Genomic DNA, 54,862 nt, shown 5'->3' with positions numbered 1-54,862 from the left:
AGAGCCTCATTAAAGAGGCTCTTTTTGTATTTTAAGCGAAATCTTCGACAAGCCCCTACTCTTACGAGTAGTTCAAAATGAGCAATCCAAACAGCTGTACGGGAAGGTGTGTCACATGTTTGGAAGGAGACCGCCCGAACAAAGTGAGGAAAAAGGCGACTGGAAAACATGTGGCACGCATTCCTCCCGACCACTACAGCAAGTCGACCAAGCTCTTTCGAGCTTTACTCCTTGTGCAAAAGCTTGCCGATCTTGAGCGCCAGCTGGATTTGAAGCAGCTCCTCCGAGTTTTTCAAATCCATGTTCAAAATCTCTTTGATCTTCTCGATCCGGTAAATAAACGTATTGCGGTGAATGAACATCGCTTTCGCTGCTTCACTGACGTTTTGATTGTACAGAAAGTAATTGTCCAAGGTCACCATGAGGCTTGTGCCGAACTCTTGATCATGCTCGTACAACTTCCCCAGACGCTTCAAAAAGAAGTCTTCCAGTTCAATGTCCTTAATGTTGGAATCCAGGAAATGATAGACGGAGTAATCATCGAAATGAGAGACGTCGCCCTTGCTGTTGAACTTCTGCATCAGGCGGATCGCTTCATGGGCTTCGGAAAAGCTTTTATGAAGCGAAGCGATGTTTTTATACTGACGTCCTACCCCAATAAAGAACAAGGTTTTCTTGATTTTATCCACGAGAGCGCTGTACAGCTCATTGGCGAATTGCTTCGCTTCACTTGCAGACACCACAGGGCGATGTTCATTTTGTCCGATGAGAATGATGATCCGATTGTTCCGATAAAAGCAGGTGATTTCTCCAGGAGCTTTGCTCGAATGGTCATAGACGAGATCGACGCATTTTTTTGCGATCCGATCCAGCTCGTATTTGCGATCGACTATATCCTCCAAATTTTCCAGCTCAACCGGCTCGATATTAATAACCATACAAAAATACATGTAGCTTGATTGTAGTCCGTGCAGATCACATAAGGTTTGCAGCGAGTCAGCCGAAGTGATTTTACCTGTGAGTAAGTCATCGAAAAAGTCTTGTCTGATCTTCAGCTTCACTTCCTCGATTTCCCTCGCCTTGATCCGCTCCAGCGCCACGATGGTGGACGCCTGTTCCAGCACAATGTAGTCAAATTCAGTAAGCTCCCAAATGGTTTGCCAGACGACGATGTATCCGTAAATGTGATTGGCCACAGCAACGGGGAGAATCCTGCATTTAACCTCATAATCTTTCGCATGGTAGATACGCTTGATCGATTTTTTGATCTGGCTAATATTTTTCGGGACGGACTCGGTGAAGTCCCGGGTAAAAACAGGTCTGTTTTTGCTTAAAGTCAGGCAGGAGTCAAGCGGAATCGGATTGTGCCAGATTTCCGTGTAATGAAGCAGATGCCAGTCCTGATCCAGAATAAGGATCGGATTGTTGATCGTCTCAGACAGCTCGGAAGCGATACGATCCAGTCCGCCACCTTCCAGCGCAATGCGAAACAGTGCGTTATGCATGTCCAATGTTTTGCGGTTCAACAAATCGTAGCGCCCGGAGGCTTTCTCGTTAATAATGGCAATCACTTTAGACAGCGTGTATTCAAACGGCAGGGCCAAAAGCGGGAGTCCATACTTGTTGGCATGATCAATCATGTTTTGCGGGATTTGATCAAAATAGCGGTGCATCTTGATGCAGAGCCCGGAGCAGTTGATCTCCGCCAATTCCTTGATGATTGTATTTTGCAGCTCGGGATTGTCCTTGAAAATATATCCGGTGGAGAGTAGTAATTCATTGGAAGACAGCCAGTCAAAAGCATCCGGGTTCTCCATGATATTGACGATGGAGATGACGTTATTGATGCCTTGCTCTCCAGCGATGATTTTGATGCCGTCTATGGATTGAATGGTAAGCAAATCTTTGATGGTCAGCACCTTGTTCACTCCTTTGCCACAAAGGGATTCCTCTAATTGTGCAATATGCACAAGTGAACCTCAATTTTTTTAGTTTCTATACACAATGACGATTCCATTCACCCTGTCTAAAATAATGATGTAAGTACGGGGTGCTTGTCTAATTGTTTTTTAAAAGAGCAAGCGCTCAGCCAATCTTGGCGGGTTGTTCAATCACGAGATCATGGAGGGCTTACTATGACAGACAAAAGCGTAGTACAAGCATTTCTCGAGGCAGCGGCTGAGGGGAATATCGAAGCACTGAAAAAGCATCTGGAGCAGGGCGTAGATATTAACGCAAGAAACAGACAAAAGCGTACAGCGATTCTGACTGCTGCGATGAACGACAAATTGGAAGCGGTATCGTTTTTGGTAGAAGCGGGTGCAGATGTAGATTTGCAGGATGAGACATGTTTCAATCCGTTCTTGTTCGGTTGCATCAACGGCAAGCTGGAGCTTGTCAAAATGATGATCAAGGCAGGAACAAACCTGGAGTTGTTGACTCGTTTTGGTGGCGTAGGGATTACACCAGCTTGCGAAAAAGGTCATGTGGACATCGTACGTGAGCTCGTAACGACGACTGACATCAACGTAAACCATACCAACTTTGTGGGTTGGACACCACTCATCGAAGCGATCATCTTAGGTGATGGCGGCGAGAAGCAACAAACGATCATCAAACTGTTGATTGAGCATGGCTGCAATGTGCAGATGGTAGATAAATACGGCGTAACACCGCTTGAGCTTGCGAGAAGAAAAGGCTACACCGAGATCGAAAAAATCTTGCTGGAAGCAGGAGCAAAGTAAAGCGTCCCATGTACATCCAGGCGTTGTCTGGCGATGCTGGTTTCCTTGAGCGTTTGGCAAGAGCAAACTTTAGCGGGACCGTACACAGTATTTTTGAACGAACGATCAATCTGACATGCAGCGAAAACGGGGAATTGTACACCATTGGCAACCATCAACTAGATAATGCACCGAACACGCTCATCATTGATGTGAAAGGCTTTTCAGAGCTGGGGCTGTCCGTTAACGCTCCGGTCATTACGGAAGATAGCACGCTCGTTATTGGAGCGGATTTGCGAATATGGACTCAGCAAGCAACAAAGTGGGAAGGTGAGCTTCCTTCCTATCCTTGTGACATAGAAGGCGTAGATGTATTGCGCAGAAATGTGGCGTTCACGAAAAACTACGTGGACGTATACGGCAAGATGGGGGGCATGAAAATGTCCTCCCAACCTGCCAGTCCGTTTGAGAAAGAGATGTCCCGTATGCTGATCCAGCGTGCAGGCATGCTTTCCGACGATCTGGCGAACAACCGCATAGAGTCAGCTACTCAGCATGCGATAAGTCTTATCGGACTGGGGCCGGGGTTAACACCCTCAGGGGACGATTTTTTAGTGGGATTGTGCAGTGTATACAAAATGCAAAACATTTCCTCTTGTTTGTCATGCCCATTTTTCGATGAAATCGTCCGTTCGTCCCAAGCATTAACGAACGAAATCAGTGCGATCACGCTGAAAAAAGCAGCCCATGGACAAGTAAGAGAGTCGCTAAATGACTTACTTTTATGCATGGTGTCCGGCTCCATGGCAGAGCTTGTCCCTGCTTTAGATAAAATCATCGGGATCGGCTCGTCGTCGGGTACGGATATCCTGCTTGGCATCCTATGCGGTTTGGAACGAAATCTAGAAGCTGGAGGTAATGTATGTCTACCAAAGTCGTAATCAAGCAAAGCACGTATTTTGACTCGGTATCCCTGATGTCTCTATCTACAAAAGCGAATCAAATTGAAGGTGTCGAACAAGCGGTTATTGCGATGGGCACCGACATGAATAAAGAAGTATTGAAAAACGTAGGTTTGCTCACACCTGAGTTGGAAGCGGCGAAAACGAGTGATTTGATGATCGTGGTGAAGGCGGCGACAGACGAGCTGTGCGAGAGCGCTCTCATTGCCATCGAAGATCTGTTCAAGAAAAAAGGCGGTAGCAAATCTGCAACAGAGATCAAATACTCCACGATTGATTCAGCGGCAGCCAGCATTCCAGAGGCAAACCTCGCTGTCATCTCGGTAAACGGTGCATTCGCAGCGAGAGAAGCGAGAAAAGCATTGGAAAACGATCTGCATGTCATGCTGTTCAGCGATAACGTGAGCATCGAGGAAGAAATCGCCCTCAAGCAATTCGCGCATGAAAAAGGCCTGTTGATGATGGGACCTGACTGCGGTACAGCGATTATCGGCAATGTGGCACTATGCTTCGGAAACGCCGTGAGAAAAGGCAACATCGGGATCGTAGGAGCATCTGGTACAGGCAGCCAAGAGGTGAGCGTGCGTATCCACGACTTCGGCGGCGGTATTACGCAGCTGATCGGTACTGGCGGTCGCGACCTCTCCGAGCAAGTCGGCGGCATCATGATGCTCGACGGAATCAAAGCACTGGAAGAGGATGAGGCGACAAAGGTCATCGTGCTCATTTCCAAGCCACCAGCGCCAAGTGTACAGGAAAAAGTGTTGGCGCAAGTGAAGAGCTGCAAAAAACCTGTGGTTGTGTACTTCATTGGTGGAGAAGAAACGCCGGTTCTGGAAGCAGGCGGACATTTTGCCAAGACGAGCAAGGAAGCAGCCATAAAAGCAGTTGTGCTGGCTGGTGCCAACGAAGACGAGCTTAACAAGCGCGCACTCAACTGGCCGCTGATTGAAGAAGTACGGGCAAAGCTGACATCAGAACAAAAGTACGTTCGCGGGCTATTCTGCGGCGGTACGCTGTGCGACGAAGCCATGTACCTCGCGATGGACAAGTATGAAGAAGTTTACAGCAACATTCAAAAGAAACCAGACTACAAGCTGAAAAACATCCATGAGAGCAAGGCTCACACTTTCCTCGACATGGGCGATGACGACTTTACAAATGGCAAGCCGCACCCGATGATCGATCCTTCCACGCGCATCGCGAGATTTTTGGAAGAAGCAAAAGATCCTTCTGTCGGTGTCATTCTCATGGACTTCATCCTGGGCTTTGGTTCCCACGAAGATCCAGTAGGCGTGATGCTGCCAGCAATCATCGAAGCAAAAGCGCGGGCTGCCAAAGAAGGCAGACATTTGGAAATCCTGGGTTACGTGCTGGGTACCGACCTCGATACACCGAACTTCGATGAGCAAGTGAAGAAGCTGATGGATGCAGGCGTAACGATTGCGAGCAGCAGCACGAACGCAGGTCTACTGGCTAGAGAATTTGTCGCGAAAGGGGAATAATCATGAGCAAAATCAACGAGCTGTTTAACGGAAAAATTCATGCGATCAACGTAGGGATCGAGTTTTTCAAAGACGATATCATCAAGCAAAATGCCAATGCATCTCATTTGGATTGGAAGCCTCCAGGCGGTGGCAAGCCTGAGCTGATCAACGCTCTCGACAGACTGGAAAACGCTGCTGTCGCTGAGAAAATCGCTGCGGCAAACAAGCTGGCGGTAGAGCGCATCATTAACTCCCAGCCGATGCTCGTCGGCTTCGACCAAGCGATCAATGTGGTACCAGGCATGACGAAAACGACGATTCTGCACGCTGGTCCGCCGATCACTTGGGACAAAATGTGCGGCTCAATGAAAGGTGCTGTAACTGGAGCAATCGTATTCGAGGGCTTGGCAAAAGACATCGAGGAAGCTGAACAGGTAGCTGCTTCCGGCGCAATCACGTTCTCTCCATGCCACGAACACAACTGCGTAGGCTCCATGGCAGGTGTGACATCCGCTTCGATGTTCATGCATGTGGTGAAAAACAAGACGTACGGAAACGTCGCTTACACCAACCTCAGTGAGCAAATGGCTAAAATTTTGCGCATGGGTGCCAACGATGAAAGTGTCATCGCCCGTCTGAACTGGATGCGCGATGTATTGGGACCAATGTTGCGTGATGCGATGAAAATTGCTGGCGAAATCGATCTTCGTCTCATGCTGGCGCAAGCGCTGCACATGGGTGATGAATGCCACAACCGCAACAACGCAGGAACGAGCCTGTTGATTCAAGCGCTGACTCCGTACATTTTGGAGACAGATTTCACAAAAGAACAGAAGCGCGAAGTATTCGACTTCGTCGCAAGCAGCGATTACTTCTCTGGCCCGACATGGATGGCTCTGTGCAAATGCGCACTTGACGCAGCACATGGAATCGAGAATAGCACGATTGTCACTACAATGGCACGTAATGGCGTTGAGTTCGGTATCCGTGTAAGCGGTATGGCTGGCAACACCTGGTTCACAGGACCTGCGCAAAAGGTAATCGGTCCGATGTTTGCAGGCTACAAGCCAGAGGATTCCGGTTTGGATATCGGAGACAGTGCGATCACCGAAACATATGGGATCGGTGGCTTCGCGATGGCGGCAGCTCCAGCGATTGTTGCACTCGTAGGTGGAACGGTTGAAGAAGCAATCGGATTCTCCACCACGATGAAGGAAATTACGACAGCAGAAAATCCAAACGTCACGATTCCACTCCTGGACTTCCAAGGTGTCGCAACAGGAATCGATATTCGTCAGGTGATCCAAACTGGCATTCTGCCGATTATTAACACAGCCATTGCGCATAAAGACGCAGGTATCGGCATGATCGGTGCGGGTATTACGTATCCGCCGATGGAAGCTTTTGAGAAGGCATTGCTCGCAGTAACGGAAACGATTAGCTAATAGCTTTTCATCCTAGGTGACTCAGCTTTCGCAGCAAATGAAGGTTGCGAAAGCTGGGTTGAATGAGGAAGGTGAATGAACATGGGGCAGGCAAACGTAAAGGAATCATATGAAGAATTCAAGTCCTATGGATACGCGGACGATATTTTGCCAAAGACTTCCGAAAATCGAGATTGGGGCACCTTTAACTACGTGACTGTGTGGATGGGCGCTGTGCATAATCTCATGTCATACATGACGGTAGCCGGATTCTTTGTCCTCGGATTATCCGTTCCGCAAGTCTTGTGGGCAGTCATGATTGCTGCCTTGATTGTCTCGGCGGGCTATGTGTTGAATGGCTATGCGGGACAGAAGTACGGGATTGGCTATTCGATGCTGTTGCGCAGCTCCTTTGGTGTGAAAGGCTCGATCATTCCTGCTATATGTCGTGGGCTTATCGCTGGGGTTGTGTTTTTTGGGACAAAAACAATTATTGGCGCACAATCCTTTAATGTCATTTTTGAGAAAATATTCCCTGGCTATATGAATATGGTTCCAGGCTTTGATTTTCTCGGATTAGATTTCCCGACGATGATTTCTTATGTGATCTTATGGGTGATTACAGTTGGATTGTTTTTAGGTGGAATGAAAATTCTCAGTCTGTTTAGTAAATGGTCTTCACCGATCATCTATATTTTCATCGTGGGTGCAGCGATTTGGGCGATCAGCGTTGCTGGCGGATTTGGTCCGATTTTTGCCTATACTCCTGCAAAACCGATGGAGAGTTGGCTTGTATTTATCGCGTGTGTAAGTGCCTTGGTATCGAACTGGGGTGGCCCTATTGTAAATATTGCAGACCTTACGCAACGGGCAAAACACCCGAAAGCTCCGATGATTGGTCTGCCGCTTGGAATGATTGCATCCTACATCCTATTTGGAATTACGTGTGTAGGACTGTTGGTTGGAACGCAAATCGCGTTTGGCATCACAGACTTTAATGTAGTCGTTGCCATTAATCAAATTGGGAATCCTGTTGCCGTCATTATCTTGTTGCTGGCACTGAATATAGGTTCGACGAGCTATGTTGTGTTTGGAAATTTGCTTCCATCTGGACTGCAAATGACAGCGCTTCTTCCGAAAATGTTTACGGTAAAATCAGCGGCGATCTGGACAGCCGTTTTGGGCACCCTCATTTTACCTTGGAAGCTGGTAAACGGCACAGCAGCACTGTATATGTTCTATAGCTTTATCGGCTCCATGTACGGTCCTATCACAGGGATCATGCTGGTTAGCTTCTTCATTGAAAGAAAAAGAAAGCTGGATTTAGCTGGCATCTACGTAAAACCAGGTGAAAACGGAGAATACAAAAGCGGCTTTAATATGGTGGCATGCGGCGTATTGATCGTCAGCTTCTTGATTACGCTATCCGGCTCATTCTTGCCAAATGTGCCACTATTGGCAAACATCAGCAAGTCAGCATTCCTTAGCGGGTTGATCATATCCGGCGTTTTATATGCGCTGTGCTATAAATGGAACAAACCAAGCACGATCACGCAGAGTGAAACAGCTGCAAAAGTATCTTAACAAAGGGAGAAGTGCCCAGTGGAAAAACTCGTTATTGTTGCTATCGGCGGCAACTCATTAGTGAAGGATAATGGTCGCAACACGATTCAAGACCAGTATGAAGCCGTATGTGAAACCGCGACAAATATAGCAGATATGGTGCAAGAAGGTTACAACGTTGTCGTTACTCATGGCAATGGACCGCAGGTTGGATTTGCTTTGCAAAGATGTGAAATCGCCAACGAAGTGTCCGGGATGCCTACGATCCCGCTGGTCAATTGCGTGGCGGATACGCAGGGCGGAATCGGCTATCAAATCCAGCAGGCACTCACCAACGAATTTGCCAAAAGAGGAATCAACAAAAAAGTGGCGAGCGTCATCACACAGGTAGAAGTCAGCAAGGATGATCCGAATTTCGAAAATCCAACGAAGCCAGTCGGCTCCTTCTTCACGCTGGTGCAGGCGGAAGAGATGCGCAAAGAGCATCCGGACTGGGTATTTATCGAGGATTCCGGTCGCGGCTACAGAAGAGTGGTTCCTTCCCCTAAGCCAATCGACATCGTGGAAAAAGACGCAATCAAATCGTTGATCGAAGCGGGATATGTGGTAGTCGCTGTTGGCGGCGGTGGTATTCCGGTTGTGAAAACGGGCGAAAATACGTACGATGGGATTGATGCTGTCATCGACAAAGATTTTGCCACCAGCTTGCTGGCAGAGCAAATCGATGCACAGACACTGATCATTACGACAGGTGTTCCGCAGGTATGCATTAACTTCGGCAAGCCGAATCAAAAGGCGCTGGAGCGCATCACGGTAGAGGAAACGAAGCAATACGTTCGTGAAGAGCACTTCGCAAAAGGCAGCATGCTGCCAAAAATTGAGGCCAGCCTGAGCTTTTTGGAGAAAAATGGGTCAAGCGTGATCATTACGAACCCGGAGAGCTTAAAGGATGCGATTACGAACAAAGCAGGGACACACATCGTAAAATAAAGGCCTCTTGAGGGAGGATGCAAGGCAATGGATTACATGAAGCTGGCAGTGGAGAAAACGATGGAAGGCATGAACAACAAGCTCGGCGGACCTTTTGGAGCAACTGTCGTGAAAGGGGACGAAATCATCGCCGTATGCAGCAATCGCATGATGGCAGATATGGACCCGTCCCAGCACGCAGAGATGGTAGCCATTCGCGAAGCGTGCAAGACGCTGGGCACGATGGACCTGACAGGCTGCGAAATTTACGCGACTTGCGAGCCTTGCCCGATGTGCGTGGGCGCTATCATTTGGTCCGGCATCAAGGTCGTTCATTACTGCTCGACTGCGGATGACGCGCATGAGAACGGTTTTTCAGATAAGCATCTTCGCGACTATTTTTCCGGTAAGGATCAGAGTGTTTTGAACATGATCAAGGTCGAGAAGCGTGAGGACTGCGATCGGTTGTTTACGCACTTTCATCGGCTGAACAAAGACTAAATAGCAGACAAGAAATACGGATGTTCGGAGCATGAAAAAAGGGCCTTATAAGGGCCCTTTTTCAGCAGATAGGAATTTATAAGTTTGGTGTATGCGAAAGCCCGTATCCTTTCGATAGGCGGTTATTCGTTCTGAGATAACTGTTGTGACATCTTGAAAGAACAATCACAATGATCATTCTACGTTTTAAAAGGTACCGATGAACCAACAAAGCTGGTGAGAAGAAAAAGCACAGAGCTCGTAGACCTTGACAACACCTACCCTTTTGGAAGTGGAGACGAACAGTGAATCACCCTTGCTGGCGTGTCAGAGTCGAAGAGAACTGTGCTTTTTCTTTTCCTCCGCTATGTTGACTCAAACCAAAAGAACCTTCATAGATTTTTCTTAAGTATCGAAGCATATCATATGTGCCCTGGCGATGTTCTCGATAGTTGAACAAGGCTACCCCGAATCATTTATCTCACAAATGTAATAAAGTCAACATTAACTGGTTCAATACCAACTGCTCGAAGTCGTGAGTTAATCTGTCCTCGGTGATACTGACCATGCAATGCTACATGAGTTAAAATATCCCGTACAGAATAGGAAAACTCTCTTCCGTTACTATTCGTGTAGGATATTATTTTATCTAGGTCAGTATTTGCCAAATTCGTAAAAAAAGCTGTGAAGCTCTCTTCATTTTGTTTAATAAGTTCTGCACAGATTTCTAAATCAGCCTCCGACCATATGGGAAGTTGTGAACTATCCATTCCACGTAATCTAGTTATCCATATTTTTTCAGCATGAAGGATATGGGAAAATAAACGCCATATCTCCTGATTTTCATCTTCAATACTTTGCAGTGTTTTAAAAATACGTTGGTTAGCCCAATCTAAATGCTCATACATCTTTTGGATCGTTTTCAATGTGAATCACCCCTCCCAGTTCTTCTGCCCGTTAGTTGAGCAATGCCGTCAGTCTACCTCTTTATTATTTCAGTCAACAACATTATTATCTAGTCTAAAGTTTTTATATTTTCGGACAAATGAAGCCGTTTTTCTTGTGAGATATGTTTTCTTATCGCGTGACAATCATTTCCAAATATCGTCTTATTATGTGAGCTTCAACGTCAAGAAAAGATGGAGGATACACATATGACCTCGACCTCTCAAAGGCGTTATCCTGTATTGGCAAGTAGTGCACTCCTAACAGCCACACTGCTCCTGTCACCAGCCACGGGCACAGTCATGGCAAATCAGGCTGGCAACCAACAAGCTGCAGCTCAGCTACAGGAAAATCAGTTAAGCGAAAAGGCAAAACGAACGGAGCAAAAGCTGCAAATGCTCGTCCCAGCGCTAGATGACACATCAAGATATATTACCTTGGAAACGAAAGACCAGCCTGTGTACGAGATCCGTTATGAAAAGAATAATGAATTCTTTGCCAGAGCCTATATCCATGCAGAAACCGGGAAACTGCTCACGTATTTATTGGATGACAAGGATCTTGAAAATCCTGATGACAAGCTGGCCTATAAGAGCGCCGATTCCTTCATGGAGGGGAGGATCGGTGAAATGGGCAGCCTGTACAAGGTAACGAGGGCTCCTGTAGGCGATGTCATCTATAGCCGCTATGTAAATGGCATCGAGGTAGTAGGCGATGAGTTTCGGTTATCAGTAAACAGTGCGGGACAGGTAACAGGCGTTTCGGAAGGAGAAAACACGCTGACAAACATCGCTTCAGAAGACTTCCTTCCCCCAGCCCAAGCGATGAAGAAAGATCAGCTCAGTCGCTTTATCCCACCTCAACTGCAACTCATGTACATCCTTGGTGAAAATAAAACTGATCTCGTCTACAACACTGTAGGCTCCCATTATTTGGACGCAGTAACAGGAGCTGAGTTGATCCCTGTTCGGCAATACATAACCTGGAGGTGGAACCCAATCTCCCTCACACCTGGTGGAAAGGTAGTAAAGGTGAAGAGTGAGCAGGAGGCAACTCGGATTTATGAAAGCGAGTTTGGTATCAACTTGAAGGGGAGTACCTTCAACGGCGTCAGAGACGAGAAGGAGAGAGTCTATGTTTCCCCTGATGAAAATGAGGTTTTGTTTACGAAGGATGGCGTTGTGATCGGTTTTATAAGCTATTCGAACGCCGAAACCCAAAAAGGGAAGCCAACATTGTCGGAAAAGCAGGCGCTTGAGAAAGCTGTTCAGTTCCTGCAACCATATCTCAAACAAGAAGAAAAGGAGTTCTACTACATGGTGAATCCTGATACGCAGAATCCACACGAGTATATAGTAGAGTTTGTGCCATCTGTTGAGGGACTTCCGCTGGAATACGGACGAAGCATTGGTATTGGTGTGAATGGAGTCACGGGGAAAATCACCGAGTACAATCAAAACTTCGACCAAAAGCCTGCCAAGCTCCCGGATAAGAGGAAGGCTGTCTCCATAGATGCAGCAGCCAAAGCCTTGCTGGCGAAACCCACTGAACTGTTATACATCTACCCATTTATTAATGGAGAGAGGTTGGCCAAACCGGTTCTTGCCTATTCAATTGATGGTAACGATATCAATGCCCTGACAGGTAAGGTCAACGAGTAGGTAGAATGAAATTGAGTAGGCAATCAGGGAGCGGATGTTTACTATGAACAGGTGCTTTGTTTGCAATTATAATGAACTTTTGGAGCCCCCATACAATGGAAGGGGAATACCTTCAGACGAAATATGCCCGTGTTGTGGAATTCACTATGGTTATGATGACGATGATGTACCTGATAAAGAGGTGATTTACAAAAAATGGAGAGATAGTTGGATTAGGAATGGATGCCTCTGGTTTTCAAAAGGGCGACTCCCACCTGTAGGCTGGAACTCAATCGAGCAATTAAACAGAAGTAAATAAATTGATACCTAGGGCTGCCCCGTTTGTAGAATTAATCTACTTGCAGGCAGCTTTCTTGATAGGCCAAAATAACAGAAAGAAAAACTTATTAAAAGTGCGGCTCTTCAGGGCTGTACTTGTACCACATTCCACACCAAGTATGCAGATAATATGACTAAACGGGTCCCTTCTTTACTTCAACAGTGCCTATCTATTCCGAAAAGGAAAGTTTTTCACCATAGTTATTATGAGCTATAAATACCTGCAAAAACGCCTGGTAACACGGGCGTTTTTTGTTTGTGCGAGGGGGAAGTGTTGTGTGATAACATGGAAAATATTGCTGAGTCATTCTGTAGAGATAAAATTACATTGGCGTATTTGGGAAGGGGAGAAGGAAATGTCTACGATCGAACAGATTACCGAGCATATCTTGATTATGCATGCAAGTCATGACACGGATCGCCCCATCCTAGCAGCCATTACGGGGGCAAGAAAAACCCTCTTGATTGATGCTGGAAATTCACCAGCGCATGCCGCGTTGTTTCGTCAGGAGTTGCAAAGGCTAGGCGTTCGTCTTCCAGATCTGCTCATACTGACTCATTGGCACTGGGACCATACATTCGGAATGTCAGCATGGGATCTACCTACCATCGCGCAGGCAAAAACCGCACATTCATTGAGCAAACTGATGGGGCTGGAATGGTCGGATGAAGTCATGGAACAGCTCTGTAAGGAGAAGATCATCAATGCCAGCACGATGGCGAACATCAGAAAAGAGTACGGAATGAACCGGGACTTGATCCGAATAGTCGAGCCGGATATCCTATTCGATGAATCGATCACGATCGACCTTGGTGGCGTGACATGTCAGGTGAACCGTGTCGGAGGAGATCATTCGGAAGATTCGTGCTATGTGTACGTAAAAGAGGATCAAACGCTGTTCCTGGGAGATGCCTTGGGTCCCTCTGTCTATGGCGGACCGCGCAGTTATACAGCCTCCCGTTTTCTGCGCGTGTTGAAGCAAGCGTACCAGTCTGAAGCAATCCTTTTCGTGGAATCGCACGGCCGGCCATTGGATCGAGCTGCCTTTCAAAAGGAGCTCAGTGATTGGGAGCAGCTCGCTCTGCTCACAGAGCAATACGGGCAAAACAGAGAACGGATCGTAACCGAGATGTGTACCTTCCTCCAGGTGTCAGAGCTTCCTCATGAATTTTCAGAAGCTCTCGAATGGTTCATGGTCGGGGCTGCCTACCAAGGATCCGATACCTACTAAAACCCCTACAACCGAAGCTTCACGGCGAAGATCGACACCGTGAAGCTTCGGTTTTTTGCATGGCCGAATACGTGCAATGGCCTGACGGTATTCGAAACTAAGGGGGTAAAGCTAATCCAAAATAAAAATTCCATTTATGCTAGCGTAGGGGTAAATTGATAGTAAGGTATATTATTTGCAATATTGTACAAACTAATAATAGATACGGAATTGCAGATGTGTTTCCTATAACCCACGGCTGGTTAAGCCATACACAATTAGTTAGGCCATTTGATTTCGTTCGTGACCCGTAAATCTTATTGAATTATGGGTTTTTTTCATGCTCAAATTTGTAGCTGGTTTCCATACTCCAAGTTGCTGCAAATTGGTTTGTAAAGAAGGAGCAAACACAGAGTCTCATTTTCTATTTTATCTGTCATTTAATATGCTTTTGCTTATTTTACTTCAGCCGATTTATCCTGAGTCATTCAAATTTGTGATAATATAAGAAAAATATGAGACGCAACACTAATGAATAGACAGAGAGTGAAAAGAAATCTAATTTCTGCTAGAGCTTCTTTTAAACTAGAGGTGGCAACATGTTAAAACGTTTATTTGTTTCAGGATACAAGGCTCACGAGCTTGGCATTTTCAACGAAAAAAATCCGGGGTTAGCAATTATTAAGAAAGCACTGAAGCGGGAACTCGTAAGATTCCTTCAGGAAGAATTGGAATGGGTCATCATATCAGGTCAACTCGGGGTAGAAATGTGGGCAGCCGAAACTGTTCTGGAATTGAAAAAGGAGTATCCACATCTAAAACTGGCGGTAATTACTCCGTTTTTGAATCAAGAGGAAAAGTGGAAAGAAGAGACCCAGGATTACTACCGAAATATTGTGATGCAAGCCGACTATATCAATAGTGTCTATCAAACACCTTACCAGGGAGTTTGGCAGCTTGGAGAGAAAGACAAATTCTTGCTATCCAATTCAGACGGTATCTTGTTAGTTTACGATGAGGAAAACGAAGGCTCACCGAAATTTCTAAGTAAGCTCGCCGCAAAAAAAACGGATATGGGCGATTATCAGTTATTTCGAATTAACGCATATGACTTACAGACCATTGCAGAGGAACAGCAGCAAGAATTATACAATGACTAGTTGTAAACAAAGAAGCTAGCTATGAAAAGCGGGTTTTTATTCTTGGACAGTCGCTCCCGTTTGTCCAATATCGGTCTCGTCCATAGTCTGGGGCAAACAATCATGTTCATGTCACAACATATCAACAAAAGGGGACCTATCGGGGTCCCTTTTGTTATTTCAGACTAGTTTATATAACATCTTTTTCTGCTCGCTTCAGGGGAGCGGCCGCACGTGTCATGCGTGTCGGGTCTACTATCACTGTCAAAGTAAGTAAAACAATTAAGGAATTAATTGACGAAATAAATGATGTCTATGATTGTAATTGTTTTACTGCTGGAACAAAGGTTCTAACAGACGAAGGGGAGAAACCTATTGAGGAAATCGAGGTAGGGGATAAGGTTCTTTCAAAAGATGAAGAGACTGGTGAGGTAGCTTATAAAGAAGTTGTGGGGCTGTTCCAAAAACAAGCTGATGAAATTTATAAAATAATTTATATCGGCGACGAGATCATTGAATCTACTGCTGAACATCCAATATGCCTGAAATAATTAAACTATTAAGTGAGGAAAGGAACATCAATTTGTTAGAAAGTATTTTTAAATATTTTGAAGAAGTATCTAATGACGAAGATGCTCACTTAAAGAACATTTTTTCAATTACGGTATTGGAAATACTTGGAAATGACAGATCGATTCTAGGGACTGCACAGAAATACATGGGAACTAAAACGATACAACTTCAAATAGAAGCTGATAGAGCATTAGGTAGAATCTAGTCAGCACAGACTCATAAGATATTGACGGTTATCCATAATGGATAACCGTTTTGCTTTATTCCGAGGCAGAGGGGGCCAGTGCCAAATGTACTCATCATGCAACGATAGGGACGGTGAGTAGGACATGAATCGCAACTTTTAAGATGGATAGTGCGACAACTATAGTAAGGGCGGTTATACAAAGAATTGCACTTTATCCGCAACATAACTGACTATTGCAACGATGATTACTGTGTCAATAACAAACTGGTAACGTGCCAGTTGACAAATACAGGTAAGGCAACGTGAAGGCTAGCCACCTTGCCCTCTAATTATAGACGGAAATTCGTTATAAAATTTCCGGTGAGGGCTGAAGGGTGTTTCTTTGTAAGTGAAGCTCTATTTCAAGCGATCTTGGGGATTATCAACACCTATTTAACAACTAATCCGAAAAGTTACCTTTTCGGATTAGTTGTTATTATTTCTAAGGATCCATGGTATTGGGGCCAGGCTGTCGTACAGCATACAAGGATAGCGGGATGATTCATTGTGTTACACAACAACCGGCGATTCAAGATAATGGTTTCATCTGAACGGGCAGGATAGAGCAATAGCGACAGGACCTATCCCAGCAGTTCTTTGGCTCCGTTCATCACTAAGGGCATTGTCTGTTTAACGAATGATTCCGCACTAATTAGACGCCCCTCATTGTTCCAGACGTAAGCCGCCCCATACATCCCCCAACTTAACATGATAGAAGCTGTATTTATTAAGAATTGCGCGTCTGGACTCGATAGCATCTTGTCTTTGTCTATAAAGGAAAGAAGTATCGTTTGAATTTTTTCCTTTATTTGAATTTCGAATACAGGTCCAAGCGATTCATACCTTCTTTTGCACATAGTGCTTAGACCCTTGTGAAAATCGCATACACCCAGAAAAATACTCTGAATTGTTTCTTCATTTAATACTTCATGACCGCTTATTCTACGATTTATGATTGTCATAAATGATTCCATTAGTTTGGCCTCAAGAATTTCGAACTTATCTACAAAGTGCGCATAAAAAGTCGTTCTGTTAACAGTAGCCCGCTCTGCAATATCCCTAACGGTTATCGATTCAAAATCTTTCTCTTGAATTAGTGAATCAAAAGCGTCTTGAAGGAGTCGTCGTGTACGTACCACACGAGGATCAGCTTCATTCTTTTTCATTGTCATGGTTAGGATCTCCCCCATAAAAACGACATTATAGAGATGGTGTTGTCTATACAACGGTTTACGGTTATTGATGATTGTGCATCAATCAGTTGTTATTATAACCTACAAATACAACAAGTGTTGTTCAAACAACCAGTGTTGTATTTGAACGAAAAACTGCATGCAGCTTTTCCAAACCAAAAGGAGGAGAGAACCATGTCAATTTCGCAACCATCGCAAACGATAGAGCACCAACCTTTTTTCGGTGTTATTCAAGAACGCCGGTCGGTTCGTAGTTATAATCCCGAGGTCAAAATTTCGCGGGAGGAATTGGCCGAAATACTGCGGCAAGCCACGCTGGCTCCTTCAGCTGCTAACCTGCAGCCGTGGCGGTTTCTCGTTATCGACACGCCAGAGTTGAAACAGAAGCTGCTTCCGATCGCATTCAATCAACAGCAAGTGGTCGAAGCTTCGGCTGTCGTCGCCGTTCTTGGAGACCTCGAGAACATCCGGATGGCCGAGAAGATTTACGGTCAAGCTGTCGATGCGGGCTTCATGCCTGCGGATACGGCAAAATCGATGGTTGAACACTATACCGGTATGTATTCGAGCATGCCGCCCGAGGTCATCCGCCAAATCGCTTATACCGACGGCGGGCTAGTATCGATGCAACTCATGCTTGTCGCCCGCGCTAAAGGATACGACACGGTACCGATTGGCGGCTACGACAAACAAAAGTTCATGGAAGCTTTCCGCATATCAGAACGCTACATTCCGATTATGCTGATCGCCATCGGCAAGGCGGCGAAGCCCGGTCATCCGACGGTGAGGCTGGCAGTCGATGATGTAGCTTTCTTTAACGAAATGCCTAAGGAATAACAAACTGTAAAAGGGGGACCGCCAGCATTTTAACGAAAATATACGCTAAGCCGCCAACCATACCGGATTGGCGTTTTTTATTCCTTTAAGTTTTTGGATGATCCAGACTGATAGCCTGGTGTTCGAAGATAATAAAGTTTATTGGGATCCCCGTTTTCATTGTTATCGGGGGAAGCCGTATCTCTTCGCACTCCACGCGATAATCAAAGCAACAATCAGCAGAATCAACAGCACTCCTGGAAACGATTGTACTCCAACAAGGCTCAAGCAAGGCACCACCTACAATGCCTCCACCAGCGATGGCCAAATTCCATACAGTGGTATTAATCGGCATTGCTATATCAACGCCTTCTTCACCACTTGCATTGGCTTGCGCGATTTGCAGCAGCGTAGCGGCACCGCCGAAGGTCAGGCCCCATAACACCACCACCGTATAGACTATCGGTGCCGATGTGCCGCCCACCCATAGGGCAATGGACGCAAGCGCAAAACCCATCAGGCTGATTAATACAAGTGGGCGCAGCATACGGTCAATTAACAGGCCGACAATCCAGATTGAGATAAGTGCGGCTAATCCAAAGACCAGCAAGACAAGATCGCCACCGTGAAGCTGCGGTTTTTTGCGGCCGAATACGTGCAATGGCCTGACGGTTTCAAACTCAACCGATTTAGGAAATCCAGGTGGAGGCGGCTCCGAGGTTAAGACGGAACATGCAACGGTTTATAATTTCATGGTAAAGGACTTCCATACCTACTTCGTTTCAAATCTTAAAATATGGACGCATAATTCATGTGTAGATTTAAACGCAGTCGCTACGTATATTAAAAAGCAGGGGAAGTTACCGGATAACTATATTACTAAAGATGAAGCAAGAGCATTAGTGGGAAGAGACAATTCCTCACTGGGACCAACCAAATAATACACCACCAAATATTATTTGGTTCTCAGTAAAGACAAAGGACGAGATTATAAAAGCGATAGATATCGACAGTTTATTTCGATGTGTTGTAGTGAAGGAGGACGACGACTTTTATAAATACTCGAATGTGATATTCCAACAAGAATATTATGCAACTTTTGACGAAGAAAATTTTGAGCATTATATTGGGTGTACGAACAAGGTTGAATTTCTTAACGCTACATGGTCAGAATTAAAGAACCGATTTTATGTAAACCTAGTTGAATAAATTCTAACAAGGTCAAGGGCGTAAGGCGAAGCGAACCCTTGACACGTTGGTGCAGAGAAAGACAATCCCTTCGGGGTTGAAGCCTTTCTTTGTTTGTTAACGGATGTGTGGATGTACGCGATCCTAAAAAGAAAACAGATAGCTGCATCAGTATTTGTCCCCAATCCTGGGGGTGATTGGACTATTTATGCGTCGCTCCAGATGGGAGATAGTGGTATATTATTTCATAATGAAAATGGTAAGTGATGGAGGGGACATGCCATGGAGAAACGCCGCGTATTGTTGCTCGGGGCTAGCGGCTACTTGGGAAGTCAAATCTATCAGGAGCTTTTGCGGGATAATGCCATTGATCTGATGGGGACATGCTTTTCTGCACAAGCTGTCCATCAGTTGCTTCGCGTCGATGGGACTGACCCCCCTTCTTTTTCAGCGCTCCTGCAAGAGTTTTCACCACATGTTGTCATTTGGGCGTTGATGAGTGCAACAGATGAACGAGAGCTAATAGAAAAAGGCTTGGATGTCCTGCTTTCTCAGTTGCCGGAAAAGCGCAAATTGATTTTCATCTCCACAGACGGTATTTTCGGAAGAGGAACAGGTTCTTATCGGGAAGAAGATCCGCCTGAGCCATTAGATGAGAGAAATCCGTTAGCTACTTATTCGAATGCCAAAATACGAGGGGAAGCACGTATCCGAGAGCGGCATCCCAACCATGTCATTGTGCGAGTGGGCCCGATTTATGGTCGCAATGTGGTTGGGCAATGGGATAAACGCGTCGCTTCGATGTGTGAAGACCTGAAAGCTGGCAGAGAAATGAGCCGGACAGGTAATTTGTACAAGACGTTTGTCCATGTGGAAGACGTGGGGAAGGCCATCCACGAATTGCTGCACGGCTCTTACCTCGGAACGCTTCATCTCGGTCCAGCAAAGAAAGAGAGTTATTATTCTTTTTACAAAAAGATGGCTCTGGCATTAGGGCTGAATGCTGATGGTGTAAAAGAAACCTTGTTAACAGAAGCGGAGGCGCTAGAACGAGGGATTCCGTTGGATACGTCGTTACGTACGAAAAAGGCGCATGAACTGCTACAGACCCGTTTTCGTCAGGCGGGATGGAAAAACGCAAATGGCAACGAAAATGACAAAGGAGAGTAAAGAGCAATGAAAACAATCGGATTAATTGGCGGCATGAGCTGGGAGTCCTCCTTGGTCTATTACCGTTTGATCAATGAAATCGTCAAGGAGCGGTTGGGCGGTTTGCATTCGGCAAAAAGCATCCTGTATTCCGTTGACTTTGCCGAGATCGAAGAAATGCAACGAGAAGGACGATGGGAAGAAGCCGGCGAGCGGATGGCGCTTGCGGCGAAAAGTCTGGAAGCGGCAGGAGCCGACCTGATCGTTCTCTGTACAAATACGATGCACAAGCTAGCGTATGCTATCGAGGAAGCGACCAGCCTGCCATTTCTGCATATCGCGGATGCGACAGCGCAAGCGATCGCGAACCACGGGCATAAACGAGTGGCGCTGCTTGCGACGCGATTTACGATGGAGCAGGATTTTTATACAGGGCGTCTGCGTGAAGTTCATGGATTAGAGGTGCTGCTGCCGGATGAACAAGAGCGAAAACTCGTCCATGACATCATTTATCATGAGCTGTGCGTCGGGATCATTCGCGAAGAATCCAAACGTACATACCAGGCGATTATTGAGCGATTGGTCAAGGAAGGCGCTGAGGCTGTCATCCTCGGTTGCACGGAAATCGGTCTTTTGATCACAGCCGAAGATTGTACGGTCCCGGTATTTGATACGACAGCGATTCATGCAGAGGCGGCTGTGGAGGCTGCTTTGCGGTAGATGATAGGAAAAAATAAAAGACTGAGCTCATCCCATTTGCTACTAGAATGGATGACTGAGTCTTTTTTTTGTGCAAACGTACATGTCCTTTATTTGTCCTTGATTAAATCCGAAATCAAGATACCGTTTATTTTCAATCCAGTAATGTCGCAATCCGTAATTTCCACATTGGATAAATCACAATTTCTGAATTGCCCATTTGAAAGATTACAGCTATGAAAACTTACGGGTTTATATTGCCCATCGGGATTATAATTCCCGTCTCCCTCCATAGGAAGAACCACATTGTTTAAATTCTGTTCCAAACAGATGTGCCTGGTCAATAACAGCGTGGCTAAGATTAGCGTGCTGAATGTCTAAACCCGACAAGTTTGCGTTGGAGATTTTAATTCCACTCATATTCACATCATTCAAAGTCATTTGACTCATATTTACGTTATTCATGCTGGTCTTTGCCAAGCTGACATTATCAATATCTAGTTCCTCAGCTCTGACCTCTTGCCATTTAGACCTTGATATATCCGCCATTTGCAAGTCCAACGGTTCCGCCTTCAAGTTCATTCTCATATCCCCCTTCGCATTATATATTGAGGCACTTGTAACTTCGACAGACGCCTTGTTTTCCCTTTATTACCAAGTTGCGTTTTCTACTTTCCCAAGGGATTTTGTAAAACAAACAAAACGCAACCAAACACACATAAAAACAATCAATTTACGTTACGTTCATATCCGCTTAATATTTTCCCCGTAAGATTGGTGTCGTAGGAACCAAGAAATGAACATTCCGCAAAGAGGAGAGGTTCTCATGAAGAAATGGCATTATCCTTTACTTGCTTCCGTTCTATCAATCGCGTTTTTAGCAGGATGTGGACAAGCACCAGGGTCACAACCAAACACACAAACTTCCACAAAGGAAAGTACAACCGCCTCAGGAGAGATTACGGTTTATACGGCGCTGGAGGATGACCAGATCAAAACGTATTTGGAATCCTTCAAAGCGAAATATCCAGATGTAAAGGTCAATATCGTCCGCGATTCTACAGGGATCATCACAGCAAGGCTACTGGCGGAAAAAGACAATCCACAAGCAGACGTCGTATGGGGAACAGCAGCGACAAGCCTGCTTGTACTCGAACAGCAAGGCATGCTCGAAGGCTATTCGCCGAAAGGAATCGAGAAGGTATCCCCGGAGTTTAAGGATTCCAAAGAACCTGCAAGCTGGGTAGGAATCGATGCATGGGAGACTGCGATCGCGGTCAATACCAAGGAGCTGGAAAAACGCAATCTGCCTATCCCGCGCTCATACGAAGACCTGATCAAGCCGGAGTACAAAGGGCTGATCGTGATGCCGAATCCAGCGTCTTCTGGAACTGGGCTTCTCACCATCAACGGAATCATGCAATTAAAAGGGGAGAAAGAAGGCTGGGCGTACCTCGACAAGCTGCATGAAAATATGGCGATCTACACGCATTCCGGCTCGAAGCCAGCGAAAATGGCCGCATCGGGCGAATATCCAATCGGCATTTCCTTTGGCTACCGTTCGATTACCGAGAAGAAAAAAGGCGCGCCCGTTGAAGTCGTCTTCCCAACAGAAGGCTCAGGCTGGGATGTAGAGGCGAATGCCTTGATCAAGAAGAGTCAAATCAAGCCAGAATCCAAGCTGTTCTTGGACTGGGCTATCTCGGATGAAGTCATGAAAGCCTATAACCAAAACTTCGCCATCGTCAGTGTTAAGCAAGAAGGCGCGACACTCCCGGAAGGCTACGCAGTAGATCCGATCAAGCAATTAATCAAGCTCGACCTGAATCAAGCCGCACAAAATCGTGACAACGTCTTGGCGGAGTGGGAAAAACGATACGCGACCAAGAGTGAACCCAAGTAAGCAGCGAGGAGAACAGCATGACACAATCCTATCTATCCATTCAAGGGGTCAGTAAACGCTTTGGTTTGTTTGCCGCATTGGAGCACATTTCCATCGAAATTGACAAGAATGAATTTGTTTGTCTGCTCGGCCCCAGTGGCTGCGGTAAAACGACATTACTGAGAATGCTGGCTGGATTGGAACAGCCGACGACAGGCAAGATGATCCTGGGAGGCAGGGAGATTACTTCCCTGCCACCAGCAAAACGAAACATTGCGATGATGTTCCAATCGTACGCATTGTTTCCCAATTTGACGGCTGCCGAAAACATTGCCTTTGGCCTGCAAGAAAAGAAGCTGGGGAAAAAAGAGATTGCAGCCAAAGTAGAAGAGGCGCTAGACATGGTTGATTTGTCTCATGCCGCCGCCAAATATCCCAACCAGCTCTCAGGCGGTCAACAGCAGCGAATTGCCTTGGCGCGAGCGATTGCTCTATCGCCGGATATCTTGCTTTTAGATGAACCACTATCCGCATTGGATGCAAAAGTAAGACAAAAGCTGCGCCGGGAGATTCGGCGTTTGCATGAGCAGTACGGCATGACAACAGTAATGGTCACGCATGACCAAGATGAGGCATTGACCATGGCAGACAAGATCGTCGTCATGGATCACGGCGAGGTCGTTCAGGTAGGCGCACCCGAGGAGATCTATAACACCCCAGCCACCCCGTTTGTTGCTGATTTTATCGGAGCGATCAACTTTTTTGAGTACAGTCGCTTTGAGAATGCGCAATCTGATCCGAACCGCTTACTTGCGATCAGACCGGAGCATGTGCGGATTTTGCAGCAAGAATCCGAATGCGCCATATCTGCGACTATTTCCGAGATAGAATTTCGCGGTGCTTTTTACCGAATCTTTCTAGAGTGGCAAGAGGAAGGCCAGATAAAAAAAGAGCTTCTGACAATCGATTTGATAGCGGCCGAGGCACAAAGACTTGGGATTGCCCGAGGCAAAAAGGTGTGGCTGGAGTTTCCGCTGGAGAATTTGTTGACCTTTGAGCATGCGCCAACCATAGAGGAACAGGGGTGAGCAGCATGAAGGAAATGACATCGATCTTCGATGGAAAAGCCATGCAAAAGTGGCTCATCGCTCTCGTCGTTCTTGGATTGTCAGCGAGTGTTCTGTTGCCACTTGGCCAGCTGTTTTCCAAGGCATTCTATAACAAGAGCGGTCAGTTCATCGGCCTGGACAATTTCGTTACGTACTTCTCCACCCCAGCACTGGCAGGGTCACTGAATAACACCTTGTACATTTCTGCGATGACGACGCTGATCGCAGTCACACTCGCTTTTCTGTTTGCGTATGCCTTGACGCGCAGCGGAATTCGCGGAAAACAAGTCTTTCGGGCGATCGCGCTGCTGCCGCTGTTTGCGCCCACAATGATGCACGGAATTGCCCTGACCTACCTCTTTGGGAATCAAGGGCTGGTGACGACGGGGATCTTCGGGTTGCTCCCGTTTCAATGGGACATCGACTTGTACGGCCCAGTGGGGATTATTTTGGCGGAGATCGTCTATGTTTTCCCGCAAGCGTATTTGATTCTCGCTGTTTCCCTTGCTTTTGCCGACTATCAGCTGTACGAAGCGGCGGATACGCTCGGTGCGAACCATTGGCGCAAGTTTTTTGTAGTGACGATTCCCAGTGTGAAATACGGTATCGTCAGCGCCTGCTTTGTCTGTTTTACTCTCTCGTTTACTGACTTCGGAGCACCAAAGGTTGTCGGCGGACAGTTTTCCGTACTGGCGACAGACGTCTACAAGCAGGTCATCGGTCAGCAAAATATGACGATGGGAGCAACGGTTGGGCTGCTTTTGATCATTCCCGCTCTCGTGGCGTTTGTCGTGGACCGGATTGTTGAGCGGAAGCAACACGCGGCTGTAACAGCCAAGTCTAAACCGTATAGAACCAAGGAAAATCGTTTGCGCGACTTGTTTTATTTCATTCTTTGTGTGAGCGTCAGCGGATTTTTGCTGCTTCTCATGGCTGCGGTGGTACTGGCTTCTTTCATCAAAGTATGGCCGTACAATCTGACTTTCGGCCTGGATCATTACGACTTTTCCAACGTAGCCGGAGAAGGGATCGAGCCACTGTGGAACAGCATTCTCGTTGCTTTGCTGACGGCAGTGATCGGGACGGCGGTCACGTTTATTACCGCCTACACAATTGAAAAATCCCAAGTGTGGAAGGGGCTTCGCCAAGCTGGATACTTCCTGTCGATTCTCCCGCTGGCATTGCCAGGGATGGTCATTGGGCTAGCGTACATTTTCTTCTTCAATAATCCGTCGAATCCATTTCACAGCATGTACGGAACGATCTGGATTTTGATTTTGGCGAACGTCATTCATTTTTTCGCAGTTGGCTTCATTACAGCAACAAGCGCGTTGAAAAAGCTCGATCCCGAATTCGAGCAAGCGGCAGAGTCCATGGGGATCTCGCAGACAAAGCTATTGTGGCGCGTCACGATTCCCGTCTGTATGCCGGCGATTGTCGAGATGGTGGTGTACTTTTTCATCAACTCGATGGTGACGATCTCGGCGGTTGTTTTTCTGTACGCAGCGGATTTCAAGTTGGCATCTGTCTCCATCGTCAACATGGATGACGCAGGGGATGTGGCTCCGGCAGCAGCGATGTCGGTATTGATCGTCTTCCTCAACATCATCGCACGTGCTGGCGCAGAATGGATCGCATCCAAACTTCGCAAGAGGACAACAGGGTCCTACCATGAGAAAGGTCAGGTGGCATAAATCATGAAAGCAGTAGTATTTGATTGGGCAGGAACGATGGTAGATTACGGATGTTTCGCTCCTTTAGCTGTCTTTTTACAGGTGTTCAAAAACCGGGGGATTGAGCTGACAGCAGCAGAAGCACGCGAACCGATGGGGATGCTCAAGCGCGATCATATCCAGGCACTTTGCAAAATGGAGCGGGTAGCAGCGCTATGGCAAGAGCGTTACGGTCGACTTCCGAATGAAGCGGATGTGGACGAATTGTACGCTGACTTCGAACCGATGCTGATGGCGACGCTGCACGAGTACGCCACTCCTGTTCCGGGAGCAATTGAATTGGTAGGACGACTGCGCGAGCAAGGAATCAAAATCGGCTCGACCACAGGCTACACGAGAGAAATGATGAACGTCGTAGCGGCCTCAGCTAAACAACAGGGCTACGAGCCAGATTCATTGGTCACCCCGAGTGAAGTGCCTGCTGGACGTCCGTATCCATGGATGTGCTATCAAAATGCGATCCTGCTGGATGTATATCCAATGAACGAGATGGTCAAAGTCGGTGATACGACGAGCGATATGAAAGAAGGAAGAAACGCCGGGATGTGGACCGTTGGTGTCCTGAAGGGGGGAAGCGAGCTTGGCTTGTCCTTGGAGGAAGTGACGAGCATGCCACAGGAAGAGCTGGATAAAAGGCTGGCTATCGCAACAGAACGACTGATGGCCGCGGGTGCTCACTACGTAGTCGAGGAGATCGGATGCTTGGATGAAGTGCTACAAAACATCGAGATGCGTCATGCAGGAGGAGAGAGACCATGAATCAGACACGACCAACCGACAATTCGTACTTGTTGCTCACCCCCGGACCATTGACCACTTCATCAACCGTACGCGAGGCAATGCTGCGGGACTGGTGCACCTGGGATCGTGATTACAATGAACTGGTACAGGTAATCCGCCAAAAGCTCGTCCGATTGGCAACCTCGCAGGTAGAGGAGTATACGAGCGTTTTGGTGCAAGGCAGCGGGACTTTTTGTGTCGAAGCGGTGGTGAGCAGTGCGATTCCTGCAGACGGCAAGCTGCTCGTTCTGACGAATGGCGCATACGGGGATCGGATCGTGGAAATGGCACAAGTCCATGGAATCGCGACGGAGGTAATTGATTTTGGAGAAGTAACAAAGGCCGATGTAGAGGCAGTGGAGCAGAAACTAGCGGCGGATGCAACGATCACGCATGTGGCTGTCGTGCATTCAGAAACGACTACCGGCATGCTCAATCCCATCAAAGAAATCGGTGAAGTCGCCAAGAAGTACGGAAAAGTCTATATCGTAGATGCGATGAGCAGCTTCGGTGGCATTCCGATGGATGCAGCAGAGCTCTCGATCGACTTCCTGATCTCAAGCGCAAACAAATGCATCCAAGGTGTGCCTGGCTTCGGCTTTGTCATTGCCAAAACGTCTGCGCTCATCAAATGCAAAGGGATTGCCCGTACGTTGTCCCTCGATTTGCACAGCCAGTGGAAGACGATGGAAGAGCAAAACGGAAAGTGGCGCTATACTTCTCCGACTCATGTCGTGCGAGCTTTTTATCAAGCATTGATAGAGCTTGAGGCAGAAGGGGGAGTTGAAAAACGGTACGAGCGTTACCAGCGAAATCAGCAGCTACTGGCAGAAGGCATGGAGCGCATCGGTTTTCGCATCCTGTTGCCAAAAGAATCGCAATCGCCCTTCATCACGTCCTTTTATTATCCCGAAAGCGAAGCATTCACCTTTGCAGAGCTGTATGAGCGGCTAAAGCAGGCAGGCTTCGTCATCTATCCGGGCAAAATCTCGCAAGCGGACACGTTTCGGATTGGCAATATCGGAGAGGTTTACCCAGAGGATATCGAGAGATTAATCACGGCAATGGAAAACAATCGTTTCTGGATAGAGTAAAGAATAGGAGGCTATCGTGATGAAAGTGTTTTGCTTGGGTGGAGCGGGAAATATTTGTCGAGAAGCAGTGCTTGATCTCGTGATGCATTCAGATTTTGAGCAGATCACGATCGGCGATTTTAATGAAGAGGAAGGTCGCAAGGTGGTCGAGTGGCTGAACGATCCTCGCGTAGATTTTGTTCCGGTAAATGTACGCGATCATGCGGATACGGTCCAAAAAATGCGCGGTTACGACATCGTTATGGACGGAACCACGATCACACTGAACGGCCTGTCTACTGCTGCGATTGCAGAGGCTGGCTGCCATGGCATCAATTTGAACGGTTTTGGGGAAGAAAACGCATCAGATGCGATCTTCCGCGACCATGGGAAGACTTGTCTGCCAGGCTTTGGCATGACACCTGGACTGACCCAAATGATGGCGATGCATGCAGCAAACCAGCTCGATGAAGTCGACGAAGTCCGCGTCAGTCACGGTTCCTTTCGCCCGATTGCCTTTTCCAAATCGATCACAGAGACGACGACCTACGAGTATGATCCAGACCTGCCAGGGCGCGTCGTCTATGAAAATGGCGCATTCATTCAAGTCCCGCCATTTGCTCGCCCACGCGAAATAAAGCTTCCCGATCCGTATGGAAAAACAATTCAGTACATCATTCCTCATGCAGAGACAAAAACGCTCGCACAGGCTTTGTCTCCAAAAGGGGTAAAGCTGATCGAGGTCCGGGGAACATGGCCGAAGCAAAACATGGAGCTGGTCAAAGCCCTCTATGATTATGGCTTTTTACGGAACGATCCCATCACGGTAGGGGAAACGAAGGTGGGAATCCTTGATTGTATCTCCCAATACCTCTACAATTCTAGGGAGGGAAAAGAGACGGAATTATACGGGTATTCTCTTCATGTCGAGGTAACAGGTACCAAGAACGGTCGCAAAGTAGGATACGTCCTGTACCATACACATCCGGCATCTGACGGCTCTGTAGCTGACTGGGCTGGGCTGCGCGCCTATACCCGCAACGTAGGAATCCCGCTGGCGATTGCGACTGAGCAGATCGCAAAAGGAAACGTAAAAGCTATTGGCGTCATAACACCAGAAGAAGCATTTGATCCGGCTGTGATTTTTCACGAGCTGGCAAAACGTCAGATTTACATCCATGGAGAGAAGCTCGAAATGACGTAAAGTACAATATAGGGGGACATTCGGCGTGTCGTTGTTCGGGGAAGAGCGTAAGCAAATCATTTTGCAGTTGATCAATTCCAATGGCAAGGTGCGGACCAATGAACTGGTCGAAAAGCTGCAAGTCTCGTCTGAGTCGATCCGCAGGTATTTGGAAGAGCTGGAAGCGGAGAAAAAGCTGAAGCGGGTTTATGGCGGAGCAGTAAAGCTGACAGTGGAGCGCTCTGAGCCTTCTCATTTTGCCCGTGAAGTCTTGCGAGCGGAAGAAAAGAAACGGATTGGACGGTTGGCAGCAGACTTGGTGCAAGACAGCGATACTATTGTCATCGATGAAGGGACAACGCCTTTGAAAATGATCAGCTTTCTCGTGACGAAAAAAGATTTGACGATCCTCACTAGCTCGATCACGGCGCTGAATCGATTAATCGAGTACCAAAACAATGGAATGATTGCGGCAGACATCTACTTCCTGGGTGGAAAGGTGAGCGCCAAGCATCATCGGGTAAGCGGGACCTATGCAGAGAAGATGATGAAGCAATTTTATGTGGACAAGGCGTTTATCGCGGCTGACGGGATCTTGCTCCATAAAGGCTTGACCTGCTACGAGCCGGATCGAACGGAACTCGCCCGTTGTTTCATCGAAAATGCCAATGAAAGTATTGTGTTAGCGGACCACTCCAAGATTGGGGTCAGTACATTGTGCAAGATCGCAGACTTGGGAGAGGTCGACATCGTGATCAGCGATACGGCAGCACCAGCAGAATGGAATAAAGGACTCCAAGAAAAAAATGTAGCATGGATGGTAGCAGAGGAGTAGTAGTAAGCAGGCCAGCGATTCCCCACGACAGGGAAGCTGGCCTGTTTGCTTTAGGAAGAATGGCGCAGCAAAAGTGGCAGCATATGCAGCAATCCCTCTCTGGTAAGGGCAGCGCCATAATTCCATTTTTGCGCTTCTACAAAATAGACATAGCCGTTCTGAACGGCAGGCAGACTGTGCCACCTGTCACTTTGTATGAATGTGGCGGTAGCCTGACGCGATTCGGGGTCTTCGGACAGCAGCATAAAGATCCGATCGCCTGCGTACAGGGGGATGTCCTTCTCTTGAATTTCGATAAAGCCGTAGCCAGCTTTCAGTACTTCTTGAATTTTATCCACAGGGGAAAAACCGTTTGGATGGTAGAGGGCGGAGGAAAGTCCTGAAGTGCCCATTACAAACAGTCGCCCGCCATGCTCATAAATAAAGACGGATGCAGTCTCACCTGGCACAAGCTCGGAACAGAGCTGTTTCCACATAGTGGTAGCATTCGTGTGGTATTTCCTGAGCCATTCTCGCGCCTCGTTCTTTTTCCCCAGCCAATCTCCGAGTGTATGCAACCGTTCCTCCAGCGAAGCAAATGAATTAAACGTGAGTGTTGGGGCAATCCGGCTCATCTGCTTGTATTTGTCTTCTTCTGCGTTTGCGAAAATGATCAAATCTGGCTTCAATGTCGTCAAATGATCATAGTCAACGGGAAAAGCGATGTCCTGCATGTGTCTTACCCTGTCTCGATAGATCGTTCGTTCCATCCAGGTAAAATTCCCGCCGACGATATTTTCAACATGGAGCGCGAGCAAATCATTAAACGTCTCCCCAATATAAATGATGCGTTGTGGCTGAAGGGGGATCTCTACCTCATGCCCTGTCCAGTCCTGCACGAGCTCCATGCGGTGAGTCAGCCTGGAATATTGCCTTGGCGTGTAACCGGTCGTCTTTCGAAAGCGACGATTGAAATAATACTCATCCGTGAAGCCGACCTGCGAGGCGATGTCCCGCAATGAATCGTTCGAGCTTTTCAGGAGCTTTTTCGCATGATGAATACGCAGTGCTGTCAAATACTCCAAAGGCTTTTTACCCGTCAATTGGCGAAAGAGCAGCGTGTACTGCCACGATGGCACATTGGCCAGTTGTGCCATCTGCTTGACCGTCATGTTCTCTTGATAATTTTGTTGGATATAATCAATGCTGTTCTCGACCTCTTTGCTCTTGCAAGGGATATGGTCAGGAGAGAGATTTTGCTCCAGCAAAAATCCGAGCAGCTTCTGGAACCGCAATTGCTGCCAAAAGCTGTCCATTTCAGAAGAAGTTGAACGGCCCAAGAGCAAAGCGTCACATAAGCGCAAGAGCCGGGTAGAGGGGTGAGCGTACAGCGCGATACGGCCATCAAGCAGTGCGTGTGGGTACGGTAGTGGTCTATTCTCTGCATCGAACTGAATGACGGTAAACGAGATTTGGTAGCAATCAATCGCGCTGTCGTACAAGGATTCGATAGAAAAAGGAGTAGACGGTGAAAGCAAAAAACACTTTCCTGCCAAAGGTGAAATCGTTTGGTCGTGAATACGGAGGCTGCCGTAACCTTTTGTGAAGAAGAGCAGGGTATGGAAGGGAGTGGGTGAAGGACTAGCCGTCCGCTCTACTTTACACAACTGAAAATGAAGGGAACCGAGCGGGGAATGAGGTGGTATAGAGTGAAGCATCGGTTGTGCCCTCCTTTTTATGAGAATCATTATCATTTCATTCTATCAATCGTATACAAAAGAAAGAAGCTTTTCAATCATTGTTGAAAAGCTTCTCCTAGTTCATTACTTCGCCAGGATTTCAGGAATCTTTTGCAGGAGCCATTCTCTTGTTGTCGCATCACTGCTAGATTTTTCGATGTCGATAAAGTAGACATATCCGTTTTTAACAGCAGGGAGGTCTTTCCAGATGCGTGATTGTAGCAGCTCCTGCGTTGATTTCTCAGCTTCCTCGCTCGGCGTATTCAGAATAAAGATACGATCTCCCGCTATTTCGGGCAAACGTTCCACGGAAATGAGCTCAAATCCTTTTTGTGCATCGAGTATTTCCTGAATGGGCGCAGTGGGCTTGAATCCGTTTGTATCGTAGAGGACTTGGGAAAGGCCTGTTCTTGCCATGACAAACAACCGATCACCCGGATAATAGGTAAAGACAGAGACGGTTTCTCCTTCTTTCATGATGCCAGACTCCTTCAGCTTCTTCCACATCTCTTCCGATTTACGCTTGTAATCGGCAAGCCATTTGGTGGCTGCTTCGGGTTTTCCAATCATATCACCGAGCTGGGTCATCCGCTCTTCCAACGGCGCGAATGTATCGAAAATGACGGTAGGGGCGATTTTGGCTAGCTGCTCATATTCTTTTTCTTCGGTATTTGCATGGATGATCAGGTCGGGTTGTAATTCCAGGACCTTTTCGAGATTAATGGGAAAACCGACATTCTCGACATCGTGCAGTTGGTCTTCAAAGATTTGGTTGGCGTACCCGAATCCCCCAATAGGCATAACGCCCAACGCGAGCATATCGCCAAAGGTCTCACCGGAATAGATGATTCGTGCAGGGGAGACCGGGATGTTGCCTGCATGCCCGAGATAGTCAGTATATGGACGCGTCTGGCTTTTCTGACTAGCAGCGCTGCTTGTTGTGCTCGTTGCTTCTTGTCCAAGCGTGGAAGCGGTAGTAGCTTGCGAAGCGGATGGACTGCATCCGATGAGCAAGCTGCCAGTCAGTATGAAGATTCCTAGTGTTCCGCTTATGTTGCGCATGTGTTTCATTTCTATTTTCCTCCAGTAGTCGTTTGAATCTGCTTGCTTTCAATGATAATCATTATCATATATAGCTTAGCAGCTCAATGGACAAACGTCAGAAAGCCATCATTGATTTTGTACAAAGGGAAGGATTTCACACGGACAGTTGTGGAGTTTGGACAAAAAATAATGGAGAAAATGCATTGTCAGATGGCGAGGAAACACATATGATCAGGATGCAAACAGTGAGAATGAAAATCAATTGGATAATCATCAACAGATGCGAGAGAGGGTAGAAAGATGGTAAGAACGGTTCGAAATGCAGGACTGGCATGGATGGCATTATTATTGATCATGATGCTCGTGTTAACTGCGTGTGCAGAAAAAGCAGCGGAGCCAACATCCACTGAGCAGAAAGCATCGACAGAGCAACCAGCATCGGAAGAGAACACCGCTGCGAAAACCAAAGTGGTTAAAGACGCCTATGGCGATGTAGAAATTCCGGTAAAACCAGAACGGGTAGCGGCGATTTATCAGGAGGACTTCTTGACAGCACTGGGTGTAACCCCGGTTGTCCAGTGGTATCACCCGGCGTGGGGCAAACAGGATTACCTCGGTCTAGACGTTCCGCTTTTTGATATTACGGGAAGTATTGAAGCGTTACTTGCAGCCAATCCGGATATCATCATTGTGGATGCCTACGCTGATCCCAAGAAATACGAGGAATTCAGCAAAGTAGCACCTACGTACAAGCTGCCGGATGAACTCCGTAACGATACAATTGGAAGACTCAAGAAAATCGCCGAGGTGCTAGGCGTTCCAGAAAAAGCAGACGAAGCGATCCAAAAGTATAATGAGAAAATTGCGGATACCAAGGGAAAGCTTGAAAAGGCGATTGGCAATGAAACGGTGGCCGTCATTCGTTTGAACGTGGGAAATAAGCCGAATTTGGCCCTCTTCGGAGATGGCAATGTTTACACAGGCATGCTCTATAAGGAGTTGGGACTTACGCCGTATTCAGCTGCCAAAAATCAAGAAACGCACGTGGTATTATCAGAAGAAGCCATCCCGGCTATAGATGCAGACCATATCATTGTGTTCCCGTCGAACGGCACGTGGACTTCCGAAGAAAACAAGGATGCGCTCAAGATTTTGGAGAGCCCAATCTGGAAATCTGTTCCTGCTGTGAAAAAAGGTCATGTCTACCCAATGGAGCGGACACATTGGCAATCCGGTGCCATGCTGGCCAATATGAAGAAGGCAGACGACTTGGTCAAAGCGTTTGTAAAGTAATCGAATTCAGTTGAGAAAGCGCGTCATTTCTGTTGATGCGCTTTCTTTTTTATTTGTGGAGCTTGTCGTCGGGGTGTTTACTCATTATAATATTAAATGATAATCATTCTCACGAGAAGGGTGAGGGAGATGAATAACGAAGCATCCGGGGCCAAGCTATCTCCACCATCATTTTTCGCAATGACAGCCATTCAAAAAGTAAATGTGGAAAGATGGCAGGACTATCAAGAGCCGGAAGACTACACGATGATTGTAGCATCAGACGGAGAAGGGCTCATTGAAATCGAATCATCGACATATCGGTTCACGCGGGAGCGTTGTTGGATTGCAGCACCGCGTCAGAACGTTCGGATCAGTTGCACGAGTCACGTTCTCGACTATTATTATCTGACTTTTCGTGTCGTCCACACGGGAGATCCGACGAAGGAACAAGCTACCGAGGATTTTTTCTGTATGGGGGAGTTGGCCTGCACGCCTTTTTCACGTGTCGTTGAATCGATTGCGGAGATTTACAAGCATCGCGATGCGACGGAGGCGCTGCAACGATTTTATAATCACGTGCGGTTTGAGGAATTGCTATGCGTTTTGGCCCAGCAAAATGTGCCAGGCAAAACAAGGTTGGACCCGAGGAGAGCAGTTGAACGTTCGATTGCGTATGTAGAGGAGCATTACCAGGAGCCGCTGACTGTAGAGCAGTTGGCAGAGGAAGCGCATGTTGCACGTTGGCGATATACAAAGCTCTTTAAAGAAATGACGGGACAACTACCACTTGATTACATCCATCATCTGCGGATGAATCAGGCGAAGCAGCTACTGCTCATGACAGGTGATCGGATCAACGAGATTGCCCAAAATGTCGGATTCAACAGCGAGTATTATTTCAATCGTCGTTTTAAGCAGAGTGTAGGCATCGCGCCAGGAAAATATCGCAACATTCATCGGGATGATTTACGAGTCGTCTCTCTTTATATGGAGGATTATTTGCTAGCCCTTGGCATTCGACCCGTCGTTCAATGGGCGCATACATATTGGGGGCAGCAGGACTATTTGGGCCTACATGATATACCGGCGTACGATGTGCTGACAGATGACGTGCAGCTCTTGTCCAGTCGTTCACCAGATGTCATTATGCTTCGAGAGTGTACAGGCTGGAAGGCGGATGTGTATGCCAAATGTGCCCGGATCGCCCTTACATGCGTGATTCGGCAGTTCGGACCTGAGTGGCGAAAAACATTGCGCACCCTCGGTGATCGGTTGGGCAGAAGTGAATTGGCAGAGCGGTCAATCGAGCAGTATGAACAAAAAGTAAGAGCTGCCAAAAATGTAATGGGACGCAGTCTCAAAGGGCAGAAGGTAGCCTTCTTGCGCATCTCGGCCGATCAAATCCTCATAGAGAAAAACTACACATCGCAGGTGTTGTTTCAAGATTTAGAAATGGAGCCAGCCACGCTGGTAAAAAAACAATTTGCCAAGCAGGTGAGAGAAGGGGTATCGTGGGAAGAGTTGTCAACACTGGATGCCGATCACATTTTTTTCGCCTTTGACAAATGGCATCAGGGAAAACCAGATGCCGAACAGCTACAGCTCAACCACTCCGTGTGGCAAGCGCTTCCTGCTGTCCAAAACAAGCGGGCGTACCAGGTGGATTTCATGACCTGGATGAATCACGGTGTGATCGCCAACGGAAAAAAGGTCGACGATGTCCTAAAAGTATTAGCGTAAATGTACAAAGACAACTTCGCAATTGTCCATTGACACTGTTTTCATGCTTCGCCTAAAATTCTTATATGATAATAAGAATCAATATCAACAACTCAGCTCCAAACTAACGAAAAAAAGGTGGCACGTATGGGTCAACACGCACATTCTCTGAAAGAGGGGAATAACGGAAAGCCGGTTGCGTTTCGCTCTCGCCCTTGGGCAGCGACGCTAATTTTGACTGGCGGAGTTTTCGCATTAATACTGGGGATGTTTTTGTCTGTGTCATTTGGAGCAGCCGACATCCACTTTGCTGTCGTATGGGAAGCTATTTTTCAATTTAATCCTGATATTACACAACACCAAATTATTCAGGAGATTCGTTTGCCGCGTCTGCTCGGCGGTGCAATGGTCGGAGCCAGCCTCGCTGTTGCAGGTGCCATCATGCAAGGGATGACACGCAACCCGCTGGCGGATTCCGGATTGCTTGGTCTGAACGCAGGTGCCGGATTTGTTTTGGCTCTCTGCTTCGCTTTTTTCCCGGGTCTGCCGTTCATGTACCTGATTCTCTACAGCTTTTTGGGTGCTGGCGTCGGGGCAGGTATGGTTTACGGGATTGGTTCCTTGGCAAAAGGCGGCTTGACTCCGGTGCGCCTCGTTTTGGCGGGTGCTGCATTGACCGCACTATTGTCTGCGTTAAGCGAAGGGATTGCTCTTTACTTTAAAATTGGACAAGATTTGGCCTTCTGGTATGCAGGCGGTGTGGCGGGAACCAAATGGTTTCAGCTCGAAGTCATGTTCCCGTGGATTCTCGCAGCGCTTATTGGTGCCATGATGTTGTCACGTTCCATCACGATGCTCAGTCTTGGAGAAGATGTTGCAAAAGGATTGGGGCAGCGCACGGCGTTAGTGAAACTGGCAGGCATGATCATCGTTCTGATTTTGGCTGGATCAGCAGTCGCCGTTGTTGGGGCAGTAGGCTTTGTTGGATTGATCGTTCCGCATTTGACCCGCTTTTTGGTTGGGGTCGATTACCGATGGATCATTCCTTGCTCAGCCATTCTGGGCAGCTTGCTCGTCGTTTTCGCTGATTTGGCAGCAAGAATGGTAAATCCACCGTATGAGACGCCGTTAGGGGCACTTATTGCGCTAATCGGTGTACCGTTCTTCCTTTACTTGGCGCGTAAAGAAAGAAGGGAGATGTAATCATGCAGCATATTGTTTCCCATTACCAAACTCGCAAAAGAAATAAAGCCTTTGCGGTTATGACGATACTCGCTATCCTCATTTTCATCGCGTTTATCATCAGTATGAACACAGGCTACATACGATTGTCACCAAGCGATCTGCTGCTGACGCTGATCGGTTCTGGAACAGACAAACAAAACTTGATCTTGTTTGAATTCCGCTTACCGCGGATTGTTATTTCCCTCCTGATTGGGGCAGGGCTTGCCGTATCCGGGTGTATTATTCAAGGGATTTCCCGCAATGCATTGGCCGAACCTGGTATTTTAGGGATCAACGCTGGTGCTGGCTTGATGGTGATGCTGTTCATTTCGTTTTATCCATCAACGTCTGCGGCACCTGTTTTTTTACTGCCAGTGTTGGCTTTGATTGGAGCCAGCGTGACAGCAGGGCTGATCTTCGCATTATCTTATAAAAGACACAAGGGATTGTCTCCGACCCGTATTATTTTGACGGGAATTGCAGTGGCGGCTGGGATGAGTGCTGCGATGATCGTCTTGACGCTGAAGCTGAGTCCGGACAAGTACCAGTTTGTGGCGACTTGGCTCGCCGGTAGTATCTGGGGGACCAACTGGAAGTTCGTTCTTTCGTTGCTGCCTTGGATCGCTATTTTAATCCCTTATGTTTTTTACAAAGCACGTGTTATGAACGTGCTCAATTTGGGAGAAGAGTTGGCAAAAGGCTTGGGTGCACCCGTTGGCAAAGAGCAATTGAAGCTGCTGGCTGCTGCAGTCGGGCTTGCCGCTTCCTGCGTGGCAGTGAGTGGAGGCATCGGTTTTGTCGGGTTGATCGGTCCACATTTGGCCCGCAGACTAGTGGGGCCAAAGCATGAGATGCTTTTGCCTACATCAGCGCTGACGGGCGCGCTATTGGTCACCGTGGCTGATACTATCGGACGCTGGATCATGCAGCCGTCAGAGATTCCGACTGGTATCGTTGTAGCCGTTATCGGTGCTCCGTATTTCTTGTACTTGCTGGCACGTTCAAAAGCATAGTTTCGCAAATTGTGGATTTGGCGAGCGTTTTCCCGTCTAGGTACGAGGGAAGCGCTTGTTTTTGTATAGGGTGAAGTGGGGGAACAGGCAATTTGGGAATTGAAAAGAGGGAAATGTTGGAGGACAATGGGGAGAAGAAGCAACCGCCTTGTGTTTGTTATAATAACAGCATGAGCATGTATCGGGACGAGAAGGAGTAAAGGCATATGATCGATCGATTAGACCACTTGGTTTTGACGGTAAAAGACATCGAAGCAACCTGTCACTTTTACGAAAAAGTCCTGGGAATGAAGGCTGTAACCTTTGGCGACGGCAGGAAGGCCCTGCACTTCGGCCAGCAAAAAATCAATTTGCATCAATCTGGACAAGAATGGGAGCCAAAAGCGATGCATCCAGTCGCAGGCTCCGCTGATCTGTGTCTTGTCACATCGCTTCCACTGGAGCAAGTCATCCAGCATATTCATGCATGCGGCGTCCATTTGGTGGAAGGACCTGTTGAAAAAACGGGCGCCATCGGGCCGATTCGTTCGGTGTATTTACGTGATCCGGACCATAATTTGATCGAGGTCTCCCAGTACTTGCCACAGGATTCAGGGGCGGCTTCTCTTGCTCCTGCCATCAAGGAGATTTCTAAGAGATTGCAAGAACGTGAACGAGGGACGAGCGGCGCATACAGTGTCTTGCTCCCGCTCGTCAAAATGGCTGACAACCAGCTAGGCATTTTATTTGAAAAAAGAGCCAGCACTATGCGGCGACAGGCGAATGAGGTTTGTTTTCCGGGAGGGCGAGCTGAGAAGAGTGACGAATCCCGTTGGGCGACGGCTGCTCGGGAAACAAGCGAGGAGCTGGGTATTCCACTTGAGCAGATTCATTATGTAGGCGAGCTCGATCAGGTGATTGGGCCAGGCTCCTCTATCATTACGCCCTTTATTGGATACGTGGAAGGAATTCCAGATATGAAGCCGAATCCAGACGAGGTCGGAGAGGTCTTTATCCTTCCACTCGATCGTCTATTGGCAACACAGCCAGCGAAGTATCTTTCCTCTGTCATGACCGAGCCCGAAGCGGATTTTCCTTATCATCTGATCCCGGGTGGCAAGCGATATCCGTGGCGAAAAGGGACAGTCGAGCATTTGTTTTACGAGGTGGACGGGCGTGTCATCTGGGGGTTAACCGCCCGGGTGTTGGCTCAGTTTCTTGAATGGATTCGCAGCGACGACCAATCACCGAGTAAACAATAAAAGCGGTTGTTCAAAAAGTCGTCTTTTGATCACGAAGGGGGTCATGGGAGCTCTCGGTGCTGAAAAGCCAACTTTTTGAACAATTATTAGTTGAGGAGTGAAAAAACCATGTGGGTAAGCAATCCTATCACTTCCCGTTTACATTTGAAATGGCCGATTATTCAGGCGCCAATGGCAGGGGGAGCGACCACACCTGCGCTGGTAGCCGCTGTCTCAGAAGCAGGGGGACTCGGAACGCTCGGTGCGGCGTATATGTCTCCTGAGCAGATTCGTGAGGCGATCAAGTCCATTCGGGTCCTAACGGACAAACCGTTTGGCGTGAATCTGTTTATTCCCGAAGATTTCGATGCCGATCAGCCGATCGCAGAAGGCGTTGCCCAGGCAATGAATGATGTGCGAGATCGATTGGGCATCCCGCACAATCCGCAGGTAACGCAATTTACAGAGCCGTTTGCTGAGCAGATGGCTGTCGTCTTGGAGGAGGTGCCCGCCGTTTTCAGCTTTACCTTTGGGGTTCTGGATCATCGCTTGATGGCAGAGTTGAAGCAGCGGGGAATCACTGTCATTGGAACAGCGACAACCGTTCGCGAAGCGATTGCATTGGAAGTGAGCGGAGTCGATATGATTGCCGCCCAAGGAAGCGAAGCAGGGGGGCACCGTGGTTCCTTTTTGCCGGATTCGCCAAGCAATATGATTGGAACAATGGCGCTCGTCCCGCAAATCGTGGATCGGGTCAAGATTCCCGTAATCGCGGCTGGAGGGATCATGGATGGGCGGGGGATCGCAGCAGCACTCGCGCTCGGGGCACAGGCGGCACAGCTCGGAACGGCTTTTCTGACGTGCAAGGAGAGCGGAGCACATGCCCTGCACAAGAAAGCCATTCTGGCAACGCGTGAAGAGTCCATCGTGATGACACGTGCTTTCTCTGGAAAATGGGCAAGGGGCATTCAAAATGAGTTTATGACAACGCTCGCCCCACTTGATCCCGAGCTCCCGACCTATCCGGTACAAAATGCCCTGACCAAAGACATTCGAGCCGCTGCGAGCAAACAGCAACAAAGTGCGTACATGTCGATGTGGGCGGGACAGGCAGCTCCACTCAGCCAGGAAATTAGCGCGAGTGAGCTCGTTGAAAAGCTGGCAGCGGAGACGACGAGGATTTGCAGCAATCTGGGGCAACCTCAGTAGAATAAACGCGCAAAGAAAGCCACGCTAAAGAAGGAGGAAATCAAATTGAACCAGGAATACGCTCTCAAAGGGAACCTTGTCGCAGATGGACAGGAATTGCATAATGGTCTCGTAGTCGTGGGAAATGGAACGATCACCTATGCTGGCAGGGCTGATGAGTATGGGAAAGCTTTGCCAGATCATGTGGTGACAGTAGAGGATGGATGGATTTGCCCTGGATTCGTCGATATGCACATGCATGGGATTGACGGATACGACACGATGGACGGGACGCCGGAATCACTTCAGGCCATCTCAGCTGCACTTGCACGGCATGGGGTGACGTCTTTTTTGGCGACGACGATGACGGCTCCTTATGATCAATTGGAGCAGGTGCTGGTAAACATCGCGCAGAACAGCAGGGAAGGGCTTCCGGGGGCACAAGCGATCGGCATCCATCTGGAAGGTCCGTGGATCAATCCTCGTTACAAGGGAGCGCAAAAAGAAGAAAACATTGCGATACCCAAGCTCGATGCAGTGCAAAAGCTTTACGGGCTTTCAGAAGGTCTGATCAAGGTCGTGACGATTGCGCCTGAACAACCGGAAGCACTTGAAGCGATTGCTTGGTTAAAAGAACGCGATGTCATCGTGTCTGCTGGACATACAGGAGCTACGTTCGCCCAGGCGACGGAAGCGGTAGATGCGGGCGTGCGCCATTTTACACATTGCTTCAATGCCATGACAGGGCTGCATCATCGAGAGCCGGGCGTAGTGGGCGCCGCGATGTATCATGAGCAGCTGAGCACAGAGCTGATCGCAGATGGCATCCATGTGCATCCAGCAGTCATGAAGATTTTGTATCGGGTCAAAACGGCAGAACGTCTCGCCCTCGTCAGCGATTCCATGCGGGCGGCCGCGATGGGCGAAGGGACGTACGACCTTGGTGGGCAAGAGGTTCACGTCCACGACAATCAGGCGAAGCTCGTTGATGGGACGCTTGCCGGAAGCATTTTGACGCTGAATCGAGCGGTCGGGAATATGGTGACGTTGAGCGGCGTCTCTTTGCCAGATGCAGTGGAAATGGCTTCTCTTACACCAGCAAGCATCCTTGGCTTTGGCGAGCGTAAAGGACGTCTGGCGGCAGGGTATGATGCAGATATTACTGTATTGAATTCACAATTTGACGTGACCATGACGTACGTTGCTGGTAAAGAAGTCTATCACCAGTCAAAATAGTTTCTTAATAGAAAAAAGCAGTCCAAGGTCGCTCTTGGATTGCTTTTTTTAGCATGAAAGAATAAAGATGTCCCCGGACGGTTGTGGTCGGGGCGGAGGCCGAAGCGTTGACTGGAAATGCACTTCTTCCTCCACGACAGCTCCGCCTCTCGTTACAACTGCTGCTGCAACGCATCCGGTTGAAACCATATTTTATGAAAGTCCAGCCAGCCCGACGAATTGATCGACACGCCTCGTAGAGACTTATGGAACGAGGTAAAGGTCTTTTTCTGAACCAGATACAAGACAGCATAGTTTTCCTTGATCATGGCTTCGATCCTGGCGAGATGGTGTTCCCGAGCAAGCCGGTCTGGTTCCTGAAACGTCAAGCAAATCTCCTTGTTGATGGCCAAAGCCAATGATTCATCAAATGCGGGGAGAAAGTAATTTCTTTGCAAATACATCTCCAACTCGCTAATTTGATCGCTGCTAAACACATTGCCGTACAGCTGGCAGTCATGTTCGGGCAAGCAATCGCGATTCGAAAATTCCCATGGTTCTCTCACGGCGACTTCCAGATTAATGCCATAATCGGCGCATCGTTGTTGAATCCATAGCGCATCTTCTTCGTGGTAGGCTGTGGTCACGAGACGTAATGTTTCTCCCTGATAGTCGCTTTCCTGTAGCAGGGACATGATTTCAGTATGGCAGAGCTGCTCGTTCTCTCTCGCTCTTACCTCCCTTAAAACAGGGTGATACGTGCGGAAGCTTTTCGCCGGGTAGATGCGATCACCGCCCAAGTCGGCAATCATTTGATCCCGATCAATCAGTTTATCAAGCGCCTGACGAAACTTGAAATGATTGTGCGGCCCGCTCTTCCACTGGTTAAAAACAAGCAAATTACAACAGGAAAAAAACGCCTCCGTATCGCACCAGTCCTGACCATCCTGAATGACTGCTTCCTTCAATGCTTGTGCTTTCGTCTGGACCCCGTGCGACACCATCACAGACGCCCAATTTGGTTCTTTTAGGCGGCCCATGTCCAGCTCGGGGAAGATCAAGATTTCCACACGATCCAACTGCGGTCTCCCCAGAAAATGAGCAGGAAATGCCTCCAAAATACAGATCCCCTCGTCAAGACGGACCAGTTGAAATGGCCCCGTTCCAATTGGCTTTTCTCCGAAGCCACCCTCATCATTGCGCACGATTTCCTCGGGAACAATGCTAGCAGGAATAGTCGCCAACAGCCGCAGCAACAAGTAATTTGATTCTTTTAGCAGGATGCGCACGGTTCTGTCATCAATGGCGATGAGCTGATCTATGTCACGAAACATCCAGCTTGCTTCATACGTGTCTGGATGCAAGCGAAGCCGATTCAGGGAAAAAACAACATCATGAGCAGTCAGTTCCCGCCCATGGTGAAACAGCACGTTCTTTTTCAAATAAAAGGTCCATGCTGTGGCATCAGGACTGCTTTCCCACGAGTGGGCGATGGAAGGTAAAATCGAACGACTATTCGGATCATAATGGACGAGCGTATTGAAAATTTGTCCTGCCAGATGTGCATCGAAGTGGTAGTAAACCAGACCAGGATCCAGCGTCACAATCGTGCGGTACACCGGAAAGCGGATGATATCTTGGGACCGGTTCGATACCGAGTGGCTGGAGAAGCCCATTTCTTCCGAGAGCCAATCCATGATTTGGTCTTTGACGGCTGCTTTGCCGTAGCGATTCATGAGCTCCATCGCTTCTTTGACGTCGCCCTTGTCTATTTGCAGCTTGACCTCGGCGAAGAGGATTTCATCGTAATCAGCATGAATCGTCATGACCGAGACATTCCCTCGCCCGCGACCCGCCTTCCATTCGACCCAATCCAGCTCGACTAGTTTACGGACAATCAGCTTGGCGTAGCGAGGCGTACAGTGCCAAATCCCAGCCAGCTTTTCGATGGTGACAGGGAACGGTTTCCCGATTTCTTCTTGATGAAAAGACGAACGAAGCTCTAAAAAATGCAGAACGGTAACCATCCTGGCCCCCATTTCTCAGATAAAAATGCATGCTCGAAAAGGTGATCGGATTCAATCAAATCGAACCCTTTTTCCCCTTTTTCTAGTTCCATATACTGAAGATAACACGAGAGATAACAAACGGGAATGGGAAAGAGAGATGGGGAGAATGAGATTTCATCCGGTGGCATGGGGTGTCCTTATCGGAACATTTTTGTCACGCACAGGATTTTTTATGACGCTTCCGTTTTTGGGCATTTATTTAGGAAAGGTAAAAGGAATTGATCCGGCGATCGTTGGCTCGATCCTCGCACTCAGCTTGCTGGTCGGAACGATTAGCAGCTTTGCTGGGGGAGCACTATCAGACCGATTGGGCAGATATCCTGTGATGATTACTGCGATGGGAGCTTGGAGCATTGTCTTGATTGGATACGTATTTGCAACGGAGACGTGGATGTTCTTTGTTTTAAGTGCCTGTAATGGCCTTTTTCGAAACGTATTTGAGCCGACAGCCCGCGCCCTGCTGGCGGATGTCACGTCGGATGAGCAGCGGGCAGCTGTTTTCAATGCCAGGTATTTCGCGATCAACTTGGGTGGAGCAATCGGTCCGTTAATCGGCTTGCAGCTAGGTGCAGGAAGTACATCCTTGTTGCCGTTCTTCGTCACAGCCATCATTTTTGCAGTGTATGCAGCCATACTGGTGGTATTTATGATCATATTCAAGGAACAACTGAAGAAGGACGTGACTGCTGAACCGGTCACCATGAATCAGATGGCACGCATTGTTTTTACAGACAAAGTATTTCTTTACTTGTTGCTCGGGAATTTGTTCGTCGCTGGTGCCTACTCACATCTGGACACCACACTCTCGCAGTACATTGGGCATGATCGAATAGAAGCGTATTCCTTTTTATTTGTAGTGAATACCATCTCGGTTTTAGCACTTCAATATCCGCTCGCCAAATTTATGAAGCGGTACTCATCGATGACCGCGTTGAAGCTGGGCTGTCTATTGTTTGGACTGGGGCTATTCGGTTTCGGGCTATTTACGAATTTGTTTTGGCTCTCCGTGTCGATGGTGGTATTTACGATCGGTGAAATCTTGTGTTTTGTCGTGGGAGATATCCTGATCGGGGAGATCGCTCCCCAGCATTTACGTGGAGCGTATTACGGCGCCAGCGGCTTTGCCTTCCTTGGACAGAGTGTTTGTGCCTGGATCGGCGGGGTGTTGCTCCAGGTACTCGGTTTTGGACAAGGGCCGCTCATCTTCGCCATCCTCATGCTGTTGACCTTTATCGCGCTTCCGTTCTATCAACGCGGCCAGTATTTATGGGATCAGCGGCAACATCAAAAGAAAAGCTGTGAAAAATCCTCACAAGTTATGATTTGAATATGTTCTTCTGAATGACTCCCCACATGTTTCCGCTCGGGTCAAAAAACTTGAGCACCCATCCGAAGCCATCGTTTTGGTAGTGGGTAATCGAGACTTCATGGGCCTGCAAATAATCATGAAGTGCATGCACATCGGAAGTGGTGTACAAAAAGACAGGCATGGGTTGATGATCAACGGTAAAGGTTGTGGACGTCTGCTCATCCGTTTCCCAGATCATCAAGGTGGGCCCCGCAGACAGGGCAAGAAAAGCGGAAGTACGATACCGCGCCTGTAAGGAAAAGCCAAGGTGATTGCAGTACCAGACAATGGCCTCTTCCAAATTTTTTACGGGAACTTGTACGTGAAGCAACGATTCCAAATGTGCCATGATCAATCATTCCCCTCTCCATACTTTTTCTTTATATTGCCATAATCCCCCATCTTTCGTTATCATTTTTTGAGAGGAAAGATAGGGGAGGCCATGACATGAGACAGGTTGAACGGGAAAGAGGTCTGAAAAAAGGCACGATCCTGCAAAAAGCTTATCGGATCAAAAAGACCATTTCCACAAGTGAGCTGTCGAATGTGTATGTGGTCTACCATATGAAAAGCAAGCGGACACTCATTCTCAAAGAGTTTTTCCCTCAAGCATTGGCGATGCGAGATTTGGATCACGTGAAGGTCATTTGTCGCAGACCATCGTTACAAACCAAATTCGACATGCTGCTAGATAGCTTTTGGCAAGAGGCGTCCCTACACAAAGAACTGAATCATCCAACTATCATCGGATACATCGACCATTTTGCCGAAAATGGCACAGGTTATCTCGTCGTGGACTATTGCAAAGGGAAGACACTGGATGCGTATGTATTAGCCCAAGCCGAGCTTGATCTGGGAGCATTTTTGTATCAGACGATACTTCCGGTATTTGACGGATTAGACTATTTGCACAAAAAGGGCATCATTCATCGCGATATCAAGCCCAAAAACATCTTAATCACCGAAGCTGGCCAGCCTGTGCTGATCGATTTTGGCTCCGCGATCTATTTCGTGAGTGATGAACCCAAGCCGATTGTGACGACAGAAGGATATTCACCGCTTGAGTTTTACTCGGGTCAATCCAAGCAAGGAGTCATCTCGGATATTTACAGCCTGGCTGCCACGCTGTATTACTGTCTGACCAAAGAGCGTCCCGTTGATGTGGCGGCAAGAGTGATTGAGGATCGCTTGCCATCGCTACGAACGATCAACCCTGAGGTTCCGCTGCTGCTGGCGAATGTCATTATGTGGGGATTGGCCGTCGACTCGAAAAAAAGATGCCCAACACTCAAGCTGTTTGCGACAGCGATTCGTGCAGAGCATCTGATTTGGAAAGGAAAGGCGCGCTTCTCTCTTAGGAAGCTTCCTCACTAGACGATTTCTTAAAGCGAATTTCGATCTCGGTCATCCGATCCTCGAAGGTCACATACACCTTGTCGTTGTATTGGAGGACGAGCTTTTTATGTCGGGGCATGGTTTCCTTGCCCCGCTCAACTGTGCAGTGACTATGATTGACCAGAAGCAGCGTCTGATTTTTTCCTGGCTGGAAGTAAATCTTATGCGCTTCGGGCAAATGCTCATTCACATCCAAACTGGTGAACAGCTCCTGCAACGTGATCCGCTGTTTCTTGCCAAAGGAGGCGAGAGGCCAAAACTTGACAGGGATGTCATGGCCGCTTGCCGTGTGCAGGAAATACCCCTCCAGACGCCCCACAAAGGCAGGCTTGGGACGTGTAAGCAGGTAAACACCGTAGCCAATCGCTGCTACGAGCAACACAATCATGCCGATGGTGATGTAGCGGTCCCATACCGAGTGCACGGTAATAACGAGCGGGCCTGTGACGCTTGCTCCTTCCGCATCCGTGGCGGTAATGGTGATTTCTGATGTGCCACTTTTCTCTGGTGACAGCTTCAGTGCCGCGTCTTGAATCGTAGCGATAAATCGTTCGTCCGGATCAGCAGTGACGATGGTATAGGTCAGCTTGTCGTTATTGGCGTCCGTGAAGAACGAACCCAAATCGATAGCCTGCTCGCCGTTTTCCTTCTCGATCGTCAAGGTATTGACCGAGGCAGCAACTGGCGCGATATTCGTGATATCAAAAACGCTCGAAGCCGTCTCGCGATAACAGTCCGGGCCGTTCATAAAGATTTTCCACTCGTACTTGCTCGTGTGAGGGAAGACGTAGTCGACCGTAAAGCTATTGCCAAGATTCTTCATCGGAATCTTTTCTTCTTTTTTCCCCACGAGATCGGTTACGATCAATTCTGCTTGCATGGATGCGTACACATCCTTGTCATCCAGTCGTTTGCCACCCTCCAGATGGTGGAGATAGGTAGTAAACGTAGCAGGATTCCCCTTGATAACTGGTTCAGGCTTGACCTCTACACCAGCCATCAAGCTGTAATTCCCCAGTAAATTGATTTTCACCAAATCCCCGGGTTTGCCTCTAAATTTAACGAGATAGTTTCCCTTCTTCGGCTTTTCTATTTTCATCAGCGAGTATTTTTTAGATTTCATGAAATGCACATTTTGCGATTGATAGTACACTTGCGATTCCAGCAGCGGATTGTTGGACAACAGGATGATGTTGGCTTCCTGCATGCTGGAGTTAGGAATGGTCACGGTCACTTCCTGCAAGCCCCCGGTAGCTGTCATGGCCGCTACCGACACGAGTTGCGATTGAATATGCTTGGCAAAAATCTGATTGAAGATTTCGGGCAGATCATCCGTACTTTGTGTGACAAAGGAAGTTCCGCCTGTTGCCTCTGCGATTTTTTTCAATTGATCCTTTTGGACGGAGCCATCGCTATTGAGGCCAATCGTATAGATCGGATAGCCTTGCGCTTTTGCTTTCGAGATAGCTGTCTCCACATCCTTGTTGGATGCTGCCACACTCCTGCCACCCGCATTTTGCCGCAAATCTGTTCCTCCGTCTGAGAGAAGGATCAAAAATGGCTTGCGAGCCGGGTCCTTTGTTTTTTCAATCATCTCTGCCCCTCTGCGCAAACCGAGCCCCAAATCCGAATACCCAGAGTACCGCAATCCTTGAATGGTTCGCTTGAGCTGTTCCCGATTCCTTGCTTCGGCCATGCTCGCTGGAGACTGAGCTTGTACAATCCGATCATTATAAGCGACAAAGCCAATGCGGGTACGCGTGGCTTCGCTCATATCAATGAACATACTCATGACCTCTGCGGCTGTTTTGCCAGGGTCTGTTTTGTTCATGGAATTACTCGTATCAATGACAAAGACCGCGTCTACTCCTGCATCTATTGTTCCATTTGCCCCCGCAGTAAGAGGGGCGGACAAGAAGAGCATGGGAAGGAGCAGTCCGATGACCACCATTCGAAAAAGTGGCGGCAGAGAGAGGGTTGACTGACGATTTTTGTACATACACTCACCTTTTTTCTGAAAAAAATTTTAAAAAGTTCATGACTTACTAAAATGGGACGATTTACCTATAAATGTTTGTTCGTATAAAAGATCGGTTACGTATTGCCGATGTATTTAAAAGTTAATAACACCCATTTTTGTAAATATGAGGTGAATGCATAATACTCCCCAGCGGCAACTAGGGAGAATTATCTATCAGTCCTTGTGCTTCTTTCCTAGTAAGAGAGTGGACAAGGTGAGGCTTATCCCTATTTTTTCGAAGACCTAGGAAAGGAGACTCGGTGTCTTCAGCATAAAACGAGAATCCAAGAAAAGGAAGATTCGTGGAATAAAATGGGTCTAAATACTGAGAATGGTCGCTGAGGTATAGGGAATTTGTCACAATCTGCGGAATGTTGACAAATAATGCGGGCAAAGCTTAATTTAGAGGCAAGATTTTTTGTTTGTTTTTGGTATAAATGTCACGATTTGTATCTTTATTCGTGAAGTAGGACTCATCATCTATCAAGTAGGACTAAGTGGTTATGTAGACAACAGAAAGGGGCCATTTATGGACATTATTAACCAGACCAACCGAACCATGCTGTTCGAAGAGATCAACCCGGAAAAATTGGACCTGATCACCATTGTTGGAGATGTAAAAGGCATCGACAGTCTCAGCGACGACAAGATCAAGGAGATCAACGAGCATCTCCTCGTGCGCAGCTTCGATGAGTTTTTGGACAAGTTCTCACCGAGTGTGTATTCGTTCTACAATGCAGCGAACCAAAAAGTGATGTACACCTTGAAAAAGCCTGACGGAATTGCAGAGGATGCGATTTCCGAGATCAAGATCGATCAGAGCAACGACTTCTTGAAAATGCTGTTTACCCTGATTGATACGAAGCGTAGCCAAGGTATCACCAACGTGGATTTCAAATTCGAGAATTTGCTCGATATGATTTCCCCGAAAAAAGTGATGGATGACATCCGTCAGGTGCGCAAAGAGATTCACTATTTGTACGGTCATTACGAAAAGCTCGATGATGGCGATCCGAAGAAGCTCGATCTCGGTGACAAGCTGAACACGATGTTCGAGGATGCCAGCAAAAACTACAACAACGTCATGGCAATGCTGCCGCTGGCGATTGAAGATATCAAAACACGACTGCTCTTGGGCGGCGCACAAGAAGAGAACCAATCCGAGGCGATTCAGATCGGGATGCTGACGATTGGGGAAGACGGAGAATTGAAGATCATCGAGGCACCGAAGAGTGACAGCCGCGAGCTGATGGTTCTCGATGAAAACAGTGGAAACGGATTGATGAACGTTTTCGAAGAGGATTACGAGTCGATCACAGAGACGCCATCCTCTTATGTAAAAGATCTCGTGGTGCGCACCTTCTGCCCGCTGCCGACGGTACATACCGAAGTCAACATTGAGACAGAAGTACAGAACTACAATACGTATTTGGAGTTTTACAAAAACGCCAAGGACGACTTCGTAAAAACGGTGAAGCCTTTGGTCGAGAAAATTTTGGGCGTGAAGATGTTCTTCGATCAGTACGTGACCAAGAACAAAGGCATGCAGCCAGCTATGCTGATCACGAATACGAAGCTCGACATGCTCGTGAAAAGCAGCAACATTCCACGTCTGGAGACTTATCTGAACACGGTCAACGCGAAAAACGATTTCACGGATACGATCTGGTTCGGAATCGTGCCATCGGTTGATATGGATTCCGCCGGAAAAGCACAAGTGACTCGCGAGCGTTTCCGTGGGAACGAAAAAGTCGTCAAGCAGGACGGCAATACGATGGAATCGCTCACCATGCTGCTCCAGGTCGTCAAGGACTTCAAGGTACAAGTGTTCTTCAGCTTCAGTACAGGTGAAGAAACGACCTTCAACAGCATGGCGACAGCGGGCATTGATAAATACATCGACAAGTGCGGAATCCTGGTGCGCAAAGAATTCAGTGAATTCGCTATCCCGTGCATTCCGAACTTCACGATTATTCCGAAAGATAAATCAGGAGTTGTCATCGACAGCAGAATGCTGCAAACCGAAGACGGCGTGAAGCTGTCCCAGGAAAAAGAAGACATCCTGAAGCTGTGGATCGAGGGTGTTTATGTCGGTGCCAGCTACGTAGCTGCTGGTGTCGTGGCAGCGTACCAGTGTCCAGAGTACTTGCGCGAAACATTCAAAGTGGTTAGCCGCGAATATCCAGGTGTGCGCTTTGACATCGAAGCAGGTGAAAATGGACTGCGCGCTATCACCACAATGGCCAAAGAAATCTCTGGCTTCACCAACAACATCAAAGATTCCATCAACCGCAAAAACTTTGGATTTGTCTTCTCTTCGGAAAATGCACAAATCCAAGGCAAAGATATCAAGCGCATTACAGTGTACAAGGCACGCAGCCTAGCCATGGCAGAGGACGGCTTTGATTCCATCTACAAAACACTGGTCAGCACCTATATCGAGCGGATTCTCCGCTTCCAGACGGGTGATTTCAAACACGATAACATCGTGAAGTTCTTCAGTAACAATCCGAGCAGCCAAAAAAGCAAATGGCTGGGCACACGAGGCTTCGTGAACTCCATCATTCACGATGGTGATGACATGAGCTACATCATCGATGATAAGAGCAATCTGTGCCATATCGATCTGGTGTTCAACGGCAATGTGAAAAACCTGGAGGTCACCATCACCAAAGGAACGACTCCGGTCAAAGCATAGCATTGATCCCCTGGAGAGCTGTTTATGAAACTTTTTGACACATTACGCAGGTGGTTAGAGGTGTGTTTCCCAAAACGCACCCTTACACATAAGCCTCGAAGCCAATCAGGTAATTCGAGAGCAAGATTTCATTTCAAGGAGGTTTTATTCATGGGTTTTCGACTCAAAGTAGAAGGTTCTGAAACAATTGAGCTGGGCATGGACAACATTCAGACAGTAAAGTACGACACTGACACGCCAGACGATTCCAACGCGCGCTCCACAGATGTGGGTGCAACACTGAAACTGACTGGCAAAATCATCACTGCAACAGATGGTGACAGTGCGGATGACACCATGAAGCTGGCTCTCTGGTCTTTGGTACCAGCAGAAAAAGCGGATTGCTACCGAAAAGTAACATTGGAAGTAATCGCTGCTGATCAAGTGATCCGCAAAATCTACTTCCCGAACGCATTCGTAGTAGATTACAACGAGAGCTTCGGTGATACCGAGGGTGTAGGAACATTCAGCATCTTCATCAAGCAAAAGAAAGACAAAACCGAACTCACCAAAATCGAAGGCGGCTACGCTGTTTAGGTTTTGAGAGAAGTAAGGTAGGAAGAGCCGTATCTCGAAAGCCGTGTTCGAGGTACGGCTCTACAAAATAACCAATATCATTGCCAGACAGAGGGTGCGCGCATGAAAAATTATTACGAGATTCTGGGGCTAACCAAACAGGCTTCCACGAATGACATCAAAAAAGCATACCGTCAACTGGCAAAGCAGCATCATCCGGATGTCAATGCCGGGAGCAGTGAGTCAGAGCGAATCTTTAAAGAAATTACCGAGGCCTATCAGACATTGCAGAACCCAGCCTTGCGCGAGGCGTACGACGCACGCTACGAAGCTTTTCAGCAAAAGAAACAACAGCAGACCAGCCATTCAAGCAGCACAAAACAAGGGCAAAGCAAACAGCAAGCACAGACTGCAACGGGTGTGAACTTTGAGGATTTGGGGAGCACCTTTGAACGATTTTTTGGTTTTCATCCGAAGACAGGCGAGATTAATCCAAACACCATGAAATCCGAAAAGAAAAATCCACTGGATACGACGGATATGTTTGAACAGTTTTTCCGCATGAAGAAAAAATAAAATGGAAAAATCGGGCTTGGATGACAGCTCTTTCATGACATAGAGGTAGTAGCAACCTGCTCCTGTCTTTGGATGGATGTCCATACATACATCATTCGCCCAAAGCTCGGAGCATTTTTCTTACAAGGAAGTTCAAAAATTCGTCTTTTGATCACGAGCATACATAGGTAGTTGATTGGGGGGAAAGATGTGGCGAAGAAAAAAGGGTACCAAAAGTCCATCAGAGTGAAGCTCATAGAGCTGCTGATTTCCATTCTTGTGATTAGTGCACTCATATATGTCTTTGGTTATACGGACAGCAACGCTCTGAAAATAATTACAGGAATTGCCTTCGGACTCTTTTTGTTCGGGGTCATTATTGTCAAATTCGGAAGCCTCGACGAACCGGAGCCAAAGAAAGAGGATGGCGTCACCAAGCTGGTTCTATTAGATGAAGAGGGAGAGAGCGTGAAGGAGTGGTTCATCCAAGGGGAGACATCCCTTTTGATCGGCAAAAGCTCCGCGCAAAACGAGGTCGACATCGACTTAGCGGACGCGGAATACGCTGCCTTGATCAGTAAGCAGCATGCGGTTCTGAATCAAGCGTCTGGGGACTGGTTCATCGAGGATATTCATTCCAAAAACGGCACAGGCATCAAGCAGCCAAACAAACGCGACAAGAGCAAGCTGGAGATTGAACAGCCGCATAAAGTTAAGGCTGGCGACGTCATTTACATAGCCAATACCCGCTTGTTGCTGAAGTAACAACGGGGTAAATATCGCTTTTACACACATACATATCGTCCTTGCACGGAACGAAACGGGGGAGCAGAAGAATGAGTTTGACAAGATGCGCGAATGGTCACATGTTTAGCACCAGAAAACACGGAAGCACCTGCCCTTATTGCAGTATGGTCGTTGAGCCAGGGGCGAAACCGGACAACAAAGCACCAGCGAGAGTGGCAGACGACGATAAGACGATGCCGTACCTGGGGGAAACAGAAGGAATTGAGCCTGTTACCGGATGGCTGGTATGTATTGAGGGGCCGCAACAAGGTCAAGATTACCGCATTATGGCGGAGAAGAACTTCATCGGTCGCGCAGAGGATATGCATATCCGAATCGTCGGAGACAACACGATCTCTCGCCGCAATCATGCGGTGATTGTCTACGATCCGAAAAAACGCAACTTTTACTTGCTCCCGGGTGATGCGTCGGGACTTGCCTATCATAACAATGAAGCGGTGTACACACCAGTTGAGCTCACTGCGTACGATGTGCTCCAGCTCGGAAAGAGCACCTTTATTTTCATCCCGCTGTGCGGTGTTCACTTCGAGTGGGACAACTCCAACAAAGGCAAGGAATGATGAGCATGTTTCAACAGGGCGCAATCCCGTATCTGGTCGTCCTTGGCGTGATCATTGCCATTACTCTTTTGTTTCGTCTACGTGCAGCTTTGATCCGGCAAGAAAAGAATCCTGTCATCCAGATCGGAAATGGACAGACGATCGGCAGACGAGAAGAGCAGGATGATTACTTTTCTACGGCAACTTCGTCTCATGGGACGATTGCGGTCTTGGCTGATGGAATCAGTGGACTGGCTAACGGCAGACTTGCTTCAACGCTTGCCGTGACTACATTTATCCGTGAGTTTACAAAGTTGGACAATCCGAAGCATATGTCCCTTTTCTTTTCACGGGCTGCTTCCCTTGCCAATTCGGAGATTTTGCAGACGCTGAGAGGAAGTCGGGGTGGGACAACGCTGGTCGCTGGCGTAATCGTAGAGGACAAGCTGTATTGGGGAGCGGTTGGAGACAGTATCATCACCGTTTTCCGGAACGGAGAATTCATCCCGATCAATCAAAAAGACATTTATGAGTCTGTGCTGGAGGCTCGTTTTCTGTCCGGTGAGATTACGAAGGACGAGGCGTTGGAGCATCCGCAGAAAAAACAGCTGATCAACTACTTGGGCTACGAGAGTTTTCAAAATATCGAAATTGGCCGTGAGCCGTTTCCGCTTGAGAAGGGAGACAAGGTCATTCTCTGTAGTGACGGTGTCTACGATACGTTAACCGAGATGGAGCTGGAGCAGATTTTGTTCCAAAAAATCGCTGCCCATGACGCGGCTGACCAAATCATTGAAGCGGTGGAAAGCAAGCAAAAAGCCAATCAGGACAACGCAACCATTCTCATCCTGGAAAAAGGCTGGTAACGGGGGAGCGGGTAGTACGAATGAGAAAGGACAACAGTGAATTCATTACCGGGTTTCTATCCGAATCAGGCAGCTTCGTTCGCAACAAGGATTACTTTGCCTTCGCCGAGCTGGATGATATCGCGTGCTGGGTAATCGCCCGCGGATTAGACAACGATCAGGAAGTAGAAAGTGCGGAGTTGGCGGCCAAAAGCGTTCTGGGCTACTTTTTGCAGAAGCCGTCCATTTCGCGTTATCGCATTCGCCGCTATTTGCAGGAGGCCCATCGTGTCCTACAAGCCGAGAGCCATCGCGTCAGACTAAAGGCGAGCTTGACCGTAATCGTTACGGATTATGCCAGAGTGAGGTACGGGGTCGCTGGTAACACCCGGCTGTATCAGTTTCGCAATGGCCGATTGCAATGGCAGAGCAAGGATCAGAGTCTTGCCCAACAGATGGTGGATGGAGAGGAAATCGCAGAGGACGCGCTCGATCAGCACGAAGAGCGCCATAATCTCTTGAGTTATTTGGGGACGCCCAATGAATTTCACCCGTTTATCTCCAAGAAGCTCCCGCTATATGACGGTGATGTTTTTCTGCTTGCCACCCCTGGTCTGTGGGAGAAGGTGAATCCGGCCGAGATGCAGGACGGGCTCCAAGAGGCGAAAGATCCTGAAACCTGGATCGATACGCTGGAAGACGTGCTTTTGAGCAAGCAAGAGCATGTTGTTCAAAACTACACGGCAGCCGCTATTTTTGCGAACAAAATATTCAAGACAGACCCGCAAAAAAAATGGCGGATTATCAAACGGGTTGCACTCATCCTTCTCGTGCTTGCCTTGGCTGGAGGCGGGGCTCTGCTGTTCAAGATGAAGGAAGCGGAGCGCATCGCGGATGCTGCGACAGGGATGTTCGAGCATGAAACAGCAGGTGACGCTTTTATTGCGGAGGGCGATTATCCCAAGGCACTCAAGGCGTACAGTGATGCCCGAAATGCTGCAAATATCGTCAAAAACAAAATTCAGGCCGCTCTCTTGGTGAAAAAAATCCGTATTACACAGTTGATCGTGGATGGAGATACGGCTGTAAAAGAT

The 54,862-nt window shown here is 47.8% G+C and carries 48 protein-coding genes and 1 pseudogene (1 of these 49 running past the window's edge); 38 read left to right on the top strand and 11 right to left on the bottom strand.

Annotated elements, in window-relative coordinates:
- Positions 1-224 precede the first annotated feature (224 nt).
- Entirely contained in the window at positions 225-1,919 is a 1,695-nt protein-coding gene (locus ACM6JA_RS25600; protein WP_414854652.1) for a PucR family transcriptional regulator, read from the bottom strand.
- Between the two features lie 216 nt (positions 1,920-2,135).
- Between ACM6JA_RS25600 and ACM6JA_RS25595 the strand changes: the two genes are divergently transcribed.
- The 7 genes from ACM6JA_RS25595 (at position 2,136) to ACM6JA_RS25565 (ending at position 9,629) form a co-directional block, all read left to right on the top strand.
- Complete coding sequence (locus tag ACM6JA_RS25595; RefSeq protein ID WP_007726583.1) at positions 2,136-2,744, top strand: ankyrin repeat domain-containing protein; 609 nt, start codon at positions 2,136-2,138, stop codon at positions 2,742-2,744.
- A gap of 8 nt (positions 2,745-2,752) precedes the next feature.
- Positions 2,753-3,664 carry a DUF2877 domain-containing protein gene (locus ACM6JA_RS25590; RefSeq protein WP_414854651.1) on the top strand — a complete coding sequence of 304 codons (912 nt, stop codon included), beginning with the start codon at positions 2,753-2,755 and terminating at the stop codon, positions 3,662-3,664.
- Entirely contained in the window at positions 3,646-5,190 is a 1,545-nt protein-coding gene (fdrA, locus tag ACM6JA_RS25585) for an acyl-CoA synthetase FdrA (RefSeq protein ID WP_414854650.1), read from the top strand. The genes ACM6JA_RS25590 and fdrA overlap by 19 nt, the downstream gene beginning before the upstream one ends.
- 2 nt (positions 5,191-5,192) lie before the next feature.
- The gene (locus tag ACM6JA_RS25580; protein ID WP_007726589.1) at positions 5,193-6,617 is read left to right on the top strand and encodes a DUF1116 domain-containing protein; all 1,425 of its coding nucleotides are present in this window, start codon (positions 5,193-5,195) and stop codon (positions 6,615-6,617) included.
- A gap of 81 nt (positions 6,618-6,698) precedes the next feature.
- Positions 6,699-8,180 carry a cytosine permease gene (locus ACM6JA_RS25575; protein WP_414854661.1) on the top strand — a complete coding sequence of 494 codons (1,482 nt, stop codon included), beginning with the start codon at positions 6,699-6,701 and terminating at the stop codon, positions 8,178-8,180.
- Between the two features lie 18 nt (positions 8,181-8,198).
- Positions 8,199-9,149 (top strand): carbamate kinase, encoded by a 951-nt coding sequence (gene arcC, locus ACM6JA_RS25570; protein WP_414854649.1) that lies wholly within the window; start codon positions 8,199-8,201, stop codon positions 9,147-9,149.
- Between the two features lie 27 nt (positions 9,150-9,176).
- Positions 9,177-9,629, top strand: coding sequence for a nucleoside deaminase (locus ACM6JA_RS25565; protein WP_414854648.1), 453 nt, complete (start codon positions 9,177-9,179; stop codon positions 9,627-9,629).
- A 455-nt stretch (positions 9,630-10,084) separates the two neighbouring features.
- Here the strand turns inward: ACM6JA_RS25565 and ACM6JA_RS25560 are convergent, their stop codons facing one another.
- Positions 10,085-10,534 carry a DinB family protein gene (locus ACM6JA_RS25560; protein ID WP_414854647.1) on the bottom strand — a complete coding sequence of 150 codons (450 nt, stop codon included), beginning with the start codon at positions 10,532-10,534 and terminating at the stop codon, positions 10,085-10,087.
- A 228-nt stretch (positions 10,535-10,762) separates the two neighbouring features.
- On the opposite strand from ACM6JA_RS25560, the gene ACM6JA_RS25555 reads away from it, so the two are divergent.
- From ACM6JA_RS25555 to ACM6JA_RS25535, 5 genes and pseudogenes are all read left to right on the top strand, one after another.
- Positions 10,763-12,214 (top strand): YcdB/YcdC domain-containing protein, encoded by a 1,452-nt coding sequence (locus ACM6JA_RS25555; protein WP_414854646.1) that lies wholly within the window; start codon positions 10,763-10,765, stop codon positions 12,212-12,214.
- A 674-nt stretch (positions 12,215-12,888) separates the two neighbouring features.
- A complete protein-coding gene (locus tag ACM6JA_RS25550; protein ID WP_414854645.1) occupies positions 12,889-13,764 on the top strand; it encodes an MBL fold metallo-hydrolase in 876 nt (291 codons plus the stop codon).
- Positions 13,765-14,342: 578 nt separating this feature from the next.
- Positions 14,343-14,903: a DUF1273 domain-containing protein gene (locus tag ACM6JA_RS25545; RefSeq protein ID WP_414854644.1), complete on the top strand. Its 561-nt coding sequence runs from the start codon at positions 14,343-14,345 to the stop codon at positions 14,901-14,903.
- Between the two features lie 200 nt (positions 14,904-15,103).
- Positions 15,104-15,427, top strand: a pseudogene (locus tag ACM6JA_RS25540) (Hint domain-containing protein); the annotation flags it as partial.
- Entirely contained in the window at positions 15,421-15,660 is a 240-nt protein-coding gene (locus ACM6JA_RS25535) for a hypothetical protein (protein ID WP_414854643.1), read from the top strand. The pseudogene ACM6JA_RS25540 and the gene ACM6JA_RS25535, both read left to right, overlap by 7 nt.
- Positions 15,661-16,262: 602 nt before the next feature.
- On the opposite strand, the gene ACM6JA_RS25530 is transcribed toward ACM6JA_RS25535, so the two are convergent.
- A complete protein-coding gene (locus ACM6JA_RS25530) occupies positions 16,263-16,853 on the bottom strand; it encodes a TetR/AcrR family transcriptional regulator (RefSeq protein WP_414854642.1) in 591 nt (196 codons plus the stop codon).
- Between the two features lie 195 nt (positions 16,854-17,048).
- Between ACM6JA_RS25530 and ACM6JA_RS25525 the strand changes: the two genes are divergently transcribed.
- Positions 17,049-17,711 carry a nitroreductase family protein gene (locus ACM6JA_RS25525; RefSeq protein WP_414854641.1) on the top strand — a complete coding sequence of 221 codons (663 nt, stop codon included), beginning with the start codon at positions 17,049-17,051 and terminating at the stop codon, positions 17,709-17,711.
- A gap of 85 nt (positions 17,712-17,796) precedes the next feature.
- Here ACM6JA_RS25525 and ACM6JA_RS25520 read toward each other — a convergent pair whose 3' ends face one another.
- Positions 17,797-18,351 carry a hypothetical protein gene (locus ACM6JA_RS25520; protein WP_414854640.1) on the bottom strand — a complete coding sequence of 185 codons (555 nt, stop codon included), beginning with the start codon at positions 18,349-18,351 and terminating at the stop codon, positions 17,797-17,799.
- Positions 18,352-19,160: 809 nt separating this feature from the next.
- On the opposite strand from ACM6JA_RS25520, the gene ACM6JA_RS25515 reads away from it, so the two are divergent.
- Complete coding sequence (locus ACM6JA_RS25515) at positions 19,161-20,048, top strand: sugar nucleotide-binding protein (protein ID WP_414854639.1); 888 nt, start codon at positions 19,161-19,163, stop codon at positions 20,046-20,048.
- Positions 20,049-20,054: 6 nt separating this feature from the next.
- Positions 20,055-20,747 carry an aspartate/glutamate racemase family protein gene (locus ACM6JA_RS25510; RefSeq protein ID WP_414854638.1) on the top strand — a complete coding sequence of 231 codons (693 nt, stop codon included), beginning with the start codon at positions 20,055-20,057 and terminating at the stop codon, positions 20,745-20,747.
- A gap of 89 nt (positions 20,748-20,836) precedes the next feature.
- On the opposite strand, the gene ACM6JA_RS25505 is transcribed toward ACM6JA_RS25510, so the two are convergent.
- The gene (locus tag ACM6JA_RS25505) at positions 20,837-21,019 is read right to left on the bottom strand and encodes a pentapeptide repeat-containing protein (RefSeq protein ID WP_414854637.1); all 183 of its coding nucleotides are present in this window, start codon (positions 21,017-21,019) and stop codon (positions 20,837-20,839) included.
- Entirely contained in the window at positions 20,997-21,308 is a 312-nt protein-coding gene (locus tag ACM6JA_RS25500; protein WP_414854636.1) for a pentapeptide repeat-containing protein, read from the bottom strand. The genes ACM6JA_RS25505 and ACM6JA_RS25500 overlap by 23 nt, the downstream gene beginning before the upstream one ends.
- A 244-nt stretch (positions 21,309-21,552) precedes the next feature.
- On the opposite strand from ACM6JA_RS25500, the gene ACM6JA_RS25495 reads away from it, so the two are divergent.
- From ACM6JA_RS25495 to ACM6JA_RS25465, 7 genes are read left to right on the top strand one after another with little or no spacing between them, the layout of a single operon-like run.
- The gene (locus tag ACM6JA_RS25495) at positions 21,553-22,629 is read left to right on the top strand and encodes a putative 2-aminoethylphosphonate ABC transporter substrate-binding protein (protein ID WP_414854635.1); all 1,077 of its coding nucleotides are present in this window, start codon (positions 21,553-21,555) and stop codon (positions 22,627-22,629) included.
- A gap of 17 nt (positions 22,630-22,646) precedes the next feature.
- Positions 22,647-23,696 carry a putative 2-aminoethylphosphonate ABC transporter ATP-binding protein gene (locus tag ACM6JA_RS25490; protein ID WP_414854634.1) on the top strand — a complete coding sequence of 350 codons (1,050 nt, stop codon included), beginning with the start codon at positions 22,647-22,649 and terminating at the stop codon, positions 23,694-23,696.
- A gap of 5 nt (positions 23,697-23,701) precedes the next feature.
- Positions 23,702-25,411, top strand: coding sequence for a putative 2-aminoethylphosphonate ABC transporter permease subunit (locus ACM6JA_RS25485; RefSeq protein ID WP_414854633.1), 1,710 nt, complete (start codon positions 23,702-23,704; stop codon positions 25,409-25,411).
- A 3-nt stretch (positions 25,412-25,414) separates the two neighbouring features.
- Positions 25,415-26,209 carry a phosphonoacetaldehyde hydrolase gene (phnX, locus tag ACM6JA_RS25480; protein WP_414854632.1) on the top strand — a complete coding sequence of 265 codons (795 nt, stop codon included), beginning with the start codon at positions 25,415-25,417 and terminating at the stop codon, positions 26,207-26,209.
- Positions 26,206-27,324 carry a 2-aminoethylphosphonate--pyruvate transaminase gene (gene phnW, locus ACM6JA_RS25475; RefSeq protein WP_414854631.1) on the top strand — a complete coding sequence of 373 codons (1,119 nt, stop codon included), beginning with the start codon at positions 26,206-26,208 and terminating at the stop codon, positions 27,322-27,324. The genes phnX and phnW overlap by 4 nt, the downstream gene beginning before the upstream one ends.
- Positions 27,325-27,343: 19 nt before the next feature.
- Complete coding sequence (locus tag ACM6JA_RS25470) at positions 27,344-28,507, top strand: saccharopine dehydrogenase family protein (RefSeq protein WP_414854660.1); 1,164 nt, start codon at positions 27,344-27,346, stop codon at positions 28,505-28,507.
- 25 nt (positions 28,508-28,532) lie between these two features.
- Positions 28,533-29,321 (top strand): DeoR/GlpR family DNA-binding transcription regulator, encoded by a 789-nt coding sequence (locus ACM6JA_RS25465; RefSeq protein ID WP_414854630.1) that lies wholly within the window; start codon positions 28,533-28,535, stop codon positions 29,319-29,321.
- A gap of 50 nt (positions 29,322-29,371) precedes the next feature.
- Here the strand turns inward: ACM6JA_RS25465 and ACM6JA_RS25460 are convergent, their stop codons facing one another.
- Together ACM6JA_RS25460 and ACM6JA_RS25455 are read right to left on the bottom strand one after the other, a co-directional pair.
- Positions 29,372-31,018, bottom strand: coding sequence for a helix-turn-helix domain-containing protein (locus tag ACM6JA_RS25460; RefSeq protein WP_414854629.1), 1,647 nt, complete (start codon positions 31,016-31,018; stop codon positions 29,372-29,374).
- A 105-nt stretch (positions 31,019-31,123) separates the two neighbouring features.
- Complete coding sequence (locus tag ACM6JA_RS25455; RefSeq protein WP_414854628.1) at positions 31,124-32,110, bottom strand: ABC transporter substrate-binding protein; 987 nt, start codon at positions 32,108-32,110, stop codon at positions 31,124-31,126.
- Between the two features lie 273 nt (positions 32,111-32,383).
- Between ACM6JA_RS25455 and ACM6JA_RS25450 the strand changes: the two genes are divergently transcribed.
- From ACM6JA_RS25450 to nagA, 7 genes are all read left to right on the top strand, one after another.
- Complete coding sequence (locus ACM6JA_RS25450; protein WP_414854627.1) at positions 32,384-33,376, top strand: ABC transporter substrate-binding protein; 993 nt, start codon at positions 32,384-32,386, stop codon at positions 33,374-33,376.
- A gap of 129 nt (positions 33,377-33,505) precedes the next feature.
- Positions 33,506-35,098 carry a helix-turn-helix domain-containing protein gene (locus ACM6JA_RS25445; protein ID WP_414854626.1) on the top strand — a complete coding sequence of 531 codons (1,593 nt, stop codon included), beginning with the start codon at positions 33,506-33,508 and terminating at the stop codon, positions 35,096-35,098.
- Positions 35,099-35,224: 126 nt separating this feature from the next.
- A complete protein-coding gene (locus tag ACM6JA_RS25440; RefSeq protein ID WP_414854625.1) occupies positions 35,225-36,280 on the top strand; it encodes a FecCD family ABC transporter permease in 1,056 nt (351 codons plus the stop codon).
- A 2-nt stretch (positions 36,281-36,282) separates the two neighbouring features.
- The gene (locus ACM6JA_RS25435) at positions 36,283-37,314 is read left to right on the top strand and encodes a FecCD family ABC transporter permease (RefSeq protein ID WP_414854624.1); all 1,032 of its coding nucleotides are present in this window, start codon (positions 36,283-36,285) and stop codon (positions 37,312-37,314) included.
- Positions 37,315-37,520: 206 nt separating this feature from the next.
- Complete coding sequence (locus ACM6JA_RS25430; protein WP_414854623.1) at positions 37,521-38,555, top strand: NUDIX domain-containing protein; 1,035 nt, start codon at positions 37,521-37,523, stop codon at positions 38,553-38,555.
- A gap of 108 nt (positions 38,556-38,663) precedes the next feature.
- Positions 38,664-39,743 carry an NAD(P)H-dependent flavin oxidoreductase gene (locus ACM6JA_RS25425; protein WP_414854622.1) on the top strand — a complete coding sequence of 360 codons (1,080 nt, stop codon included), beginning with the start codon at positions 38,664-38,666 and terminating at the stop codon, positions 39,741-39,743.
- A 45-nt stretch (positions 39,744-39,788) separates the two neighbouring features.
- Positions 39,789-40,958: an N-acetylglucosamine-6-phosphate deacetylase gene (gene nagA / locus ACM6JA_RS25420; RefSeq protein ID WP_414854621.1), complete on the top strand. Its 1,170-nt coding sequence runs from the start codon at positions 39,789-39,791 to the stop codon at positions 40,956-40,958.
- A gap of 152 nt (positions 40,959-41,110) precedes the next feature.
- Here the strand turns inward: nagA and ACM6JA_RS25415 are convergent, their stop codons facing one another.
- The gene (locus ACM6JA_RS25415; RefSeq protein WP_414854620.1) at positions 41,111-42,964 is read right to left on the bottom strand and encodes an ABC transporter substrate-binding protein; all 1,854 of its coding nucleotides are present in this window, start codon (positions 42,962-42,964) and stop codon (positions 41,111-41,113) included.
- Positions 42,965-43,112: 148 nt separating this feature from the next.
- On the opposite strand from ACM6JA_RS25415, the gene ACM6JA_RS25410 reads away from it, so the two are divergent.
- Positions 43,113-44,333: an MDR family MFS transporter gene (locus ACM6JA_RS25410; RefSeq protein ID WP_414854659.1), complete on the top strand. Its 1,221-nt coding sequence runs from the start codon at positions 43,113-43,115 to the stop codon at positions 44,331-44,333.
- On the opposite strand, the gene ACM6JA_RS25405 is transcribed toward ACM6JA_RS25410, so the two are convergent.
- The gene (locus ACM6JA_RS25405) at positions 44,323-44,703 is read right to left on the bottom strand and encodes a VOC family protein (protein ID WP_414854619.1); all 381 of its coding nucleotides are present in this window, start codon (positions 44,701-44,703) and stop codon (positions 44,323-44,325) included. The two genes, ACM6JA_RS25410 and ACM6JA_RS25405, sit on opposite strands and share 11 nt — an antisense overlap.
- 98 nt (positions 44,704-44,801) lie before the next feature.
- Between ACM6JA_RS25405 and ACM6JA_RS25400 the strand changes: the two genes are divergently transcribed.
- Positions 44,802-45,728: a serine/threonine protein kinase gene (locus ACM6JA_RS25400; protein ID WP_414854618.1), complete on the top strand. Its 927-nt coding sequence runs from the start codon at positions 44,802-44,804 to the stop codon at positions 45,726-45,728.
- On the opposite strand, the gene ACM6JA_RS25395 is transcribed toward ACM6JA_RS25400, so the two are convergent.
- Positions 45,709-47,748, bottom strand: coding sequence for a VWA domain-containing protein (locus tag ACM6JA_RS25395; RefSeq protein WP_414854617.1), 2,040 nt, complete (start codon positions 47,746-47,748; stop codon positions 45,709-45,711). The genes ACM6JA_RS25400 and ACM6JA_RS25395 overlap by 20 nt on opposite strands.
- 550 nt (positions 47,749-48,298) lie before the next feature.
- On the opposite strand from ACM6JA_RS25395, the gene ACM6JA_RS25390 reads away from it, so the two are divergent.
- From ACM6JA_RS25390 to ACM6JA_RS25360, 7 genes are all read left to right on the top strand, one after another.
- A complete protein-coding gene (locus tag ACM6JA_RS25390; RefSeq protein ID WP_372678999.1) occupies positions 48,299-50,467 on the top strand; it encodes a transcriptional regulator in 2,169 nt (722 codons plus the stop codon).
- Positions 50,468-50,617: 150 nt separating this feature from the next.
- Positions 50,618-51,043, top strand: a complete 426-nt coding sequence (locus ACM6JA_RS25385) for a hypothetical protein (protein ID WP_007728098.1) — start codon at positions 50,618-50,620, stop codon at positions 51,041-51,043.
- A gap of 102 nt (positions 51,044-51,145) precedes the next feature.
- Positions 51,146-51,598: a J domain-containing protein gene (locus ACM6JA_RS25380; protein ID WP_414854616.1), complete on the top strand. Its 453-nt coding sequence runs from the start codon at positions 51,146-51,148 to the stop codon at positions 51,596-51,598.
- Positions 51,599-51,787: 189 nt separating this feature from the next.
- Positions 51,788-52,342, top strand: coding sequence for an FHA domain-containing protein (locus tag ACM6JA_RS25375; protein WP_414854615.1), 555 nt, complete (start codon positions 51,788-51,790; stop codon positions 52,340-52,342).
- Positions 52,343-52,413: 71 nt separating this feature from the next.
- Entirely contained in the window at positions 52,414-52,944 is a 531-nt protein-coding gene (locus ACM6JA_RS25370) for an FHA domain-containing protein (RefSeq protein WP_017252081.1), read from the top strand.
- Between the two features lie 5 nt (positions 52,945-52,949).
- Positions 52,950-53,789, top strand: coding sequence for a PP2C family protein-serine/threonine phosphatase (locus ACM6JA_RS25365; protein ID WP_007728090.1), 840 nt, complete (start codon positions 52,950-52,952; stop codon positions 53,787-53,789).
- A 20-nt stretch (positions 53,790-53,809) separates the two neighbouring features.
- Positions 53,810-54,862: the 5' portion of a serine/threonine protein phosphatase gene (locus ACM6JA_RS25360; RefSeq protein WP_414854614.1), read on the top strand. Its footprint extends 855 nt past the window's final position; 1,053 of the gene's 1,908 nt are visible here — the first part of the coding sequence; it begins with the start codon at positions 53,810-53,812; the stop codon falls past the right edge of the window.

This window comes from Brevibacillus sp. IT-7CA2 (assembly GCF_949767855.1).
In the GTDB taxonomy this organism is placed as follows: Bacteria; Bacillota; Bacilli; order Brevibacillales; family Brevibacillaceae; genus Brevibacillus.
The sequence above is the reverse complement of the archived record's forward strand: the minus strand, read 5'-3'. Positions and strand labels throughout refer to the sequence as shown.

Excerpts from the sequence above, each read along its gene's own strand:
- ACM6JA_RS25455 (WP_414854628.1), bottom strand. The coding sequence starts at position 32,110 with ATGAAACACATGCGCAACATAAGCGGAACACTAGGAATCTTCATACTG.
- ACM6JA_RS25535 (WP_414854643.1), top strand. The coding sequence starts at position 15,421 with ATGCCTGAAATAATTAAACTATTAAGTGAGGAAAGGAACATCAATTTG.
- ACM6JA_RS25530 (WP_414854642.1), bottom strand. The coding sequence starts at position 16,853 with ATGACAATGAAAAAGAATGAAGCTGATCCTCGTGTGGTACGTACACGA.
- ACM6JA_RS25495 (WP_414854635.1), top strand. The coding sequence starts at position 21,553 with ATGAAGAAATGGCATTATCCTTTACTTGCTTCCGTTCTATCAATCGCG.
- phnW (WP_414854631.1), top strand. The coding sequence starts at position 26,206 with ATGAATCAGACACGACCAACCGACAATTCGTACTTGTTGCTCACCCCC.
- ACM6JA_RS25525 (WP_414854641.1), top strand. The coding sequence starts at position 17,049 with ATGTCAATTTCGCAACCATCGCAAACGATAGAGCACCAACCTTTTTTC.
- fdrA (WP_414854650.1), top strand. The coding sequence starts at position 3,646 with ATGTCTACCAAAGTCGTAATCAAGCAAAGCACGTATTTTGACTCGGTA.
- ACM6JA_RS25500 (WP_414854636.1), bottom strand. The coding sequence starts at position 21,308 with ATGAACTTGAAGGCGGAACCGTTGGACTTGCAAATGGCGGATATATCA.
- ACM6JA_RS25580 (WP_007726589.1), top strand. The coding sequence starts at position 5,193 with ATGAGCAAAATCAACGAGCTGTTTAACGGAAAAATTCATGCGATCAAC.
- ACM6JA_RS25550 (WP_414854645.1), top strand. The coding sequence starts at position 12,889 with ATGTCTACGATCGAACAGATTACCGAGCATATCTTGATTATGCATGCA.
- ACM6JA_RS25445 (WP_414854626.1), top strand. The coding sequence starts at position 33,506 with ATGAATAACGAAGCATCCGGGGCCAAGCTATCTCCACCATCATTTTTC.
- ACM6JA_RS25405 (WP_414854619.1), bottom strand. The coding sequence starts at position 44,703 with ATGGCACATTTGGAATCGTTGCTTCACGTACAAGTTCCCGTAAAAAAT.
- ACM6JA_RS25440 (WP_414854625.1), top strand. The coding sequence starts at position 35,225 with ATGGGTCAACACGCACATTCTCTGAAAGAGGGGAATAACGGAAAGCCG.
- ACM6JA_RS25555 (WP_414854646.1), top strand. The coding sequence starts at position 10,763 with ATGACCTCGACCTCTCAAAGGCGTTATCCTGTATTGGCAAGTAGTGCA.
- ACM6JA_RS25590 (WP_414854651.1), top strand. The coding sequence starts at position 2,753 with ATGTACATCCAGGCGTTGTCTGGCGATGCTGGTTTCCTTGAGCGTTTG.
- ACM6JA_RS25595 (WP_007726583.1), top strand. The coding sequence starts at position 2,136 with ATGACAGACAAAAGCGTAGTACAAGCATTTCTCGAGGCAGCGGCTGAG.
- ACM6JA_RS25415 (WP_414854620.1), bottom strand. The coding sequence starts at position 42,964 with ATGGTTACCGTTCTGCATTTTTTAGAGCTTCGTTCGTCTTTTCATCAA.
- ACM6JA_RS25435 (WP_414854624.1), top strand. The coding sequence starts at position 36,283 with ATGCAGCATATTGTTTCCCATTACCAAACTCGCAAAAGAAATAAAGCC.
- ACM6JA_RS25450 (WP_414854627.1), top strand. The coding sequence starts at position 32,384 with ATGGTAAGAACGGTTCGAAATGCAGGACTGGCATGGATGGCATTATTA.
- ACM6JA_RS25370 (WP_017252081.1), top strand. The coding sequence starts at position 52,414 with ATGAGTTTGACAAGATGCGCGAATGGTCACATGTTTAGCACCAGAAAA.
- ACM6JA_RS25400 (WP_414854618.1), top strand. The coding sequence starts at position 44,802 with ATGAGACAGGTTGAACGGGAAAGAGGTCTGAAAAAAGGCACGATCCTG.
- ACM6JA_RS25565 (WP_414854648.1), top strand. The coding sequence starts at position 9,177 with ATGGATTACATGAAGCTGGCAGTGGAGAAAACGATGGAAGGCATGAAC.
- ACM6JA_RS25385 (WP_007728098.1), top strand. The coding sequence starts at position 50,618 with ATGGGTTTTCGACTCAAAGTAGAAGGTTCTGAAACAATTGAGCTGGGC.
- ACM6JA_RS25510 (WP_414854638.1), top strand. The coding sequence starts at position 20,055 with ATGAAAACAATCGGATTAATTGGCGGCATGAGCTGGGAGTCCTCCTTG.
- ACM6JA_RS25395 (WP_414854617.1), bottom strand. The coding sequence starts at position 47,748 with ATGTACAAAAATCGTCAGTCAACCCTCTCTCTGCCGCCACTTTTTCGA.
- ACM6JA_RS25380 (WP_414854616.1), top strand. The coding sequence starts at position 51,146 with ATGAAAAATTATTACGAGATTCTGGGGCTAACCAAACAGGCTTCCACG.
- ACM6JA_RS25365 (WP_007728090.1), top strand. The coding sequence starts at position 52,950 with ATGTTTCAACAGGGCGCAATCCCGTATCTGGTCGTCCTTGGCGTGATC.
- ACM6JA_RS25460 (WP_414854629.1), bottom strand. The coding sequence starts at position 31,018 with ATGCTTCACTCTATACCACCTCATTCCCCGCTCGGTTCCCTTCATTTT.
- phnX (WP_414854632.1), top strand. The coding sequence starts at position 25,415 with ATGAAAGCAGTAGTATTTGATTGGGCAGGAACGATGGTAGATTACGGA.
- ACM6JA_RS25430 (WP_414854623.1), top strand. The coding sequence starts at position 37,521 with ATGATCGATCGATTAGACCACTTGGTTTTGACGGTAAAAGACATCGAA.
- ACM6JA_RS25515 (WP_414854639.1), top strand. The coding sequence starts at position 19,161 with ATGGAGAAACGCCGCGTATTGTTGCTCGGGGCTAGCGGCTACTTGGGA.
- ACM6JA_RS25490 (WP_414854634.1), top strand. The coding sequence starts at position 22,647 with ATGACACAATCCTATCTATCCATTCAAGGGGTCAGTAAACGCTTTGGT.
- ACM6JA_RS25410 (WP_414854659.1), top strand. The coding sequence starts at position 43,113 with ATGAGATTTCATCCGGTGGCATGGGGTGTCCTTATCGGAACATTTTTG.
- ACM6JA_RS25390 (WP_372678999.1), top strand. The coding sequence starts at position 48,299 with ATGGACATTATTAACCAGACCAACCGAACCATGCTGTTCGAAGAGATC.
- ACM6JA_RS25470 (WP_414854660.1), top strand. The coding sequence starts at position 27,344 with ATGAAAGTGTTTTGCTTGGGTGGAGCGGGAAATATTTGTCGAGAAGCA.
- ACM6JA_RS25485 (WP_414854633.1), top strand. The coding sequence starts at position 23,702 with ATGAAGGAAATGACATCGATCTTCGATGGAAAAGCCATGCAAAAGTGG.
- ACM6JA_RS25575 (WP_414854661.1), top strand. The coding sequence starts at position 6,699 with ATGGGGCAGGCAAACGTAAAGGAATCATATGAAGAATTCAAGTCCTAT.
- ACM6JA_RS25505 (WP_414854637.1), bottom strand. The coding sequence starts at position 21,019 with ATGGAGGGAGACGGGAATTATAATCCCGATGGGCAATATAAACCCGTA.
- ACM6JA_RS25545 (WP_414854644.1), top strand. The coding sequence starts at position 14,343 with ATGTTAAAACGTTTATTTGTTTCAGGATACAAGGCTCACGAGCTTGGC.
- ACM6JA_RS25425 (WP_414854622.1), top strand. The coding sequence starts at position 38,664 with ATGTGGGTAAGCAATCCTATCACTTCCCGTTTACATTTGAAATGGCCG.